Below are 57671 nucleotides of genomic sequence, written 5' to 3' on the forward strand. Positions count from 1 at the left end.
TTGTCATTTATTATCTCCTCAGTGCAAAAAATATTTTAGGATAATATTAAATTTATTGTTTAACTTTATTTTGAGCTTTATAAAAATATTAACTGTAAATAATTTAAACCTCATTGTTACTTATCTGAACAATAAAATAAGAATTATTATTTAATATAAAACCTCTTAATACATTAAGAGAATGACGACATGATAACTAACCCACAAAATATACAAAATAATTCTAATTCATCACTACATCCCATCACTCAAAATACACTTATTGATCGGTTTAGTCCTATCTATTGGAGAATAGACGGTCCACAAACGATGTCTTTTGCTATTACTAATTATGGAAATGGTTTTGAAGCATCTTTTAGAGCGCGGATGGCAAATGATTTGGTAGGAATTACGTGGGATTCTTATGACACTAAAGACCATAAATTTTTAGCTTATCAAACCAAATATAGCTATGCAGGGGTAGTTTGGGACTTCGATATTGAGTTATCTGCCACGATGCCAGTGCTGAACAATCCAAGTTTAACGCCAACTTTAACGGTATACTATAATGAAAATGGTGTAGATAAAATTGCCTATGTTGTCTTATTTAGATACGCAAATAATCCTTCATCTCGTACAGCGCATATTCATATTAACTGGGATACAGTAAAAGCCGGCTTTTCTGCTACAGATAGCTTCCCAGTCACCAATATTCAGCGGATCTCATTTTCCGGTTTCACTAGCCATTATAATAGCCAATCAGCCACACCTTTAAGCCAGCCTGAAGATGGCTACATTCGCCTAACCAACTCGGTTGTTACCGGAACAAATGCAAAGTTAAATCTGAGTCGTGTTGTTGTGCCTCAGCATAGCTATGGCATCTGTACCAGCTATGACGACCATTACGATTTAAACCCGCAGCGCTTAGTCAACAATATGGCTGCTTTGGGATATCAAGGTTTGGTTAACCACTATTGTGGAATGTCGCATTACCCTGAAATGAAATGGAAAAGTGATATTAATAAATGGCAAATACCAGATACATTGGTGACGGGTGAGACAGTTGTTAACTCATGTACACGTAAATGGCATGAGAAATATGCTCAGGCTTTACATAACGCCAGTATGCAACCCATCTTTGGGGTAAGTTTTGAAATGTATTCCTTGGGCGCCAACGAGTTTTGGGCACAGCGTGACTGGAATAGTAATTTAGGTAAAACAGGCTACCAACCACCGAGCTATTTTTTTAGTTTAAGTGACCAAAATGCATTGGCCTACCTACATAAAGTCTTTATTGAGTTTGCAGATGCAATGGTTGTAGGAGGATGTGCTGTAAATATGCAGATTGGTGAGCCGTGGTGGTGGTATAACACTGGCACAAATTTACCTTGTGTGTATGACTATCCAACAAAACTGGCCTTTAATGCAGACACAGGTTTATATGCGCCAGATTTAGGCACAATTTATGAGGCAATGAGTAAAACAGGAACGCCGTATGATGAGTTTAAAACATGGCTTAGAAATAAATTAGGGCAAACCTGTCAAAACATTCGCACCGTTATCAAAGCCAAATACTCCAGTGCAAAAGTTAGCCCACTCATTTTCTTTCCTTCTATTCAATCTCCAATTCAGACACTAGCAACTTATATTAACTATCCAAGCACGCACTATTCATATCCTAATTTTGATTACATGATGACGGAAGCCTATGACTGGCTATTAGAAGCTCGCTTAGACTTAGCACATCAGGCAGTTTCCCAAATACCTATACAAGGTTTGGGCTATCCTGCAAATAAAGTCGTTTATTTATCCGGATTCGTTCCTGATGCATCTATTGCCTATATTTATGGATTTGATAAAACAAAACCTTATCGAACACCCATCTGGCAACGAATTTTTGGTGACATGAAAAATAATGTTTCTTTGGGTTTAATGAAGCAATTTATCTGGGCATACCCTCAAGTCATGTTTGATTCAATTACCATCGATACTACTCAAGCCCCAAATGGCTTTTTTGTAGAAAATACGCTTTATTCTCCAATTAGTGATAACACACCATATCCACCAGATATTTACCTATAAGTAAATATAAGCCGTTTATAAGATAAGTGATTTGATAAGAAACCTCTTCAAGCAAGAGGTTTCCTTCTTTTTGAAACATGGGCTTGCTTAGACGTATCCGACTGGCTATGCTGTGATAGCTTGTCATAAAAGCCAATTTTAATTTAAGCAAATTAAGCTCTTGTATTACTGTTACATAATCTATTTTGCTCGACTATAAATACCGAATGATTTAAAGGAAACCCAAAGATGAAATCTCGTGCAGCTGTCGCCTTTGCCCCAGGAAAACCTTTAGAAATTGTTGAAGTTGATGTTGCGCCACCTCAAGCGGGTGAAGTTTTAATAAAAATTACCCATACAGGGGTATGTCATACCGATGCTTTTACATTATCTGGTGATGATCCAGAAGGTGTTTTCCCGGCAATTTTAGGTCATGAAGGTGCAGGTGTTGTGGTTGAAGTCGGTGAGGGCGTAACAAGCGTTCAACCAGGTGATCACGTTATTCCACTTTATACAGCTGAATGTAAAGAATGCTTATTCTGTAAATCTGGAAAAACTAACTTGTGTGTTGCAGTACGTGCAACTCAAGGTAAAGGTGTAATGCCAGATGGCACCACACGTTTTTCATATAATGGCGAACCGATTTACCACTACATGGGATGTTCAACCTTTAGTGAATATACGGTAGTTGCAGAAGTATCTTTAGCAAAAATCAATCCTGAAGCGAATCACGAGCAAGTTTGCTTACTAGGTTGTGGTGTAACTACAGGTATTGGCGCCGTGCATAATACAGCAAAAGTACAAGAAGGTGACTCTGTTGCAGTATTTGGCCTAGGCGGTATTGGTTTGGCTGTTGTACAAGGTGCACGTCAAGCGAAAGCTGGGCAAATTATTGTGGTCGACACAAACCCAGATAAATTTGAACTTGCCAAGCAGTTTGGTGCTACAGATTCCTTAAACCCTAAAGATTACGATAAACCTATTCAGCAAGTGATTGTAGAAATGACAGGCTGGGGCGTTGATCACTCATTTGAATGTATTGGTAATGTCAATGTTATGCGCTCGGCTCTAGAGTGTGCGCATCGTGGTTGGGGACAATCGGTCATTATTGGTGTTGCTGGTGCCGGTCAAGAAATTTCGACTCGTCCATTCCAGCTAGTTACAGGTCGTAAATGGTTAGGAACTGCTTTTGGTGGGGTAAAAGGCCGTTCACAACTTCCAAAAATGGTTGAAGATGCGATGAAAGGTGAGATTCAACTTGAACCTTTTGTCACTCACACCATGCCTCTACAAGACATTAATACAGCTTTTGATTTAATGCATGAAGGTAAATCAATTCGTACTGTCATTCATTTTTAAAAAAGAAAAAGGGCTGTGATTCAGCCTTTTTTTATTTTATAGCTTTATATCTTAGATGGAATTACCACACATGTCAGTTGTGCCCTGAGGGTAGTTAAACTGTAGTGCATTACGGTCAGTAATGAGTTCATTAGACAACTCTTGTCCAAATAATTGTTCAGCATATATTGATATATCACTTGAAACAAAAAAGCGTATATTCTCAAGTGGAGCAGGCAAAGTAGATTTATATCCTTGATCAACACCATTTATAATAAAGCCAACTTGCTTAGTGTTCTGATTAATATAAATACCTAATCTTTGGTATCCATTTGCATTATTTGTCATGTTTTGACCTTTAGAATATCGACTGTCAGGGCCAGTCTCATCACTAAGTCGGTAAGCTACAGAATAGCTTAATCTAGCAGGATTCTCACCAAAATCTGGATCATAAGTCCCCATATCAAACCCAAAATTGGATCTAACTGTATAGCCATTATTTGTTACACCATTAAATCCAATGCCAGAGGAGTAATAAGCAGAATTTCCAAGTGATGAGTTCCCAAGAGCTGAGTTTGGAATCTTAAGCTCCATTTCAAATGCAATAACACCTGTGTGAGGTATTATTAAATCACCAATGTCATTAGTAGAATTAAGACTAGCTTTACTCCTAGCTATATACTCTACAGTACCATATTCATTTTCTGGCATAGGCTCTACTTTAAGACTAAATTTTTGGCCAATTATCAATGGGAATATTTTAATTGGCCAATAGTCAGTATGTTCGCCATTCCATAGATCATAATCTTCTTGAGTTACATCAAAATTATATTTGCAGACTGGGGCTGAAGAATTAAGGGAGGTAGTTTGAGCCAAAAGCATTTGAGGTGCTACTTTCTGATTCTTTGCAGTTGATGAAATGCTTTTAGATGCGACTTTTTGGCTTGACTCATTATGCGTTACTGTATTGGTATTATCAGTAGATACCTCATACCTTGCCCAACATAATGTAATTGCACTAACAGCAACTATACCTATTTTTTTCATAAAATATTCCTATCGAGTTAAGTATTAAATTTTTAGAAAGTATTGATAAAGTAGAATTTATTATTAATTTTAAATGTTTGAAATTATTAGTTTTATAAACTATTGAATATGATTAATCATATTCAATAGTTACAGTAGCCATTGCACGAACTTTACCAGGCGTAACATTTGCTGCTGTTTGATAATAGCGGGCAGTCATCGGTACGTTATATTGAAGTGTCTGGTTAGAAGACAATGTACCTAAGGCTAATTTGTCACCTTTTTTAATGACCTGATTCTTATTTTGATAATTCCAGAGTAACTGTACACCTACGCCGTTTGCTTTTTCAGATGTCGGAGCAGTATTTGCAAGTACCTGACTGTTAGTACCATCTTGGGTAAAGTCGTAAGTTAAACTAATCAGGTTTTTCTCTTCATAGCCAGTAGGGTTAATACCACCATTACATAAAATGTTCATATCAAAGGTTTGTTCGCCTTGAGTAGAACCAATGCCTTTGAATCCAGCCTTTGTAACTGTAGGAAGCTGTACAACTTTGTTGATGTTACCTTGGATTTCACATGAAGATGATGCAATGGTAATTGCATTAGCATCAACAGTACTTGTTAAGAAAGGTTGATTAGGAAAGCCACGGACATAATAGCTACTATATCTACCTGGTACTAACGTTCCAGAACCTGTTTGTGGAGCAATCTTAATGATTTCCACTACAAAATAACCAGCCCCCAAATAACGGGTACCTGAGATTCCACCACGTTCATACGGGTAATAACCCGAGAAATTGGCATTATTCTCAGCTTCACGGTATAAACGAATACCAATCCCCGGAATATTAGTCGTATAGATGCTATTGCCCAAAGAGCTTAAAGGGTACCCTTGGGTTAATGCAGCAATTACTGTGTCTCTGCTATCACAAGAACGTGCTTCTGTAGAAGTACGATCGATAGGGAAAGTTGCCTTTCTTAAAATTGCACCGACTTGATCACTAGGGCGTACAACAACACGTCCTACGGCCATCCGAACATCATTTGCTACATAGTTATAGATGCGGCATGCAGCATTAGCTTCGCCATACACACCAAGACCAGCAGTAAATAAGAAACCTGTTAATAATATCCTTTTCATTTGCAGACAGCCTCAGTCATTACCATGCTTTGTTGCTTATTTTGCAACTGATTACTGATGTTGTACTCAACCGAACAACGTTCATTACTTTCGTCGCCCCATTTCACATAAAGACGATCTTGAGCAAGAGGAGTACGTAAGTAAATCATACTACCTTGCGCAACAATACCCACAGCTTCATCTTTCTGATTAAAGACTTGAGCTGCAAACGGTAAACTGTTGCCTTCAGCAGTTTTACTATTAATGTAAACTGCATAACCAGTTTTAGTTGCAAAATCAACTTTAGCAATTGCACCAGCAAAAGGTGCAATACGTTGACTCGTTTCTTCAAGTTCTACTTGGCTCGACATCTCTTGTGGATCAAGAGTAATGTCATTAAGACGGTACGGAGTCACATACGGAATAACCGCATAACCTGCCTTATTCACACTTAAACCAACGGTATTATTAACTTTAGCTCCAGCTGCATCAGGTGCATGCACAAGCACCATCGTTTGGCCTTGTTCAGGTCCAAATAAAATGCCTTCTGAATGTGCAACCATACTACCACTTAAGCTAACCATTGCTTGTTGGTAAGAATCAGCAATACTATAAGAGCCGCCAACAGTTGCATAGTTAGTACGATAACGACCATTTGCGTTAAATGATGGATTTGCATAGTCCTGATGCGAGACAGAAGCACCATAACTAAAGCGATCACCCACCATTCCGCTTGCGCCAACAGTACGGCTATCTTCAGAAGCAGTAACGTTGACGTTGACTGAGTTCTTCTTGAAATTAATTGGGAATGAAAGCGTCATTAAATATTCAGTATCATGCGACGTATCATTTGAACCGTACTCAATCTTACGATTAATTGCAGATAAACCATAGGTTAAACCATGGTAGTTATTGCTATAACCAATTTGGTACTGTTTAGTACTTTCGCTACGGTTCCAGTAGTCAACCCATGAGCCAACTACATAGAAATTACCCCAACCTTCAGGTAGCCCTTGGTTTAAAGTAATTTGGAATTCACTGCGCTGATGACCCGCAGCAGCATAGGTATTTACGCCTTTTTCTTCTAAATCACGAATAAGCAAAGCATCACGTAATTTATAGAAGTTTTCTGTTGAGTAACGATATGCAGCAAGGGTTAAGTTTGTATTGGTCGGAGTAATTAATTTACTATAACTTAAACGGAAACTTTGCCCAGATTGTGATGACTGCTTTTTAAAGTCGGCTTCAGAGTGGGTAACATCTAACGCAACAGCACCAATTGGTGTAGCAAAAGCAGCACCTAATAACACAGCGGCATAGTTTTCCGTTGCTTGGATGCCTGTATAACCTGTTAGATAGTTGTTAATCCCTTGCTGATATTTACCCTGAACAACCCAAGGATTAATATCAATGTCTTGATCGCGGAACTGCCCCACAGTTAAAGAGTAACGGTTTACACCCGGACGCAACATTTGTACAACTGAAGCATACGGAACCGAGAATTTTTGTATTTGGCCATTTGCTTCAATAATAGAGACTTCAATCTCGCCACCAAAACCAGTAGGGTAAAGGTCGTTAATTTCAAAGTTACCTGGCGCAACAGTTGTTTGATAGATAAGTTGGCCTTGTTGACGAACTTCAACTTTTGCATTGGTTTTTGCATTACCACGAATACGAGGGGCATAGCCCAACATACTATTTGGTAACATTCGATCATCACTTGAGAAATCAATACCACGATAACCAATAGAGTCAAATACTTCGCCGTTTGTAAAACTATCACCTAGCGTTAAAACACCGCGGTATTTAGGAAAGGTTCTTTGTAAATATGTACTTGTTTCTTGATAATCAGATTTAGATTGATTTTCAGCCGGGGTATCTTGCCATTGCCATTGGCCATTATGACGTAATTGCCAACCTGCTACATTTAGTCCAGCTGTAACGCCCATAAATGCGTTTGTTGTTTCGCTTTGGTCACCAGACTGACTAAATGTTTTATAGGCACTACCACTATAAGATAGAAAACCAGCATTAATGCCTCGATCCCATATACTTGGGTCGACATAGCCTTGCGCATTTTTTTGTAAAGCAACTTGCGGAATCGAAATATCTACACGTAAACGAGATGTGTCAAACTCATAAAATGCATTTTCAACCCACTCTTCAATTTTATAACAACTACTATTTTCTTTTTGAACAGGAGCGTGTTGCGCTAAAATCTCTTGTTTAACACCATATTCAGCAAGAGTATTTCCCGTAAAGCAGGTTACAGCATTTTTATTTGATTCTAATGCTTTAAAAAACATACGACGTTTGCCAAACCATTGGCCATTTACATATAGGTCAACATTATATTCACCTGGTAGAACAGGATTGCCGTATTTAAAACGAGAAATATCGACTTTTTGTGCATCCCCAATTAAAAAAGCAGAATCGAATTCAGCCTCTACGGGAGCACTCGTAGCTGTTTCTTCCGCATGCACGAATACAGGCATTGTCATTGTGACAACACCAGAAGCCAAGTAGTAACAAATATGGCGTTTTAATAATTTATAAGATTCTTGCCTTTTTTTTGGCATAGCTAAGTCCGCCTACACATATAGGTGCTTAAATTTATTAAAAAGATAAATCTGATTACTAAAGTTTTATTGGGTGTTCGACTCGACCACCGTAGTCATTGACATTAATAAAACTCATATCTTGAAGATTGCCATTCTTAAGCTGAACTGACGCTTCAGAAAAAGGCTTAATCATTAGCCCTTGAGGTAATAAATCAACTTTTTTATCACCTGCCTTTTGGTAAACAGAAGTCAACGTGATATGAAAAGGGGTAGGATTTTTTACCGTTAAACTTTGACCAGATTTAATCCATTGAAGCTTATCTGATGCTAAATTCGCATCTTCTTTAATCGATGATGGACGATAGAAGAATTTAATGCGTGAACGAATTGCAAGTTGCAGGAAATTATCAGGTGTCGTATCTTCACTTTTTGAAGTAGGTCTAGGTGGAATATCTAAAATATTCAACCACAAAACCGTTTCTTGCTTCTGATTTAATTGAGAAGCATTTGGCAAAGCAGTAATACGAAGTGTCTGACTTTTTGTAGCTTCAACACGAGAAATTGGAGGTGCAATCATAAAAGGAACTTTTGATTGGTCTGGTGTACTTTTTGGATCACCTTCGTCAATCCAAGCTTGGACAAGTGCTGGCTTTGAACCGTTATTGCTAACTTGTAGCGTAACTTCTCTAGCATCCGACGGATAAATTACACGAGTGCCATGAATTACAATTTCTGCTTGAGTAGCAGGTGCGACAACCGCTGAAGCAAATGCCAAACCTAACAAAAAATTATAACTGTTCAATTTCATTTTTCGAGTTCTCAACCAAGAAAGATTCGGGAAGGTGTTACACAAAACAGGGCTTCCATGCGAACATAGAAACCCCGCTATCAATTAATTATTGATAGATAATTGTGTATTGAACAGAAGTAGTTACTTTACCAGCAGTAGAAGCGCCAGTTGCATAGTATTCAGCATAGTAGTTAAGGTCAGCACTTGCGCCTTCAGCTACGTCAACCCATTGAGAGTTAGCTTGAGCACCATTTGCACCCGCAGCAAGTACTGGGATGAAGTTGTTGTTGTTACCTAAAAGTTGAACGTTAACGTTTTTAGCACCAGTAGCGTCTTGGTTAAGTAAACGACCAGTATTAAAGTCAACAGTTGCACCTGGTTCGAAGTAAGTAGCTACTTTACCTTCAGAACAATTCGCTAAGTTGATTTGGAAAGGAGTACGACCAGCAACATCCCCAGCAACAGCTAAAGTTTGTTTAGAAACAGTTGGAAGAGTAACTGTGAAGTCTTTACCAGCTGGGGTAACGATGTCACAAGTTTTGTCTGTAACTAAACCATTAATTGTAATTGTACCATCAGCAGCTTGAGCATTCGCAATCCCTACAACCGAAAGAGCAGCGATCAAAGCAAGTTTTTTCATAGTGTTTTCTCAAAAGTCTGGATAAAAGTTTATTTCCTTACTTTTCCAGTGTTTGACATCTTGAAAAGTAATGCGGCGATCTTAACACTTCTCAAACAAAATGCAAACCAGATCACATTATTTTTTCATAATTTTAATTGAATCACACTTTGTATTTGGTATATAGAACGAGAAGAAATAGCTTATATAGCTGTTTATAAAAGTTTTTTTATTTTATAAAAAAGAGACATTACGGAAAAAAGCAAGTTACATAAGAACACTATGTAAAGAGAAAAGAATTGAACAATTTATGTGAAAAATAAGCTTAAATTCTTAGAATACAATTATATAGAATAAATTATGAATATGTATACAGAAAAAACATACAAATAGTCACTTTTTATAGAAAAAGAGTGATTTATCTATTTTTCATCAAAATATGCGATGAGTTCGACAAATCACTCTTTAATGAAGCTTATTATAGGAATAGCCTTAAGTGCTATGCCTAATAAGTTAATGATAGTTGATAACCACGACTTTGTGGTTAGAACCTATGCTTTCAATGCTAGTGTCCATTTTCTCAGTATGTTGAGCTAAGTTAGAAAGACTATTTTTGTTTAAATATTCACTATCAAGTTTAATATTTAAATTATTTACCTCAACACATTCTATCTCGCTACGTTCTGTTGAACATGTATCTTCAACAATATTTCCTCTTATCATTATTGTGTTATTTGCATAACAAAATAGTGGGGAAGTAGAAAGCACCATCAGAATAAGAAGTTTAAAAATATTATTTTTCATTTTATATGCCTATTTATAAAATAGTTTATATATATTTGATACAATATTTTTAATTTAAAAACAATCATTAACTTTAAACCAATAAAAATTATTAATTTCCATGTGATATAAATCACATTAACTACCTTAAATAAGGTAATGGTTAAAATTCTTACAATATTATTAATAAATATAATAATTATAATGCTACAAAAACCATCAATATCAAACTAAATGATTGATATTTATATAAATTTAAGAATTTCACTTTTATAAAAGAATAAAATGATATATGGTTAAATATTTAATAAATATGTAATTTATTTTTCATAATTTTAGTATTTGTATTTAAAATAAATTATAGAGAAGTAAGATGCTAATTTTATTTAAAATGTGATTAATTACACCTTTTAATTACAAAGTGGAAATTAAATTATTTTTCAAAAGTGATCACTACATAGACATAATTTAAAAATTATTACACATTTTAAATATATTAAGGTGCAAAAGCTAATTTTAGCTTTCTAAGGCTTCTTAAAATTCTTCTTGGAATATAAATGTGTATATTTTTTTCAAAATAAAACTATATCAGGTAGAAATATGGGCTAGAGAAAAGGACTGATAAGTAGTATTCAAATACAACATCTAAAGGAAAATTACTCAAAGTAGATGCACGTGCTGGAGACAAAAGCACAATGAATATTCGTTTAATTCTAGAGTCACAGAAATTTGATCATGGAGTTGAGCAAATGGTGTCATGTATGCAGATAGTTAAATTTCATGAAGATCATCAACATTTATTTGAGTTTTATAAATATTATCTGAATAAAGAAATCTTTATTCCAGTGACGTTGTCATCAATGGCAGCAATATTTTTTATCGTACAACTGTGATGGTAAGGCAACAGCAAGAAGAAAATGTAGCTAAAGCTTGATAGAACTAAACACATAATAAGGAATTATATAATTGTTCGTATAATGTATATTATGTTAAATAGGATATTTAGAAAGTTACCATATATAAGGCTCTGGCTACTCTGTGTTGTTGCTACGGCACTTAATTCTTTACTACGGTGAATTCTTAGCTTGGTATCTACTTACTAGATGCAAGATAATAAATTTGCATCTCAACAAGCTTATGTGACTCTCTAAGTTTTTTAAATCCACATAACCCTATCGATCTACTCTTATGAAGCGTAATTTAATAAGAACCTTTCTATATCACTTATCATTCTTTCCACGTCTTCTCTAGTAAACTGATCATAATTTCCATGAGCAGCATTATTTCTGATATCAGCTAAAGCTGTAATTTGCTTTTGCTGTAGTTTGTTGTAGACACTGTCCTTTGCCAAATCATCATTTAACTGAGTTAACTTTTTACGTTCTGTATCTATGTTATTGTTTAAGCATAATTCCTTAATTGCCGTTTCTAAAACTACTCCAGCAATTACGGCTGCAGCATTTTTATAGCCGTTCTCTAAAAGTGATTTAGCCTGTTCAAGCTCGCTATCAAAAACTTCAGCTTGTACTATCTGTTTGAATGTTATTAAAAAACCATTATATAAATCGTCATATGTTGCTTTTATTACAGGTAATAATCTGTTTAAAACAAGAGCATTTGTATCATAAAACTGATATTTTTCAGCACTTAAAAAAGCTTCATAATGTATTGAATTAATTCCACAAATTAATTTTAAAAGATGCTTGATTTTGATTTTCCATTCTATATATATCGAGTCTCCTTCTTTTCCTAAACTTTCATATTCTATATTCGTATTACTTGCTGGAACTGTATGCATTAACGAACTTAGTTCAACTCCATCATTTAGAAGTTGTTCAAATCGGTTAAGTATTTTTTGGCTCATAAACACTCCAATATTAACTAATTATTAGAAATTTAATTTTTATGTACAACCAGCTTAACACGGCGCTTAAGCTTTTCAATAACAGTTCAAATACTCACACCAACTGTAATAAAAAATACTCAAGCAACCTCTTCCTTTCATCTGGTTTGTTCGGATCTAAAAGCTGAACCATCGCGCCATCAATCACAAATAAAAACATGTGCGCATCTTGTTTTGAGGCTTCTTCATTGGTTGTTAAAAGCAGTTTATAGATTTCATTAATCAGCCAATTTCGATAATCAATTACGACCTGATAAGCCTTTGGATGGGTTTTCGCAATTTCAAATATAGCTTTAAACGGCAAATGGTAAAGCCCATCTAAATCGGTGTGTAAGTAATAAATTTTGCGGAGTTTTTCAATTAGTGTTAATTCTTTTTGAATCTGGATAATTGAAATGACCTCATGTTTAAGGCCGTCTTTCTGAAAAGTTATGCTCATTTCAATGAGACGTTCTTTTGAGTGAAAATAGTTATAAAAGGTAGCTTTCGGGATTTTTGCAGCCTCAACAATTCGGTCTACGCCGATATTATGAAAGCCGTATTTGTTAAATAAATATCTTGCTGAATGAAGTACGCTTAAAGCACGAAATGGAAGATCTGAATGTGGCATAGTTTTACCGTTCTAAAATAAATTCTTGTTGTATATAAATGAGATATAAAAACTGCTGCCTTTTTTAGAGAGAAAAAAAGGCATAGCAAAGCCATAAGACTGTGCCCAGCACATCTCAAGTTTTATTGTTGATTAAGTTTTTAGTCGAAATGAATGAAAGCCTGAAAAGCCTAACGGCGATCAAACCTTTGTCAAAAGTTTAAGTTGTGTCGTTATAGTGAATTTTGGCAATGTCTGCCAAGAAATGATGAATGCGCAAAGCCAACTCCTTTATATATGGAGTTCTGCCAGACATTTAAAATTATGGTGGCAGAACGAAAGAGGGTTAGCAGACTGGTACGACAACCAGCACACCCGAGGGTGTCCCTCTCCCGTCCTACCGCTACGGGAGGGAACGAGGAGCTTACGCACAAAACTATTCCTCAGAAGAAATAATCCTGATGCGGTCGTATACGGTCTGCTAAAACCGTCTGGCAATGTAGGCCAGCAGGCAAATGGTAATCTCCAATATTTAAGGTGTCAATGTGAAATTGGCTAGAAAATATTTAATTAATTATTGTTTTTCATTTAATTACACAATTAAGGAAAATCTTAAGTAAAGATTAATAGTTAAAGAGCAAAGAAGTTGATTCTCTTCATATATTATTTTGTCTCTACTCTATAGAAAGCTTCAGAAATTAAAATATCTACTTTAGGTTTGGCTATCGATAAAGCTTTTACCGACAGCCCTTTTAAACATTTGGCTTAATCGAACTTAAACAATTCAGGACTAAGACGATACAATGACTCAGAGTTTGCCTGAATCAAAGCTGCATGCATTAAGGTTCTCGGTAAAATACGTTCAAAATAAAATTGTGCCGTAGAAACTTTTGCGAAATAAAATTCATCTTTGGTGCCTTGTTCAATTTTTTCTTGAGCAATTACCGCCATTTTAGCCCACAGATAAGCAAAAACCGCATAACCAGAAAAGTAGAGATAATCAACAGCCGCTGCTCCAACTTCATCCAGATTATTGTTGACTTTGTTTTTTAAATCTTCGGTTAAATCAATCCATTGATTTACGACTTGATCTAACTTTGAAAGCATAGGCTGTGTAACTTCATTTCCTTGATTTATGTTTAAAAAGTTTTTAATTTCGTCTGTTAATAGCAGAAGTAAACTTCCTTTTGAACCTATTATTTTACGAACTAGCAAATCAACTGCTTGAATTTCAGTAGTACCTTCATAGAGTGTAGAAATACGAACATCTCGTGCGATTTGTTCCATTCCGTGTTCAGAAATGTAGCCATGACCACCAAAAACCTGCATACCATGTTTTGCAGATTCGACGCCTAATTCAGTCATAAATGCTTTTGCGATGGGAGTAAGTAACGCTAATTTATCTTCAGCATTTTTTTGTTCTAACTCATCACTAGAAAGATCAGCAATGTCTACATATGTAGATAGATAATATGCTAATGCTCGTGAACCCTCTGCAAATACTTTTTGCGTGAGTAGCATATTCCGCACTGGTGCATGCACAATAATTGGGTCGGCCGGTAAATCTGGATTCTTAATGCCAGAGATAGAGCGCATTGCTAACCGCTCTTTGGCATATGTGAGTGCCCCTTGATAAGCAGTTTCTGAAGCAGCTAAGCCTTGTATAGCGGTACCTATCCGTGCTGCATTCATGAAAGTAAACATACAATTCAGACCACGGTTTTCTGGTCCAATTAAAAACCCTTTGGCATTATCGAAATTTAGTACACATGTCGCATTACCATGGATACCCATTTTATGCTCTAAAGCACTACAAACCACGCCATTTCGTTCAGCAATATTTCCATCTGTATCTAAATTAAATTTAGGCACAATGAATAAGGATATTCCTTTGGTACCTAATGGAGCATCAGGTAAGCGAGCTAAAACAATATGGATAATATTTTCGGATAAGTCATGTTCTCCAGCTGAAATAAAAATTTTCTCTCCAGTAATACTATAGCTACCATCTGAATTAGGAACTGCCTTAGTGCGGATTAAACCTAAATCGGAACCAGCATGTGACTCTGTTAAACACATCGTACCAGTCCAAATGCCAGAGATTAGATTAGGAAGATATTTTTCTTTTTGCTCGTCTGTACCATGGCTTTCAATTGTAGACATCGCACCATGTGATAAGCCGGGATACATTCCCCATGCCCAGTTGGTTGAAGTTAAAATTTCAGAAATAGCGATCCATAATAAAGATGGAACCCCCTGTCCTCCATATTCTTCATTACCTGTTAAGGATGGAAATCCAAGTTCTACATATTTTTGGTAAGCTTCTTTAAAGCCATCTGGTGTAGTGACAACTCCATCTTGAACTTTACAGCCTTGCTGATCACCAATAGCGTTCAAGGGAAGCAATTCATTTTCACAGAAATCTGAGGCAACTTCTAAATATTGCTCTACGATTTCTGAGGTCATTTTATCTTTAGATTCAGGGTATTTTGCATAGAGCTTTTCAAAATCCAATAAATCCTTAAAAACAAAATTGATGTCACGAAGTGGCGATATATAACTTGGCATATTGATTCCCTACCTTTTAAATTCTTGATTCCATTTTCCTATTCGCATCTTCTGAGGAGTGATCATCTCAAAAGTATTTCATGATTTGAAATAGGCGGTTTTGGGTAAAAATATAGGCAAAAAAACAACATTAAAAATAACTTGTGTGCATGTTTAATTATTTATTTAATTCATTTTATTCATTATAAAAAATTAGTTAAGCTCAGAAGAAGCTAAGGATTAAGAGAGTTAGCGTCGCATTGGAAAAAGTAAAATCTTAATTTCCTATAAATGAAAATTTCCAAAGATTTTAATTATTTTTCAATAAGTTAATTCTTTTATAGTTATTAATTACAATCTTTTGTGTGAACATGGATATTAAAGGAAAATTTTATGGAACTTAAGCCAACACCAGAACAAATTGAAGCATTTCGAAATGACGGCGCATTTCTTTTTAAGAACTGTCTTACAAAGGAACAGTTAGAAGCATGTTATGAAGCTTTTAAATGGAATGTAGCAAATCCAGGTCCATTTAATTTTCGTGCTTTAGAAGGAACTAAATTACAAACACATATTGATAATGCAAACCCTATGGCTAAAGAGAAATTAGACGCACTTGTTAAGTCTCTCCCTTTTGGCAAAATCTTTCAGGAATTATGGGGGTCAGAGCATGTATGGTATTACGCAGAAGAAGTATTCGCTAAAGAAGGTGGAAAAAGTGGTCGTGGACCATGGCATCAAGATAGCTCTGTTATGCCATTTACTGGAAAACATTGGGGCAATGCATGGATTTCTTTCCAATCTGTTCCAAAGAAAAACTCTCTAGAAATTATTCGTGGTTCGCGTAATGGTATTCAATACGACGGCGCAAGTTTTAGTAATGCAGATGACCCAACTGATCCGGTTTACGATGATGGAACTTTGCCTCGATTACCCCACATCGATAAAGACCTAGAGCAAGATCCTAACTCATGGGATGTTTTATCTTGGGCAGTTGAGCCGGGTGATGTTCTTTTCCTTCATCCACACTCTCTTCATGGTGGAGCTGGAGTAGATGAAGACTTCCCAACTCGCCATACTTTTGTATTCCGTTTCTTTGGCGATGACGCAAGATTCCGTTGTTTACCTGAAACAAATGAACGTTATGCACGTAATGGCGCACTCTTTAGAGAAGAAATGGCCAAACTCAATGATGGAGATTTATTCCGTTCGCCAATTTTTCAGCAAATTGCATAATTAGAAATAAAGGACGACATTATTATGGAAAAACAACTCATCAATCCGGGTGTTCGTAAACAACGTTACTACGATGAACTGCACTTTTCGTCAGCAACACGTGTTGGGGATATGGTTTGGGTATCTGGCTGTGTGGGAGCAAACGTTGAAACAGGTGTGATTGGCACCACCATGGAAGAACAAGCTCAACAAGCTTTCGAAAATGTTAAAGAAGTACTCGAAGCCGCTGGCGCTACCATGGCAGACATTGTTGAAATTATGACATTCCATACCGACCAACGCGGAGAAATAGCTGAGTTTATCTCTGTAAAAGATAAATATTTACCAGATAACTATCCTGCATGGACAGGTGTAGGCGTTTCTCAGCTAGCCCGCCCTGAGTTTAAAATCGAAATCCGTGTTATTGCCGTTGTAGGATGTGGGGCAAAATAACACTCAACTACAAAGCTAATTTTTTAAGGAAAGACCAAATATTCAAAGCTATCTTTTTGCATATTAATAATATGCAAAAAGGTTTAGCTGTACTCAAATTTTAATTTGGTCTTAAAAAAATAAAAATTTAACAGGAAGTTAAATATATGGGCAATTCTGAACCTTCTATCAATTTAAGCTCATCCGCTGACTTAATCGCGCGTATGGATCGGCTACCAGTAATGAAAGTACATTATTTTTGGGCAGCGTTACTTGCCGTAAATCTAATGTTGGAATACTACGACAACGCAATTTTTGCGTATGCCGCACCGATTATTAAATCGCATACAAATTATAGTACCGAACAAATTGGAACTATTTCCAGCATGTTTTTTGTAGGGATGATTATCGGGGCACTCCTAGGAGGTAGACTCTCAGATAAATTTGGACGTAGATCAGTTATTTTCTGGGCGACTCTCCTTTATTCTGTAGGCTCTCTCTTTACTGCGCTTTCTACAAACTATGAAATGATGTTAGTCTCAAGAGTTATCACAGGAATTGGAGTCCAAGCGGCTACATCTGTACTTTTAGTCTATATCGCAGAAATGTTTCCAAGCCATACACGTGGTCGTTTTTTATCAATAGTTACTTTTGGTTTTGTTATCTCAGGTGTAGCAGCAGCTGCATTGGCACTATTTTATTTACCGAATAGTGGCAAGGATGCTTGGCGTCACCTATTTTATGTAGGTAGCGTGGGTTTATTAATTGCGCCTATCATTCGTTTTGGGTTGCCTGAATCTATTCGATGGTATATTTCTAAAAACAAATATAAACAAGCAGAAGACTTAGTTTTCAAACTTGAGCAAAAAGCTATTTCAAGTAATCAAATATTGAAAACGCCTGAAGTCATTGTTATAGAAAACTCTCAAGAAGCAACATTTTCAGAACTATTAAAAAATAAAGCAGTATTATTCACAATTGCGATTGTTGGCATAGGTTATTTTGGCTCAACTTTAGCATATTACCTATTCGGGAACTGGGGCATTTACTCTTTAGTCTACGGACTGAAATACAGTGAAGATAAAGCCTATTATATTTTCTTTATGTGGAACGTCATTTATTGCGTAACTCCTTTCATTGCTATGATTGTATTAGATCGTTTTGAACGTAAATCAATGATTTTAGCAATGTCTGCATTAGCTGCATTACCTCTTATCGCATTAGGGATCTCTACGACTAGTTGGATATTAATCGCTGCGGGCGGTCTTACTTCAATTCTCACAGGCATGGTGATTAATGGATACTACACTTATATTCCAGAAACCATACCCACTAAGCTACGAGCACTTGGAAGTGGAATCATTATTTCATTAGGTCGCTTTGGCGGTGCTGTCTCTGGTGTGTTAGGCGCATGGCTCTTTACAACGGCTGGAATTCAAGGCGTTATGTTTACAGCCGCAGCGATTTATATTCTATTTGCTCTTCCCGTTATTTTCTTTGGTCCACTCACAACGAACCGCACTCTTGAAACAGTTAGTCGTCAAGGATTAGGCGATAAATAAAACCCACTCGTAATTAAATCAGTTAGAAATCTTGCGATTTTTTCATCGTGAGCTGGATTAACTCAGTCTAATTTCATGATATTTAAGGAAAAAATCATGTCAAAGAAAATTCTACCATTTGTTGTTTTAAGCTGTATTGCAAACTCAACCTTAGTTCAAGCAGTTGAAATTAATAAAGATTTGAATTTAAATTTTACTGCCACAGCAATGTCTGAATATCGTCGCTCAGGTTTTGATTTGAGTGATGGTAAACCAGTCGTGCAAGGTCTTGTATCACTTGCCCACAAATCGGGCTGGGATATTTCTGCACAGGTTTCAAACTATGATGTAACCGTTACACCAGCAAAATATGAAATCGCCTATACCGTTGGTTATTTTCATCCTTTTACTGAAAAAGTTTATGTGTATTCATCTATCGGCCAGACAGTCTTACCAAATTGGGCTGATGGTAATGTCACAGAATGGTTTATTAGCGCGAATGCATATGGAGCTTTCTTTAATTATTACTATGATTGGGGGAAATATTCAGATGCTCAATACCGTTATATTGGCTATAAATATAATTTCCCAAAAAATGTATGGCTCGATATGCGTTATGGTTATAACGATTTAGGCATGCAATTGATCAATGAAGATGGGGATATCCGACATAATTACAGTACGCGTAAAGTTGAATTAGGGAAAAAATATAACGGAATTGACTATACCTTAACTTACGTCGATACAGACTTAACGAACTCTGAATGTACACAAATCATGGCTTTCGGAGACAAATGCTCAGCCACTGTAGTATTTGGTATTAAAAAGACTTTTTAACTCAAGAAATGGCAAGTTTTCTATTCATAAGAAAGCTTCCCATTTTTTATATTCAGAATTTAATTTTACTGTTTAAACACTGAAATTAAGAGGATTTCTTATGATACAAGCAAAACGGATAGGTATTTATGGCACAGGTAAAGCAGCCTCTCAAATTATCAAAGCCTTAGAAAATAGCCCGCATAGTCTTACGGCTGCAATTGCTTTTTTAAAAGAACAAGATGGTGAAGATATAGGCACATTAACTGGCGGTAAGCCATTAGGTATTAAAGCAACGCTTGATCTTGAAAGTTCAATTAATTCTAAAGAATTTAATGTTTTGCTTTATGCAGGCTTAGGTGGCGAGACATTATATAAAACTATGATTTTATGTGCGAATGCTGGAGTTGATTTAATCCACGCATGCTTTGCTCATCCTAAACTCAGACTCTCTCCAGAGTTATATAGACAAATACAAGATAAAGCTTTAGTGACCGGATCTCGTATTGTTGGAACAGGTATGTTACCGGGATTCTGGTTAGATGTTGTTCCTGCTCTATTTACGAGTGCCTTACCCGCTCCTGTTTCTGTAATTGGAGAATCATGCGCAGATATAACCACGTGGGGGTATGGTGTATTAGCAAATGAGATCGGTGTAGGTCATCCACCTGAACCAGATTCGGTTGGACCTATTGGGGGCATACTGCAAGAATCTGCGTTAATGATTGCTGAAGTATTAGGGTTAGATGTTATGCCTGAACGTAGTGGAGGTTTTGTAATATCGGACATCGCAACAGAAGTAATTGGTATTCCGGTTAATGTAGGTGATCGTATTGGTTTTGATGAAACTGCCAGTGTTGTTTCTGAGGGTAAAGAGCGAATAAAGTTAGGATGGAAAGGTCTTCCAGCAAATTACCATGGTTTCAAATCCTCTTTAACCATTACTGTTATCGGTGGAGATGGTTCTCAAATTAAAATTGATACTACCCGTCCTGTTGATCCTTACCCGGGAACAGCAGCCCGTTTTATCCATGCGATCCATGGCATTCAAGCACTAGCTGGTGGGCTACATACTCCTGTAGAAATGACTATTTAATAAAATTGTTTTATAAAAAAGCAGTCAAAATAGACTGCTTTTTTATTCTTTGGACATCAGGCGATTTCAAATAATCCCGCAGCGCCCATACCACCACCAATACACATTGAAACTACGACATATTTCACACCACGTCGTTTACCTTCAAGCAATGCGTGTCCAACCAGTCGAGATCCTGTCATCCCATATGGATGGCCTATTGAAATACTTCCACCATTCACATTGTATTTGTTTGGATCAATTCCTAAATGATCACGACAATATAAAACTTGGCACGCAAATGCCTCATTGAGTTCCCATAATCCAATATCATCTACTGAAAGACTATGTTGTTTAAGCAATTTTGGAATCGCATAGACTGGTCCAATACCCATTTCTTCAGGTGCATTTCCAACGACCGTCATCCCACGATAAATACCTAAAGGTTCAATACCCAATTGTTCTACTAGTTTTCCGTTCATGACGACACATGCACTTGCACCATCCGATAATTGACTCGCATTGCCGGCAGTGATTACACCACCTTCAATCACAGGAGCCAAACTACTTAATGATTCCAATGTTGTGCTCGGACGATTTCCTTCATCTTGACTCAAAGTTATCTCTTTAAGTGAGGCTACTCCTGTAGCTTTATCAGTCACCACCATCTGAGTGGTAATGGGTACAATTTCATTATTAAAAATTCCAGCGGCTTGTGCTCGTGCTGTTCTCAGTTGAGACTCTAATGAATATTGATCTTGAAGTTCTCTGGAAATTCCATATTTTCGTGATACAAATTCTGCTGTTTCTAGCATTGGCATATACGCTGTTGGATGGGCAGCTAAAACATTAGGATCCATTTCTGCTTTAACCCACTCCATGTATCGATTTTGCACAGCAGAAATGTTTTCTTGACCACCCGCAATTACAGTTTGCATGCCATCATACATAATCTGTTTTGCCGCCGTAGCGATCGCCATTAAACCAGATGCGCATTGACGATCGATGGTCTGAGCACCAATTACTGCTGGCAATCCAGCCGCGAACAAACCATGTCTTGCGACGTTATTCCCAGCAGTGCCAGCATTTAAAACAGAACCAATAACAGCATCTTCAATACGATCTGGTTCAATACCTGCTCGTTCCACCGCATGTTTAATGGCATGTCCTAACATTGTAGGCGAATGAGTCGCATTAAAAGCGCCTCGATATGCTTTACCAATCGGTGTACGAGCTGTTGAAACAATTACTGCATCAATCATGGGTCTTCCTTGTACTTGTAAAAATGAAATAAATAAAAATATTGCAATGGAATTAGGGAGTGATGATATTTAGCCGCACATCAGTAGTTCTAAACATATAGGTCTTTTATAAACTTTAGGCAAAGCAAATCCATTGCCTCGTTTTATGACGAAACTTATAGGTTTACGAACTCCAAGATTAATTAGAAATAGGAAGATTTATGGGATCAATTATGACTTCATTATCTAGAATGGGCTTCGATTAGAAGTCATATTGTATTCTCAAAAAACACATCACTTATATATAGCTAAAAGGTCAATGCATCCCTAAAACCATTGCTCAGGCATATTCAGAGGAGTTGTTTCCACTGGATCCAGCACTGCCAACCAACTGGATATTTTTGGCATTTCCCAGCCAAAAAAGTAATCACAAGCTGCGAGTTTTCCATTTAAGAAATCGCTGTTTGATGATGTCTCGATAGTTTTATGAATTGTTATGGCTTGATCTAACCATAACCAACCTACAACTAAATGACCAAATGCCTCTAAGTAGTTTGCGGCATTGGCTAATTGCACTTCTAAATCTTCTAGACTGTGCAAACTTTTAGTCACTCGAAGAATTTCTTTCCATGCCTGATCCAATTTATTCGCATGGCTCTGTAATTTATCTATTAGTAGAGCTTGCTTAATTGTTTCAGAAATCTTCTCATCCAACAGCTTTACAGATAGCCCATCATTTATTCGAGTTTTTCGACCCAATAAATCTAGAGCCTGAATCCCAAAGGTTCCTTCATGAATTGGGTTAAGTCGATTATCTCTATAGAACTGTTCTACATTATATTCACGGGTATAACCGTATCCGCCATGAACCTGAATGGCTAAATCGTTTGCTACAAGCCCCCACTGAGAAGACCAACTTTTTACCACAGGCGTTAATAAGTCTAGTAATGCATTAATATTCTGGCGTTCTCTCTCGTCTTCAACAGAATGGATATCATCTACAAGACGTGCTGCATATAAACATAAAGCTAAAGCGCCTGAAGCATATGATTTTTGCGCTAATAACATTCGACGAACATCGGCATGCTGAATAATTGGAACTTGAGGTGAGTTTACATTACGGTCAGCTCGTGGACGACTCTGCAATCGGGTTTTAGCGTAATCAAGAGCATGTAAATACCCTGTATACCCTAACGCAGCTGCCGTCAAACCCACCGAGATGCGTGCTTCATTCATCATATGAAACATGTAGGCTAAGCCCTTCCCAGGTTCACCAATTATCTCGCCTAATGCTCCCGCTTCGCCCTCAGGTTTAAAACGGCCTTCTCCAAAGTTTAATACACAATTTACTGTGCCCCGATTACCCATCTTATGGTTGATACCAGCGAGCACAACATCATTACGTTCACTCGGTTTGCCATTTTCATCCAGTACTTTACGTGGAACTGCAAATAATGAAATTCCTTGTACTCCTGATGGTATTTGACCGTTTTCATTTGGTATTTTAGCTAAAACCAAATGTAATATATTTTCGGATATATCGTGATCCCCGCCAGAGATCCACATTTTATTACCGAATAAGCGATATCTACCATCACCCGTCGGGACTGCACGTGTACGGATATCAGCTAGACTAGAACCTGCTTGAGGTTCAGATAAACACATTGTTCCAAAACAATTTCCTTCAGCCATTGCATTTACATAAGGAGAAACTTTGTCCTGTTCCCCATGAGCGATCAAAAGGTTCGCATTTGCAATTGTTAAAAATGCATAACCCGCCGTGCCCGTATTTGCAGCTAAAAGATATGCCATCCCTGCTCGCTCAACCGTACTAGGCAGGCTCATTCCGTTCCATTCAGGAGGAAATGCAGCACTCATTAACCCAGCATCAGAAAAAGCACGCAAAGCAACTCCCACTTCAGGATTTACTGTGACTTTCTCACCATCAAAAGAAGGCTCATTACTATCATTCTTCTTATTATGAGGAGCAAATAGATCTTTAGCTAAACTTTCATAAACATTTAAAACTGACGTATAGTCAAAACGATCCTGACCAGAAAAATGTGGGCGCTGATTTAGCGATTCAATATTCAACCAATCAAATAACAAAAAATCTAGATCATTACGAGAGAGAATAAGTTCATCTGTCATGATATATACCTACTATAAATTTAGAAGTGAGAGCCATTCAGCAACAAGGGCTGGTTTCGTTTCATCTTCGATTTCAATAGTCACTTCAAGCGTCATTTGATAACGTCCGACAGCTTTTTCTGTAAGCGCTTTTAATAAAAAATGCCCTCGTACTCGTTTTCCACTATGTACAGGATTAAGAAAGCGTACGCTATTCATGCCATAGTTTATGGAACTCGTTAATTCTTTAATGGGAGGCATCGCATCTGCCGCCATAGCAGATAACAAAGATAATGTCAGAAATCCATGGGCAATCGTGCCGCCAAATGGACTTTGACTTGCAGCTTGCTCATCTACATGAATGTATTGCCAATCTCGAGTCACATCGGCAAAGGCATTAATAGAAGCCTGATCAATCGTAATCCAATCAGAAACACCAATCATTTGACCTTGTAAATCAAAAAGCTGTGCAATTGAAAGTGGAGTTTTATGTGTTAGGACATCAACCATTTTATTCTCCCACTTGTAAGCCAGCTTTGTTCAATTCGAGGTTCCCTTGAGCAAAACCCGTTGCAGGAATAAATTCACCGTTACGATCAGAAACTTCTGATAGTTTTGTGGCCAATGTATGGCATGTGTCGTCACCAGTTCCGATATGAATGCCTTGTGTCATCGTGATATGCGCTGCTTCAAAGCTTCCTGCACCTGCACATAAAATCATTCGAGTTGGCGCATCTTCACTAGCAAGTACTGCAACCGCAGGACTTACCGCACTCGGAGCAAGCGCTTTTAGAGATGCTTCAGGTAATAAACCCTCTAACATACGTGTTGCAGCGGTTGGGGCAAGACAATTGACCCGTACATTGTGTTTCTCACCTTCAAGTGACAAAGTTTGCATTAAACCCACTAATGCCATTTTTGCAGCACTATAATTAGACTGACCAAAATTTCCATATAAGCCTGATGAAGAAGTTGTCATTACAATACGGCCATACTTTTGCTCACGCATAATGTCCCATACCGCTTTAGTACAATTCACGGCGCCCATTAAATGCACTTCTACCACCGTACGGAAATCATCTAAAGACATTTTGGTAAAGGTTTTATCACGTAGAATTCCGGCATTATTAATTAAAATATCTACTCGTCCCCAGCGCTCAATCGTTTCTTTTACCATTGCGTCTACTTGAGCAGCGTCAGTAACTGATGCGCCGTTTGCAAATGCTTCTCCACCGGCACTTACAATTTCATCAACAACTGACTGAGCCGCATTTGTTGATCCGCCATTTCCATTGACATCACTTCCTAAATCGTTCACTACTACTTTTGCACCGAGACGAGCTAATAACAAAGCATGTTCTCTTCCTAAACCTGCACCAGCACCCGTCACAATTGCCACTCGATTTTTTAAATCAATCATTTTTTAATCCATTAATATAATTATCAGGAATATCAAGACACTTTAGCCTTGCTACCTAAGCTATGAGTAGTAACTATATGTATTAAAAATATAGTTACTCGTCGTTTTAAATCGTTAATCCACCATCAACGACAATACATTCGCCATTGGTATAGCTAGAGGCATCTGAAACGAGATATAAAACTGTTCCCGCCATTTCACGTGGTTCAGCATGACGGCGTAACGGAATTTCAGCCATTAATTTCTCATATAATTCAGGGTCACTGAACAATGCACTTGCAAATTTGGTCTTAGTAAAACCAGGAACCAAAGCATTCACTCTGATACCAAACGGGCCACATTCTTTTGCAAAAGTTTTGGTCATATTGATGACAGCAGCTTTCGTAATTGAATAGATGCCTTGCTTATCGCCGGGCTGTAAACCATTTACTGATGCAGTATTTACAATTGCACCGCCACCTTGTGACTTCATCAATTTCCCTGCCTCAATAGACATGAAGAAATAACCACGAATATTCACTTCTACCGTTTTGTTGTAGGCTGCTAAATCTGTGTCTAAAACATGACCAAAATATGGATTTGCTGCTGCATTATTTACAAGAATATCTAAGCGGCCATGTTTATTACGAATATGTTCAAAAATAGAAGTTATGTCTTCCATTTTTCCAACATGACATGCAAAGGCTTCAGCCTTTCCACCCAAGGCAATAATTTCTTCTGCAACAGTTTTACAGTCTTCAATTTTTCGGCTTGAAACGATGACATAAGCACCTTGTTCTGCTAATAACTTAGCAATTTCTTCACCAATGCCTCGACTAGCTCCAGTCACCAGCGCTATTTTTCCTGTTAAATCAAAAAGATTCGTAGCCATGCTTTTATACTCCTATTTCCCTTTTCTTTTATGTGTCCTAATAAAATTTTCTATTCTTAGAAAACATAAACCTTTATATTTCAGTTAAGTAAATTAATGCCAAGTTAATAAATTTACACCATATTCACGGAAATGCTGGTGCTCGTTTAGACTTAAAATACTATGGCGTTTACTGTCACTTAGAATTTGTGTGATACCGCAATTCACCATTGACCAATTCATTTCAAAAGTAGCTTTATCAGTTAATCCCAACAGAGATTGTATAATTACGGAAATCACGCCACCTGAACTGAAAACAACAACATTTTTTCCTTTTGAACTATTCACAATATCTGTAAAGGCATTGACACATCTATTCTGAAACTCTTTCCATGTTTCACTATAGTCAGCATCATATTCGCCACTTTGCCAGCGGCTTACAGCCTCACCAAACATGACTCCCATGGTTTTTGTAGGATGAGATGAGCTTTTAATTACTTCTAGAATTTCAGCTTTAGTTGGATATTTTTTCTTATCCAAATTTAATAAAACTTGTTCATGATCAAACTCATTTAATCCTTCATGCGGTATAGCAATGAGAGATGAATGCATTTCTGCCAAACAATGTTGGGCTGTTTCTTGATGCCTCACCATTTCTCCTCTCCACGCACTGTCGAAAGATTTAGCCTGATCATCAAAAACTTTACCTAAAACTCTAGCTTGTTCGGCACCTTTTACAGAGAGTTGGTCATAATTAGCAGTTCCCCACGACGCCTGTCCATGCCTTACGAAAGTAATCAAAGCCATTTTATCTCCTTATTTTCACTTAGCCTGCCAAGTCAGTTGTAAACAACGCGCAAACATAGCTTCCACAAAAACTCCAAAATCTTTAAAAGCCGGGTTCTGTGTTTCCTTGTGGTAATAGCGATAATAAATTTGCTGAACAATCGCTGCTAAACGGAATAATCCAAAAACCTCATAAAAGTTCCAGTTATCTGTCTGTAGACCTGTTTTCTGCAAATAATATTTAACGACTTCCTTGCGACTAAACATTCCTTTTAAATGTGTTGGTTGGCGTCTTGTCGATTTCAACAAAACGCTATCATCTTCTTGTATCCAATATGCGAGTGCACACCCTAAATCCATTAATGGATCTCCTAAGGTTGCCATTTCCCAATCCAATACGCCAATGAGACGAGTCGGATCTTCAGGATCTAAAATGACGTTATCAAACCGCCAGTCATTATGAATCACACATGTTTTAACATCTTGAGGTATATGGTTTAGTAGCCACGTTCGTATAGCTTCAAAACTCGGTACATCTGGTGTTTTCGCTTTTTCATAACGCTTAATCCAGCCTTCGACCTGTCTACGACAATAGCCATCACCTTTACCTAAATCTTCTAAATCTGTGCCTTGATAAGGCACCTTATGAAGTGCGATTAAGGCATCAATCGTGTTCATGCACAACTGATTAACTTTTTTAGGTGTGAAATTTAAATCTTCTGGCAAGTCAGCTCGAGGAATCACACCTTCAATCCGATCCATGACATAAAAATCACAACCAATAACACTCTCATCAGTACATAACGCAACCATATCTGGAACTAACGGGTATAAAGGCTTAAGCGCTTTCTGAACTTTATATTCACGATTCATATCATGTGCAGATTTTGCCTTCGTTCCAGCTGGAGGGCGCCGTAAAATTAAATCTCGATTATCGTAACGAATACGATATGTCCAATTTGAAGCCCCACCTGAGTACTGGGTAACTTGCGGCGTACCATTTAGAACAATTCCCTGTTCCTTCAACCACTGGTCAACCGCTTTAATATCCAGTTCCTCACCTCGGCGGACAGCTCCTCCCACATCAATGATACTCATTACGCGATTTTTCCTTTTAATGGCTGAGTCGTGCGGCCATAACCACGTTTTTTAAGCTCGATTTTTGTAATTACTCGCTTGTGTACTTCATCAGGACCATCAGCCAATCGTAAAGTACGGGCAGCACCAAAGAAGCGTGCTAAAGGTGTATCGTTGGCTACGCCCATTCCACCATACATCTGAATTGCCATATCCATGACTTGCTGCATGACATTTGGTGCAATGACTTTAATGGCAGAGATTTCTGTCATGGCTGCTGTATTCCCAACAGTATCCATTTTCCATGCAGCATAAAGAGTCATTAAGCGTGCTTGAGCAATAGCAATTCGTGCATCCGCTACTTTCTCTTTATTTCCACCTAACTCTAAGATGGGTTGACCAAATGCAATTCGACTCATGCCTCGATCAATCATTAACTCTAGAGCGCGTTCTGCCGCGCCTACACATCGCATGCAATGATGAATTCGTCCTGGCCCTAAACGTCCTTGAGCAATTGCAAATCCTTCACCCGGACCACCAATAAAATTCTCAATGGGCACACGAACATTTGTGAAACTTACTTCTCCATGACCATGGGGCGCATCGATATCACCAAAAATCGGTAACATTCTTTCAATTTTTACCCCTGGTGTATTGATAGGTACAAGAACCATAGAGTGCTGTTCATGTCTTCCTTTTTGTGAATCAGGAGTGTGAGCCATGAAAATTAAAAGTTTCGCATTTGGATCACCTAAACCTGATGACCACCATTTACGACCGTTTAAAACAATTTCATTGCCATCCACAATAGCTGTAGCTTGCATATTGGTTGCATCACTTGAAGCAACCTCTGGCTCAGTCATACAAAATACAGAGCGGATATCACCATTTAATAAAGGTTCTAACCATTGCTTTTTTTGTGCCTCACTACCGTAACGCCACAGAACTTCCATATTTCCTGTATCTGGCGCGCTACAATTGAAAACCATTGGTGCTAAAAAGCTACGTCCAGTTTGTTCTGCAATATGTGCATATTCTTGAATACTCAATCCAGCCCCAAGCTTTTCATCTGGTAAAAACATATTCCATAAACCAACTGCTTTTGCTTTTGCTTTTAAAGTTTGTAAAGCTTTAGGCCATTTCCACGTTGTCCAATCTTCCGGATCACAAGTCCGATGTACCTCTTTCCAGAAGTCATCTTCAATTGGAACAATTTCATTTTCCATAAATTGTTTAGTTTTTTCTAAGTACGCCTTACCTTTTGCGCTAAGTTCAAAATCCATTATCTTTAACTCTGTTTCTTGGTATTTGCCAAGCGTACATAAGTTTGTATAATGAATAAAATGAATTAATTTTATAGTAAATCATGCACAAAGATAATGAAAAAGTAGCATCGCTAGCTCGAATTGATCTAAATTTATTTCGAGTCTTCGCAACAATTTATAAAGAGAAAAACTTAACACGTGCTAGCGAACAGCTATTTCTTAGCCAACCTGCTGTAAGTCATGCGCTTGCTAGATTACGTGATCACTTCAATGATCCTTTGTTTATTAGAGATGGACATGGGGTAATGCCTTCTCAAGTTGCAAAACGTATTTGGCCAAACATTGAACAATCCCTTGCTTTACTAAATGAGGCTATTCAAAGTACATTAGATTTTCAACCAGAAAGGGACTTAACGAAAATCACGATTGCAATGAATGATGAGTTTGAACCCATCTTACTTCCTCTAATCATTCAACATTTTTCAAACTTTAATGATGAATTAAAAATAAATAGTGTACGTATTGATCGTAAAAATTTACGTCAAGAACTTGCATCCGGAAGAATTGATTTTGCAATCGATGTTACTCATTCAATTGAAGAAGGCATTGCTCAACAAACTTGTATGAAAGATAAATTTGTTATTATGTGCCATGAAAAACATCCCATCCTAAAATTAGGCTTAAATATAGAAAATTATTTAAAAACGGAACATATTACAGTTTCAGCTCGACCTACAGGAAGGGTCTTTGAAGACTTTATATTGTCAAAGCAAGGATTAAAAAGATCAATTAAACTCAGATGCCAACAGTACCAAACAGCGATAAGTATGCTTACGCAATCAAACTATTTGCTTACCATTTCCTATTGCCAAGCACTGTATCTTAAAAAAAATCATCCTGAGATTAAAATCCATCCTCTTCCTGTGAACATTGAAGGATATGAAATGAATTTATATTGGGATGAAGAAAAAACAAACGAGCAAGAAACTTCATGGTGTAAGACTCAATTACTTGAAGTGATGAATAACTTACAAGCAAGTTTGAGTGAGAAGAAGTAATTATTGCACCCTAAAACGATTCGTTTGATGCATAATTTAATATCTATCTTATTCATTTTATTCATTCTATAAAAAGCATTAAGCTCATTTAATTTCATGGAAGACGGAAATTAAAAATGAGTAAAGTTTGGCAAAAAACATATATTGAAGCTGGTATCCCTGATGAGATCAGCTTGCCTCCAATTAGTAGCTCAATGATTGATATTTTTGAACGAAACAGCAAAGCATTTACGGATAAAACTGCCTACATTTTTAGAGATGAAAAATTAAGCTATAAACAAGTTGATCACTTATCTTTGAAGTTTGCTGGTTTTTTACAATCACTTGGACTAAAAAAAGGTTCTCGTGTTGCTGTAATGCTACCAAACATTTTGCAGTACCCTATTTCAGTGATGGGTATTCTTCGAGCAGGATTAATTTTAGTAAATGTAAACCCTTTATATACGCCAAGAGAGCTCGAGCATCAATTAAAAGACTCAGGTGCTGAAGCTATTATTGTTCTTGATAGTTTGAAAAATGTTTTTCAGCAAATTGCTTCTAACACTGCGGTTAAACATTTAATCGTAACAAGTATAAATGAATCTTTAGTTGAACCATTTGCACAAACGAACAATGATGAGTTCATCTTATTTAGTTCGGCTTTAGCATCTCCTTTATCAGCGTACACTAAACCTGAACTCACTTTAAATGACACAGCTGTTTTACAGTACACAGGTGGTACAACGGGGGTTTCCAAAGGCGCTGAATTGACTCATCTCAATCTGGTGGCAAATCTATTACAGAATAACGCTATTTTTGGGCCTATCTTGTTAGGTGGAAAACAAGAACAGCAAAATATGATTTGTGCTTTACCCCTTTACCATATTTTTGCATTTCAGCTTTCCATGGTGTCTCAATATGTTGGATTTGCGTGTGTCTTAATTTTAAACCCAAGAGATACCCCAAGCCTAATAAATGAAATGGTTAAGCACCCTCCTGTGCTATTCCCTTCAGTCAATACGCTTACAAATGCATTAGTGAATCATGAAGATATTCATAAAGTTGATTTTAGTCATATAAAATTAGCAACGAGTGGTGGAATGGCAACATTACCTACAACAGCGGAAGCTTGGTATGAGTTAACCAAGAAACCGTTACTTGAAGGTTATGGCTTATCTGAAACTTCTCCTGTAGTTTCTGTTAATCCTCCAAATATTAAGGTTTTTACTGGAAAAATTGGTATTCCACTGCCTTCCACCGAAATTGCGATTATTGATGATAATGGACAGGAAGTTCCATTAAACCAAGAAGGTGAAATTGCAGTTAGAGGCCCTCAAGTCATGAAAGGCTATTGGAATCGTCCTGAAGAAACAGCCCAAGTGATGACACACGATGGATACTTCCGTACCGGTGATATTGGGGTAATGGATTCAGCTGGTTTCGTTAAAATCGTCGATCGTAAAAAAGATATGATTCTGGTATCAGGTTTTAATGTTTATCCAAATGAAATTGAAGAAGTCGTTAGTAGACATCCAAAAGTTCTAGAAGCAGCTGCCATAGGAGTTATAGATGAAAAAAGCGGTGAAGTACCAAAATTATTCATTGTAAAAAAAGATATTAACTTAACCGAAAATGAAATTTTTGAATTTATCTCAGATAAACTAACAGGTTATAAGCAACCAAAATATATAGAGTTTTTAGGTGAATTACCCAAATCTAATGTTGGCAAAATTTTACGTAAAGAACTGAGATAATAAGTTAATAGGTATATGGAGAGGCATATATTTCATAAATATGCCTCTTTATCTGTAAAATAATAGAGCAAAAATAATGGATAATCTTACTCAGGAATTAATTACTCTATTAGATGTGAAACAAATTGATAGTTTGCTCTTTCAGGCAAATTGTACGCAGATATTTGGTTCTCACTTATTTGGTGGCCAACTTTTAGGTCAATCTTTAGTTGCAGCAGCAAAAACAACTAATCGTCCAGCGCATTCACTTCATGCCTACTTTCTTAAAGCTGGGGTAACTGATGCACCGATTTTATATCAAGTCATAAAGTTACAAGATGGCTCTACATTTAGCCGAAGAGAAGTAAAAGCTCTACAAAATGGACAATTAATTTTTACAGCTTTGATTTCTTTTGCACATCCTGAGCAAGGACCAGAGTTTCAAACTTCACCTCCAAACTATCAATCTCCTGAACTACTACAATCAGAGATCGATCATAAACATGCAATTGTAGAAAAAATCCCTGAGCACTTTAGATCTGAATTTTTAAATCCTTTTCAAATTGAAATTAAGCCGGTTAAATTCTTTAATCCTCTTAATTCAACAAAGTCTTCTTCCTATGCGGAATATTTCAAAACATATAGTAAATTACCAACTAAAAAAGACTCAATTATTTTATCTCAAGCCATTACTGCCTATTACTCAGATTATAACTTGCTATCCGTTTCATTACTAAAAAATGGCTTTAGCTATTTAACAAAAGGTATTAAGGCTACAAGCCTAGACCATGCCATTTATTTTCATCATCATTTTGAAATTGATGAATGGTCTCTTTATGACTTAAATACGACTGTCAGCTCTGAAGCAAGAAGTCTAAACTATGGAAAAATCTGGCAAAATGAAAAATTAGTATGCAGTACAGTACAAGAATGTTTAATAAGAAAAATTTAAATTAGTTATAAACTTATCCTGAATAAATAAGCAGATTTGATTTAAAAAGTAAGGTTAAAAACCATGTTTTAAACCTTACTAAAATATAATTCTATTTATAGACCTTTGACTTTTTGATTAACTTTTTCATCAAGTCTACTTGCTGCATACAATGCGCTGTTTAATACACACCAACGAAATGGTTCTGGTAGTGTTGATGGACTTTTATGAGATATCAAAAAAGAAAGTAGCGGATTTTCGTCTTTCTTTTGGATCTTTTGAGCAATCATATGCCCAACCATTCCTTGCGTACCTAACCCATGTCCAGAACAGCCTGTCGCATAATAAATATTACTGCTAGAACCCAAAGTTCCTACGACTGGAATCGAATCATTCGCATAGCTAATATAACCGCTCCAACAACTTTTAATGGAAATATCTTTTAAGAATGGAAAACGTTCATTTAAAGCATTTTTTAAAGCTCTATAGTGAACATAATCCGGCTTATTGGGTGTATTTGATCCATAGATATAACGTAATTGCTTAGTTGTACAGACCAACGTATTTCTTGCAGTCAAACGATGACTTTCCATAATATGGTGAGATGTAGTTATGCCTTCACGGCCTTGCCATCCGAGTGCATCTAATTGTGCTTGAGAAAGAGGTCCTGTTTCTATCGCTGATACGCGCAAAGGCACTATTGTGCTAGCGAGCACACCCATTTTAGGGGTAAACGCATTACTCGCAAATATTAAATTTGGAGCATTTACGCTTCCATTAGGAGTCTTAACATTAATAACGGCCCCCTCTGTAAAAGAAATTAGAGGTGTATTTTCATATAGCTTTACACCAGCTTGTATGGCTGCTTCCCTCAACCCTAAAATATATTTACCGGGGTTAAGCGTTCCTCCTCTAGGAATATAGCTACCAAATAAAAAGGCTGAAGGAATACCTTTAGCGCGCATTTTAGAATTGTTCCAAAACTCAAGTGAACACCCTAATTCTGCGGCAATTCTAATTTCTTCATGGATTTGCTTTTCTTGAGATGGGTGTATCCCTGCTCTAATTAGGCCAGACTGGTTATAGTCACATTGAATATTATATTCTTGAAACATTTTTTCGGCGAAGTTAACACCTTCTTCATAAAAATTAACAACATTCTTTGCCGATTTATTTCCTAACTTCTTTAAAAAAAGTTCATATTTTAAGCCTAAGGCTCCTCCTAAATACCCTGCGTTACGTCCACTTGCTCCAAAACCTGCAAATTCTTTTTCCAGTACAACAACCTTGGAACCATCTTTAACAAGTTCTAAAGCAGCACATAATCCTGCTAAGCCAGCCCCAATAATTACGACATCGGCAGAAATATCACCTCTAAGCTCTGCTTGAATGTTCTTCGGCTTTTCTTCCCACCCACCAATTTCTCGAAATTTGTCTTCCAGACCCATAGCCTAATATTCCTTTATAAACACATAAGGTTTAAAACCAAAACTTAAAATCTATGTAAGAAATTAAAAAATAGTTCACACCTGTTCTATAATTTAAAACTATAGTCCATCTCGGCACTTAATTTAAATGAATTTAACTAATGTTTTGATATAAATGTAATTTATAGTAGAAATATTCAATATAGAATGACTTCTTAAAATGAATTTAGATAATAAGATAGAGATACTAAAAATAATAATCTGAAATATTTTATAAATACACTTTAATATTATTAATTTTAATATTAAAACTAATAAATGGAGTAGTTAAAATCAACTACCCCATTTAAATTTAAAACCGATATCCAAATTTCAAACCATACGCGATTGCATGATTATCTTTAAAATCTGCCTGTTCCGCGAAGGACTTGATTCCTTCTATTGGCAAGTAATAAGTTCCATCTTCAGTTTTAGTATCTCCTAACCAATAGTATTTCACACCACCCGCTATAAAATAGTTCTTAGCTGGATTAAATTGAATACCTAAACCAAGCGACCATGAGCCTTTTATTGGTCCCATAGTTGATGCAGGATCTCCTGTGCCTGAATCCCAACTTACATCTGTTGAAGCAGCCCATTTTTCTGTAAATTGCCGCGCAATTCCCAATGTTGCACTATATTGATCTTTTTGATAAGAATCGAGCTTAAAACCTTGGGTATATTCACCCCCAGTAGCTTCTTTCATTATAATTTCAGATAGAGCTCCATATTGTGGAGGACGAGTTTCAAACTCCTTCCAATTAACCCATCTTAAATTCATATAAACAAGAGATTGTTCAGAAATACCTGTTTGAAAATCAATATTTAATGATGCAGGAGTCTCTAATTTGGTTTTCTCATTTTCAACAAGGTGTAATGGTTGACCATAAATATCTTCATCTACTTGAAATTTATATTTGATTTTGGACCGATAGGTTACCGCTGCTTTTAATGCAAGATCGGGTAATTGATAACTCCCTCCTAGCAACCAACCTACTTCACCTTCTTCCTTAAACTTAGCATTATAGCCATTAAAAGCCTGAGTATAGGCATTGCCTCTAAGACCTAGGTTAGCCTTTACTGTTTGATAAACTGGTCCACCATAAATCTGAAAATGCTCAACGGGCGAGTAACCAAGGATCATACTTAAATTTTGAGTATCAGCTTTTACGAATGTACCTTCATGACTAACATCATTATCAAAGTAACTGTTATTAGAACGTGCTGGATATTTGATATCAGCACTAAAAGGCTGATCGTATAGCACACCAAATCTTAAACGATCTGTGAGTTGTAACTTTAGAGCGGCTGTATAAAATTGCGTACTTTCTGCAATATCGCCGGTATCACGACTTTGATTATCTCGTACAAGATCGGCTCTATCGTTGACTATGCCAGAAACAGATGAATCAACTGCAAAAAAATTTGCTTCTGCATAATTCCCATTTTCAAGAAATGGCAAGATAGATTGGCCCGATTGTTCAAGTGCCGAAGCATGACTGATATTGCTAACAAATACACCAAGCATGCTTAATACAATCGGATTTGTCTTTTTAGTTAGTATCTCATTCATATCTATATCCTTTTTCGTTATTATTCCCAAAATCCTTAGAATATTTTTTTATTTTTAGAGCCATATTTCACAATATGGCTCTAAAACTTTTTACATCTATTTTCGTAGTAAACTCATCCCAAAAAGCCCTAACCAAAGCACTTGTACTGGCAATAAGAACAGCTCAAGGAGTAAGGCCGCTTTAGGAAAGCCTGAGAAAAGAAGCGCAGCAAATCCCAAATATCCCAACCCAACCAAAACTAATGGGAAACCTAATGCGGATTTGTTTTTTCTCAGAAGTAGTCCATTGACTATTGCCCAAAAACCTATTGTTGGCCCTTCCATTGGCCATAAACCATTTTGAGAGCCTTGCGAAATGGTGGCCCATACAGTGCCCGCTGCCTGTTTAGCCATTTCATTTCCCGACATATATGTTTCAGCAAGTGGTCCTAACACAGAGGCCTGTAAAACAGCCCCAGCTATGCCTAACATGGTTGAAATGACAAGGAATAAAATAGCGATATCGGACAACAACCCTCCTGAAGAGCGCAACTTTCGCCACAGATATACGCCCACAGCTAGAAAAGGAAGATAAAATCCAAAACAATCAGAAATCATTGAAGTTCTGAAAAGTGCTTGATCCGTTGCTGACAGCGTTAATGCAAATTCAGGTTTAAATATTTGGTGCAAATCAAAACCTGTGACTGCAAGGAAACAAAGTAAACAGGTGGCTGCCATTACTGTACCAATTAATGCAACCCACGCTGTAAATACGTGTCCATCATCATATTGTTTAATCGAGTCCAAGACGTCTTCTCCTAGAAAGTGCTGATACTCTTTCATATTCAAAATAAGTACGTAGAGCAGCAATGAGACCTGGAATTAATGGGAAACGTTTAAATTTGGCATGTCCTTTTTCTCCATTAGCAACAAACCAATGCTCGGTAAGCTCTGTTTTACGCTGCAATGCAAGATCAGCTAAAATTCGGCCATAATTTTGCGACATCATGACACCCGCACCACTGTACCCATAGGCATAAGAAATACGACCATTATGGAGTGTGCCCACTTGGGACCTTACGTTAAAAGGAATAGAACAAGCTCCACTCCAACGTTGAGCAATTTTTAATTTCTGAAATGCAGGAAATATCTTTTTATACATTCGCTCAGCTGCATCATAAAATTGCATTTTCTGAGCTTCATCCATTGAGCGACCTTCACCCACATAGATATCACATAAGTTAAATTGCAATCTTCCATCTACAGTCGTTCTACAGGTTGGAGGACAATAGGTTGTTTTGTCATAAAACTGCCCCTGTTTCCATCCAAGCGCTTTCCAATCTTCATCAGTTAAGGGTTCAGTAATTAACTGATATACAAACATTGGAAGTTGTGCGCGTTTAAGACCCAATTCTGGTTGCAATAAATGGGTAAAACCATTTGTTCCCAATACAATATGTTTAGCTCTAACCTCACCCTCTGGGGTTTTGAGAATAAAGAACTTTTCCTTATCTTCTATATCCAGCACTGGCGTTTGCTCAAAAATTTGTGCGCCCGCAGCTTCAGCTATTCGTTTGAGTTCTCGAGAATGCTTTACAGGATTGACTTGCCCAGAGTGTGGCATTCGGCATCCACCAGAAAATGCATCGCTATTGAGGGCTTGGCTTACTGTAGCTCGATCCATATAGACACTGTCTTTTGAGCGAGGTTGATCGTGCCAATATTGAGTAAATTGCTCTAATCTTTTTTCATGGCCGCGAAGTGTCGTAAATGTCACACCGGGTAATTCAAAATCGCTATCCATATTTTCGCGTTTGATGAGGTCCTGTACATAGTCCAGACCATTCCATGCGAAATTTTGAAGCTCTGTTAATCTTTCTTTGCCATAAAGTACTTTTGCAGTAGTGGGATCAAGTACTGGAACTGGCACAACCCAACCAGAAGTACGGCCTGAGGCACCAAATGCCACACATTCGCCTTCAAGAACAGCCACTGATGCAGCAGAATCGGCTTTTTTTATATGATAGGCGGTAGATAATCCAGTAAACCCTCCTCCAATAATCACCACATCTACATCAATGCTACCTTTAAGAGGTAGTGATGGAATGTATTCGCCTGAGTGGGCTAACCAGAATGACTTATTTGCATGTGGAATATTATTCATCTAATGCTCCTTCCTTTGATATTCGATTTTGCTTAGCTCACATACGCAACACTTCAATTTTCCATCTTTCGAAAAGATAGAGATTCATTGCAAACCCCTCACATAATCTCTTCCCTGAGAAAATGTAATTTGTTCTTTAGCATTACGTAAAAACACTAGAGCTGGATATATATTGTTCTATTAATTACATAGTGTCAATGACATGGTGTAATTAATAGAACAAATTATGCTTAGCTTTGATTATTTTCAAAAAAAAGAGATTAGAAAAATTGATAGTGAAAAAATATTATATTTTTAATATCAAGTATATAAGTCTTTACATGAATTAAATAATGAATGAAAAATCCCTTTAAACATTCAAAATTTATCGTATATTTAAATTTTAATAAGTTCCATAAAGTGTAGAAAGCCAAATGTTATGCAACACCTGAACAACAACTTTTGGATCTGATTGGGTTGAGCGACCGAATGCTTCGGATAAATACCGTTCTTCTAACCATACAAGTGCCCGTGCGGTTTCTTCAACATTCATATCTCTAGTGATACGGCCAACCTCCTGTTCTTCATATATGTGTCGAGCTGTGGCAGTTATAAAATCCTGTATCAAAGTTCGATAAATTTGCTCAACTCTCGCATCCGCTACCGCAGCATCTGATAAAGCTCTTAAAACAGCACCATGTTTCTGATAAACATTGACGATTCCTTCTAATGCTTGAAGAGAATCTTCAGGAAAATTATTTCCCTTTAACCAATGATTGGCTAATGTAAATAACTCCTGACTAATGTCCTCTACAACGCGTAATGCTAAATCGTATTTATCACGAAAATGAACATAAAAGGCTGGACGCTTAAGCCCAGTAAGTTTCATAACCTCATCAACATTCAGTTCACGAAAAGGATGTTCACTTAAAAATTTTTCAGCAGCATTTAAAATTTCTCGCTCCGACTCTTTCGGATCGTGTTTGGGTCGTCTTCTTTGTGTAGTCATAAATATCGTTATCTTCGTTGACACAACGTAAGTGTAGAACAATCAATCTTGAGCAAACAAGTTAATTCATTGAAATCATCATATTTATTGAATTTCGCCCTTAGTAAATATTTATATTTAGTGCTTAAAAACAATTTCAAAAATAAATCATAACCATCTGATTTATCTAAATTATTAACATAAAAATTATTCTTAATTTAATTGCACTCGTTAAGCAAAGAAGTACTAACAATATTTTTTTCTTTAAAACAATAATTACACAACGTCATTGACAGAGTGTAATTATTGTTTTAAAAATAATTCACAGCGTCTCTCTTCGATCTAATTTTGATCTAAGTGAAACGTCATGAACGATCGTTCCAGGGAATTTTGGAACTATGGAAATAAATAAAGTTGTAATCGGCATGGGTTGCCGATTCTAAGGAGAATTCAAATGAGTCGTCGTATTGTATTTATTGGTGCAGCGGGTGAAATGTGTCGATTAGCGATCGAACGTTTTGCTAAGGCAGAAGGTGATTGGGAACTTGTACTATGTGACATTCGTCCTGAATTGCTTTCAAATCTTATTGAAAAACTTCCTAAAGGTCTGGCAACTACACAACATTTAGATTTGTATGACAAGGAAAAGCTACAAGCTGTCGTTAATGGTGCGGCTTTAGTCGTACTCGGAGCTGGTCCATATATTCGAACCTCAGCGCCTGTTATTGAAGCATGTCTAGAAGCAAAAGTTCCCTATTTAGATTTTGATGATGACGTTGAAAGTACTGAACATGCACTTACTCTTCATGAAAAAGCGAAAGCAGCTGGTATTCCAATCTATGTAGGTTGTGGTGCTTCACCAGGCATGGCAAATGTATTAGTTGTTGATGCAGCAAATCAGTTAGATACCGTTGAAAATATTGATTGTTGCTGGCTTGTAGGTGATGAACGTCCTGGGATTGGTCGTGCCGTACTTGAACATTTTCTTCATATTACTGCAGGAGATTGTTTGACTTGGGAAGGTGGAAAACGTGTAAATCATGAAACCTTCGTCGAAGTTGGATACGCACCACTTGGCGGTAATAGTGATACCCTTTTATATGAAACTGCTCATCCAGAGCCAGTCACTTTACCGCGTAAATATCCAAATGCTCAACGTATCCGCTGTTTGGGCGGTCTTGATCCGGCACCATTTAATGGATTAGGTCGAGGTGTTGGCTTAGCTGTTCACAGTGGTGAAATGACCGTTAAAGAAGGCGTCGACTTTCTAGAAGATTTACTTAACAACAGACTTGGATCGGTTAAAGGATGGAAAGCTGCTATCAGTGGCATGATGGGCCAAGTTAAACGTAAAGAATCTACATTCGCTGCAATGGTTGAGTTTCTTACAAAATCTGCTGTTGGGCAAACTTATCAATATAAAGGCGGGTTATTAGCAAGAGTATCTGGAACAAAAAATGGTAGACCTGCTGTCGCAATTCGACGTACGGGTACAGCAAAACAAGATCCATATTTATTTAAAGATATGGCATCGATTACAGGTACAGCTTGTGCTGCATTTATGGTGTTAGCTCTTGATGAAACTGGTAAGCGTAGCGGGACTTTTGCCCCAGAAGATTGGGCTGAACCAGAAGCTTTCTATACCGCACTTGAACGTGTAGGTACTCCGCGTGCTGAAATCGTGGAGAGTTTACTATGAACAAATATGATTACGATATAGCCGTGATTGGGGCTGGGTGTGCAGGTGTCGTTGCAGCGCGTGATTTAAGTAATGCCGGTCATACGGTTGTATTATTAGAAGCACGTGACCGTATTGGTGGGCGAACTTTTACGGGTGAAGCATTTGGCCGACAAGTTGAATTTGGTGGTGGTTACGCACACTGGACTCAACCTTATATTTGGAGAGAACTACAACGCTACGGCATTGGTTTAAATCCTCCTACAGAAGTTGATAAAACGGTTTGGTTTGCTGACGGTAAATTACACACAGGTACTCAAGCTGAATATGCAGCTGTTGCTGAACCATTACTGACACTTTTCTTTAATGATGCTCGTCAATGGTTCCCTCTTCCATATGATGTAAATGCTATCGATACCAGTGAGCTTGAAAAACAAACATTAAGAGATCGTCTTGATGCCTTAAATTTATCAACTTATGAACGTGACGTTTTAGATGGATTGTTATCGACTCTCGTTTATTCTTGGGATGAACAAGGTGTCGCTCAAATCTTATTCTGGGCAGCTACATATTTTGGAAATTGGGGAGCCTTCTTTGAAGTTGCAGGTTCTTGGCCAATTGCAGGCGGCACACAAAAACTGGTAAGAGCGATTTACAATGATTCAGGTGCTGAATTACGACTTGCTACGCCAGTTGCAGCGATTGAGGATCAAGGTAATCAAGTTGTAATTACTACGCAATCGGGTGAAAAGATTGTGACAAAAAAAGCTCTGGTTGCTGTTCCCTTAAATGTTTTATCTGACATCAAAATTACACCTGAGGTTAATAAACCTGTTCAGGACATGATTGATGCAAAACATCCAATGCGTACCGCTAAATTATGGGCACGTGTACGTGGAAAAATCGAACCTTTTGTTGCATTCGCACCTGTTGGGCAAAACCCAATTAATACCGTTCGTGTTGAATATGAATATGGAGATGATTCACTTTTAGTATGTTTCATTTCTGATGAATCAACTATTGATGTGAATGATATTGAAGCTGTTCAAAAAGCTTTACAGATGTTTAGTCTAGACATTGAAGTACTTGAAGTCGCATCACATAACTGGGCCACCGATCCTTTCGCGCAAGGAACTTGGGTACATCATCGCCCAGGTAATTTAACAGGTGCTGCTCCTCTCATACGCAAACCTCATGGAAATATTCATTTTGCTGGTGGTGATATTGCAACTATGACCATGGGTGGGATTGAGGGTGCTTTAGAGTCAGGTATTGAAGCTGCTGCGAACATAACACACGCAATGGCTCAAAAATTAGCAGGGTGAATATTATGAACAAGAACACTGGTTTTACTCAGCCTTTAGATGCAGAAGTTCTCATTATTGGTGCAGGGATTGCTGGCATTAGCGCAGCATATCATTTAAAGAAATATCGTCCTAATTCGACCTTCTTAATTCTTGAAGGTCGAGAAAAAATCGGTGGTACTTGGAGCCTATTTCGCTATCCAGGGATCCGCTCTGATTCAGATATGCAGTCTTTTGCATTTGGTTTTAAGCCTTGGACCGAAAAAAGGACTTTTGGTAGCGCGCAAATGATTTGTGATTATTTGCAAGAAACCCTTACTGAAAATGGTATTGACCAACATATTCAATTTAATAGCTATGTAACGAGTGCAGAATTCTCATCAAGTGAAGGCATTTGGACTGTTACAGTCAAACAAAAAGATCAAAAAGATTTGGTAACCTTACGTTCGCGCTTCCTACTTATGGGCACAGGTTACTATGATTATAATAATGGCTATTCGCCCGAGTTTCAGGGAAGTGAGGATTTCAAAGGTCAAATCGTTCATCCTCAACACTGGCCAGAAAATCTAGACTATTCAGGTAAAAAAGTTGTCGTAATCGGTAGTGGCGCTACAGCGGTAACCTTAATCCCAGCTATGGCTAAAGAAGTCGGACATATCACCATGCTTCAGAGATCACCTAGCTACGTGATCGCTATGCCAAGTGTCGACCCTATTGCACTCGCTTTAAATAAAGTTCTCTCGCCTCAACGCGCCTACGAAATTATTCGAAAGAAAAATATTGCGCTCAGTCGAGGAATGTATAAATTAAGTCGCCGTTTTCCAGATGTGATGCGTCGCCTACTCATGGCAGATGTAAAACGCAGATTGCCTAAAGATTTTGATGTCTCAACTCATTTCTCTCCAAAATACAATCCATGGGATGAGCGTTTATGTGTTGTGCCAGATGGAGATATGTTTAAAGCAATTTCTTCTGGCAAAGCATCCGTTGTGACAGATCATATTGATCGTTTTACTAAAGATGGAATATTACTGAAGTCAGGAAAAATACTTGAAGCAGATATTATTATTACTGCAACTGGTTTGAATATGCTGGCATTTAGCAAGATTCAACTCACTGTTGATGGTAAAAAAATTAATTATCCAGATACCACCATTTATAAGTCCATGATGCTGTCGGATATACCTAATTTCGCCTTTGCATTTGGTTATACCAACATCGCATGGACATTAAAAGTTGATATGGTCTGGCAGCATTTCTGTCGTCTACTTGACTATATGGATGAGAATAAGTACGGAACATTCACTCCAGTTATTATTAATAAAGATATGAAACGTGTTCCTTTTGTTGATTTGAGTCCAGGATATGTTCAACGTGGTTTAGCACAGTTCCCAATGGCTGGAACTGAAGGATCATGGCAATTTCAACATGATTATGAGTTTGATTTAGAGAGACTTCTTAAAGGCCCAGTGTTCGATAAATCATTACAATTCACTGCTATGTTACCTAAGAAAAAATTAGCAGTTGTTCCGAAATCAAATTCGGATGAATTGAAAATCAAAGCTTAATACTACAAACAGAATTAAAGTCTCTTATTTAAGTGTAAAAGCTCAATAAGAGGCTTTCATATATTAGGTAAACATTATGGAAAATATTAAATTTACCAGTAAAGGAATTACATGTTCGGCATGGTACATCCCTGCTACATCCGATAAATATATGAGCTCCCGAGGCCGACCCTGCATTATCATGGCAAATGGGTTTGGTGGTACAAAAGATACGGGGTTAATACATTTTGCAGAGCCCTTTAGCAAAGCAGGTTTTGATACATTTATATTTGATTATCGTAGTTTTGGAGAATCTGGTGGTTTTCCAAGACAGAATGTTTCCTATAAAAATCAACGTGAAGACTATCATGCAGCAATCGCAGCTGTACGAGGCCTACCAAATATAGATCGAAACCGTATCGTACTTTGGGGAACATCTTATTCGGGCGGACATGTGATGGTCGTGGCAGCTCAAGATTCCAAAATATCTGCTGTAATATCTATGAATCCAGCTACAGATGGCTTAGCCGCACTTACACAAATCTTACGTTATGGCGGACTTAAACAGTTAACCGTTGCTGTGGCTCACGGTTTAAAAGACTTAGCCCGCTCACTGTTAGGTCAAGAAGCGCATCTTATTCCGATCGTTGGGAAACCTGGTACGGCTGCAATGATTAGCACACCTGGAGCAGAAACCTCATATACATCAATGGCAGGCCCAACATGGCGTAACGAAGTATGTGCTCGTACAGCTTTAGAGGTAGCAAGAAATCGACCAATTAATTTCGCCCATCAAATAAATTGCCCTTTACTGGTACAAGTTGGTACGAATGATCAAGTTGCCCCACCTGAGGCTGCTCGCAAATCGGCTAATTTAGCAAAAGGTAAAGTTGAATTATTAGAATATCCAATTGATCATTTTGATTTTTACAGCGGCTCATGGCAAGCAAAATTGTTAGATGAGCAAATCAATTTTTTAACAAAAGTTTTGAGCCATCCTAAGGCGAGATAATATTATTTTATAGTAATAAATAAGTATAGAAAAAATGAGCTGATTAGGAATATGTATCTCATCAGCTCATTTTTTTTGGTTTTCTAGTTGAAGACACTCTTTTTTCATTTTGTGCTGATTTAAGAGCTTGGAACAAGCTTCAACTAGAAATATCAATTACAAATATTATGAGTCTTTAGATAGCCCTCCTCCTAAAACTTTATAAATTTCAATTTGGTTATTTAATTTTATTTGTTCAAGCGCAAGTAAGCCTTGTTGTGCAGCATAAGCGGAACGCTGAGCATCTAAAACCGTAAAATAACTATCAACCCCAGCTTTATAGCGTGCTACTGAGAGTTTATATGTTGCAGATGTGGCAGAGACTAAACGGTGCTGAGCATCTAAGCGCTCTTCAATATGTGCATGTGTAGCAAGAGCATCATTAACTTCTTTAAAGGCTGTTTGAATAGACTTTTCATATTCTGATAAAGCAACTTTTTGGTCTATTTCAGCAATTTTGATACCCGCCTTTCTTGTTCCCCAATCAAAAATGGGTAAATCAACGCTTGGACCAATTGACCATGCAAAATTACCCGACTTAAATAAATCCTTAAGTTCAGTTGATGCATAACCCGTAGAACCAGTAAGGCTTATGGTTGGGAACATTCGCGCTTTAGCAGCACCAATATTTGCCCCTGCCGCTCGTAAGCTATATTCCGCAGCTTTAAGATCAGGACGATGATTTAGCAAATCACTTGGTAAACCCGCTGCAAAATTTTTCTCAAGAGTAATGTTTTTAATTGAATCACTTGGAAGTAAGTTTTGAGGAATAGGAGAACCTGCTAATAAATCTAGTAGATTTTTTGCCTGTAAAATTTGGGTCTTATAAGTTGCGACATCGTTTCTAGCAGTCTCTACCGAAATTTGAGCTTGTTTTAATGGCACTTCACTATCAATTCCGACATCGAAGCGCTTCTTGTTTAAATTATAAGCATCGACTTGTGCTTTTAAGGTCTGCTCAGCAAGATTTAAATTGGCTTGTGCAAAAGCATAATTTAGCCAGACCTGCGTGATGTTACTGATTAAACCAATTTGTACAGCTTCTTTCGCACTTTGAGTTGCAAGATAGTTATTTAATGCAGCATCTTTTAAATTTTGAATATGGCCCCAAAAGTCTAGCTCATAGGCAGTCATTCCTAAACCAACTTGAAATGTAGAAATAGGGTTATTGGGGTTAATAGATGGGCTAACCTGCCGTACTGCATTTCCCGTTACGCCAATGGTCGGGAGCTGACTATTTTTTGTGATTTGATATTGTTGCTGTACGCGCTCAATATTAAGCGTAGCAGTTCGTAAATCCCGATTATTATTTAGCCCTATTTCAATGACCTGTAATAATTTAGGATCAGAAATAAACTCTTTATAACTTTTCTCCGCAATGGTAGTTCCTGAAGAATTCTGAGCAAAATTTTGAGGAATATGAGAAGTCACTGTCGGCTGTGGTGCTTGCATATTTACACATGCGACGAGTGCAACAGAAAGTGCAGAAACAACGAGTCCACGAGATACGATTGCCGCTTTCGACATAGTATTCTCCAAATAATAAAATGAGTTGAGCATAGGATGCATCAGAGGAAATTGAGTATTTCCCCTGATGCATTTAACTTAAGATGAGATTTTTTTCTTAGAAGTTAGCTTTTCCACGGCGCCCAAAATGAAGATAAAGAACACGGGAACAAAGAAAATAGCCAGAATAGTTGCTGAAATCATGCCACCAAATACCCCGGTACCTAATGCATGTTGAGTCTCAGAACTCGCACCTGTTGCAATCACAAGAGGAATTACACCACAGGTAAAAGCAAGAGAAGTCATCAAGATTGGTCGTAAACGAAGTTTGGCTGCCGCAACTGTGGCTTCAATCAAACTCATTCCTTCCTCTTTCAGCATCTTTGCAAACTCAACAATCAAGATGGCGTTCTTTGCGGATAGGCCAATAATCGTAATGAGCCCAATTTTGAAGAAGACGTCATTCATTAGACCTCTCGACATAATGGCAATGATTGCCCCGAAAATACCAAGTGGTACAACCAACATCACAGAAAGTGGAATCGCCCAGCTTTCATAGAGTGCAGCCAATACAAGAAAGACTACTAACATTGATAAACCAAGTAAAAAGGTCATTTGAGATTCAGACTGCTTTTCTTGTAGGGAAATGCCTGTCCATTCATAGCCAATGCCTTTAGGCAACTTAGCAATCAACTGTTCCATTTCACGCATTGCCACACCCGAAGATGTATCGAAGCTAGGAATGCCGGCAATACTTAAAGATGGTCGTCCGTTGTAACGATTATATTGTTGCGGTGCTTTATTCCATTGAGGCGTTACCACTTCAGACAAAGAAACCAATTGACCACTCGAACCCATCACTTTCAAGTTCAAGATATCTTTGAGTTGCATACGTGATTTAGCTTCAACTTGTACAATCACTTGTTGCATACGGCCCTGATTAGGGAAGTCATTGATATACATTGAACCCATTGAGGTTGAAATGATGTCTGAAACGTCTGAGAATTTAACACCAAGGGTATTAAGCTTTTCACGGTCAATTTTTAAAGAAATATTGTCACCTTGTGGTAAACCTTCATTCCACACCATATAGAACTTTTTGTTCTTGGCAGCCATCTGCATAAGTTGGTCTTGGGCAGCCAATAGTGCAGGCATACCTAAGTTCGCACGATCTTGTAAACGTAAACTAAAGCCTGAGAATGTACCCAGTTCATCAATAGCAGGTGGAAGTACCGCCATTGTTTCACCTTCCGAACTGTTCGCCATTGATGCATTGACTGCATTTGTCATTTCAGTTGCCGAAGAAGTTCGCTCGTTGAAATCTTTTAAAGTCGTGAAAGCAACACCTACGTTTTGTCCTGCACCGCTAAAGCCCCATCCCATAATCGTCGTATTACTTTTGACATCGGGTTTGTCTTTAAGCGAATTTTCAAATTCATTCACTACATTTCGAGTACGTTCTGCCGTTGCATCCGATGGTAATTGGAAAGAGGTCATAAACCAGCCTTGATCCTCCTCTGGCATAAATGCTGTTGGCCAATATTTCATTCCAGCAAAAGTAACACCTGTGATCACCACAAAAATCATCATCATTGGCACAGTATGTTTAATGACCTTAAGTAGCATCAATTCATACTTTTTCGTGACTTTATCAAAGCTACGGTCAAACCATGCAAAGAAGCCCTTCTTCTGATGATGACCATCAATTGGTTTTAAAATCGTTGCACAAAGTGCAGGTGTTAAAATGAGCGCCAATAAAGCCGAGAATAAAATAGACACGGACATGGTCAGCGTAAATTGTTTATAAATGATCCCGACCGAACCACTCGCAAAAGCCATTGGTAAAAATACAGCGGACAATACCAGTGTAATACCAATAATCGGGCTGGTAATCTCTTTCATTGCCTTAGATGTCGCTTCTTTCGGATTTAATCCTTCAGTCGCCATAATCCTTTCGACGTTTTCAACGACGACAATCGCATCGTCGACAATAATCCCGATGGCGAGCACCATACCGAACATGGTGAGTACGTTAATCGAAAAGCCAGCAAGCAGCATCACGGTAAAAGTACCGAGCAAAGCAATCGGTGCAACAATCGCTGGAATAAGCGTATAGCGTACATTGTGCAAAAATAAATACATCACAATGAAAACCAAAACCATCGCTTCAAGTAATGTATGAATTACTTTTTCAATTGAAATTTTGACAAACGGCGCGGTGTCGTAAGGAATACTAAACTCCATGCCTTCTGGTAAATTCAACTTTAATTCTTCAATTTTTGCTCTAACACCTTCTGCGGTTTTTACGGCATTCGCACCAGGGCTTAACTGGATTGCGGCAGCAGTAGCCGGTTTACCATTTTCTAAAATAGCAAAGTTGTAGGCTTGTGATCCAATTTCAACATTTGCGACATCGGACAGACGAATTACACTTCCGTTCGTTTTGCTTTTTAAGCTGATATTCCTAAATTGCTCAACACTTGATAGCTGACCTTGCGCTGACAATGGAACCGTAATCAATTGACCTTTATTTGCAGGTAAATCGCCTAGGCGCCCCGGTGCAATTTCAATATTATTTTCACGAATTGCATTGTTTACATCACTAATTGATAAACCATAGGAAACCAATTTATTTGGATCGACCCAAATGCGTAGGGCTTTCTCTGCACCAAAAGATTGGACTTTACCAACGCCTTCTACACGCTTTAGCTCTTCTACTACATTTCGAACCAGATAATCACTTAAGTCGACTTCTGAATATTGGCCATTAGGAGAGTTAATGCCCACCAGCATCAAGAAGCCTGAAGATGATGCCTCAACCTGTAAACCTTGCTGCCGCACAATCTGTGGTAAACGTGCTTCAACAGCCTTGATTTTATTCTGAACATCGACTTGAGCCATTTCGACATCTGTGCCCGGTTTAAAGGTTGCAGAAATTTCTGCTGTGCCCGACGTATCGGTTGTCGCACTATAGTAAAGTAGATTTTTTACACCCGATAACTCTCGCTCAATCAAGGTGACAACACTATCGTTAATGGTCTTTGCCGTTGCTCCCGGATAAGTCGCAGCAATGTTCACTTGAGGAGGCGCTACGCTAGGGAAACGAGCAATCGGCAATTTTGGAATACTAAGTAACCCAAACAATATGATAAAAATTGCGATGACCCATGCAAAAACAGGACGTCGAATAAAAAATTGAGACATCATGGCTGAGCTCCTTGATTTGTAGACGGTTTTGTTTCTACATTTGAAGCACTATTTTCTGATGCAGGCTTTTTCCACGTCGTCATTGCGAGTTTTTGATTTGGCTGGATACGCTCCATACCTTCAACAACGACTTTGTCACCGACTTTTAAGCCTTTGTTGGCGATATAGTACTGTTCATATTGCTGTCCAATTTCAATAGGACGAATTTCAGCCGAGCCTTTTGCATTGATCACATAGACCTGAGGCTCACCATTGATATTGCGCTGAATCGCTTGAGCTGGAACTAATAAGGCTTGTGGAATAGAAGCTCGGTCAATATTGACTCGAACATACATACCCGGAAGTAATTTTCTCTCGGTATTATTTACTTCAATACGGAAAGTCACATCGCCTGTTTCAGGGTCAACGTTAATATCTTCAAACAACATTTTTGCTGTGACGTTATATTGCTGTCCATGGCTATTAGAAATACGCACAGTTTTTTCACTGTTTGCAGATAACTCTCCAGTTTTTAAAGCCGCTTGTAGACGCTCATATTCACTAATTGATTGCTTTACATCGACGTAAACTTTATCAATCTGTTGAATTGTGGCCATGGTATTAGCATCACCTTGACCAACTAATGCCCCTTCAGTGACAAAAGATTGCCCAATACGACCTGAGATAGGCGCTCGAACAGTTGCATATTGGAGATTCAAATTTTGTCTAGTCAGCAAAGCTTTCATTTGCGCGACATCAGCGAGTGCCTGACGATATTGAGCTTGAGCATTACTCACTTCTTGCTTACTAATTGCATTACTTGGTAAGAGCTGCTCATAGCGGTCTAACTGAACTTTGAGTCTCGCAACTTCTGCTTCAGCTTTATTTAGTGAAGCTCTATTGCTATTTACGTCTGCTTCAAAAGTTTCTGAATTAATTTTATATAAAGCTTGCCCTGCCCGAACTTCACTACCTTGTTTAAATAAAACTTTTTCAATAATTCCGCCAACTTGTGGGCGTATTTCAGCAGTACGGAATGCATGCACACGTGCAGGGAGATTTTCACTAAAATTAACTGATTGCGATTGAATGCTTAATACACTTACTTTCGCTGGTGCTGGCTCAGCTTGAGCTGTTTCTTGTGAACCACACCCCTGTAATATCAGCCCAATAGATAAAAATAAAGGAAGTAAAAGATGCTTTTGCATACTGTCCAAACCAAGTGAGTTTTCGATGCTGACATTATTTTTGATGAGTGTGTAGCGATCGTCACTAAAGTGTGGAGTAACTGTGGAGAAATACAGATAATTTAGCGTATGATGAGTTGAAGCACTTTATATAGTCCATTTTCTATGTTTGATCGTTCTTTTTCTTTTGATTGTCACGACAAAGTTATCCTTGTTGTAGAGGATGATTATGATATTGGTGACATTATTGAAAATTATTTGAAACGTGAAGGAATGGTTGTTATTCGTGCTATGAATGGAAAGCAAGCCATTGAATTGCACTCTAGCCAACCCATTGATTTGATTTTACTTGATATTAAATTACCCGAGCTCAATGGCTGGGAAGTGTTAAATAAAATACGTCAAAAAGCTCAAACGCCCGTGATTATGCTAACGGCGCTAGATCAAGATATTGATAAGGTCATGGCATTAAGAGTTGGTGCAGATGACTTTGTTGTAAAACCATTTAACCCAAATGAAGTCATCGCTAGAGTTCAGGCGGTCTTAAGAAGGACTCAGTTAACAAATAAGCCATTTAATAAAAATAAGGTCTACAAAGATATTGAAATTGATACAGATACGCATAGTGTTTATCTGCATGCTCAAAACAAGAAAATATTGCTTAATCTCACCCTGACTGAATATAAAATTATTTCCTTCATGATTGATCAGCCTCACAAAGTTTTTACCCGTGGTGAACTTATGAATCATTGCATGAATGATAGCGACGCTCTAGAACGAACTGTAGATAGCCATGTGAGCAAGCTTAGAAAAAAACTAGAAGAACAAGGAATACTCCACATGTTAGTTAATGTGCGTGGCGTAGGATATCGACTGGATAATCCACTAGCTGTAAAAGATGATGTCTAAATAATATTAAAAATATGGCTAGGAAATATTTTATGAAAAGTAAGTTAGGTATCAGTAAGCAGCTTTTTATTGCTTTCAGTATTGTTAATTTAAGCGTTACCCTGTTTTCTATGTTGCTGGGGTACCTAATTTATAACTATGCCATTGAAAAAGGTTGGCTGACTCTAGATTCCATACAAGAGGATTGGACAAATTTTCATTTTGTAGATTGGCTTTGGTTATCTACTGTCATCTTGTGTGGCTGTCTTATTTCACTCGTGATCGGCATGCACCTTGCAAAACGTTTTATTCTACCCATTAATTTTTTAGCCGAAGCAGCCAAAAAAATTAGTCAGGGCGATCTCTCTGCTAGAGCTTATGACAACAGAATTCACTCGGCTGAAATGTCCGAGCTTTTACATAATTTTAATGACATGGCTCAAAAATTAGAAGTTTCTGTGGAAAATGCACAGGTTTGGAATGCTGCCATAGCGCATGAATTAAGAACTCCAATCACAATTTTACAAGGCCGCCTGCAAGGCATAATTGACGGCGTTTTTAAGCCTGATGAAATTCTATTTAAAAGTCTCTTAAATCAAGTTGAAGGTTTATCTCACTTAGTAGAAGACTTACGAACGATAAGTTTAGTTGAGAATCAACAATTAAGATTAAATTATGAGTTATTAGACTTTAAGTCTGTGATTGAAAAAGTGCTCAAGGCCTTTGAAGACCGCTTAGAGCAAGCAAACTTAAAGCCAGAACTTAATTTAACCACAACTCCTGTATTTTGTGACCGCCGCCGTATTGAGCAAGTTTTAATTGCGTTAATTGATAACTCAATTCGTTATTCAAATGCAGGAAAACTTAAAATCTCTTCAGAAGTGGTTGCAGACAACTGGATATTAAAAATTGAAGATGAAGGCCCCGGCATTGCAACTGAGTTCCAAGATGATTTGTTTAAACCCTTTTTTAGACTAGAAGAATCAAGAAATAAAGAGTTTGGTGGTACTGGCTTAGGCCTAGCTGTTGTACATGCGATTGTGGTTGCGCTTAAAGGTTCTATTCACTATAGCAATCATGGCTCAAAAAGCACTTTCACCATAAAAATTTTAATGGATAAGTAAAACGCTGAGTTATAAAGTTATTCTTCACTCTCTTTTACTCTTCTACGAATTTCTTCACGCCATTTTGTGGCATTTTCTTGTTGCTTATTCAATAAGACACCCAGCATAAAGGCTGTAGCGGCGGCTCCAATTAAGGCAATGCCCGTTTCATAAATAATATCTATAACAAACTCCAGCATGCCCTCAGACAAAAAATCTAAAGTACCGGAAAATTTAAGAAATTTAGCTATGGCCACCACGATAACGCCCAATAAAGCACCAGCCCACAAGAATATTTTATGAATGTTTAGGGGTGCTGTGACTTGATCGATCTGATCAGGGTACTTACGATAGTACTCAATCTCATCTTCAGTCACTTCAGAGGTAGACTTAAATAACAATTTAATAAAGAGCTTATCTTGATCAAGTTTTGAGTTCTTCTTCATAGCCGCTATACACGATAAATACCCTAAGTCTTAATATTACTCATTTTTTATTTAATGAATAACAATTTTTCAATTTCAAACTGTTCAAGTTTGATTACTTAAAATTAATCCCCCAATAGTGGTCTATAAAATTCAATTAATTTTTAAATTATTAGTTCATAAAAAATATTTCCTTAGATATCAATTTCTAAGAAATTTACTAACTATAGAAAAAATGATGCTATTCCATTAGTTCATGAATTCAATTTTTTATATTTAAAAAAAACCTGACCTTAATTATTGAATTAATTATAACTATTTAATTAATACTTTATGAACTCGATTTTAGGTGAACATAAGTTAAATAGAAGATTTGAAAAACTACCATATATAAGGCTCTGGCTACTCTGCATTGTTACTACGGCCGTTTATGCTTCACTACACTGAATTATTAAAAGCTTATTCAACTGCATCTATTGCTTGAGCAACTGACTAAGCCGCGGCAAACTTAAAGACTTAAATTGGCTTAACCCTATTTCTAATTTTAGCCAGAGTAATTCTTTAGACAACTTCCTGCAAGTTGTAATTACACTTTTATATTTACCCTAGTGAATTGCACATCATCTTTACGAGCTTTATTTTGCGACTACTACTGGCTGCTATATAGATTTCTTATTATAGATAGCCTTTTAAACATTAAAACTAAAAACATGCGTGCATCTTATTTTGAGGCATTTTCGTTAGTCGTTAAAAGCAAATTATAGATTTCATTAATCAGCCAATTTCTACTCTGCATTGTTACTACGGCCGTAATCAATTACAAGTTGATAAGCCTTCGGATGTGTTTTAGCAATCTCAAAAATGGCGCTTTAAATGGCAAATGGTAAAGTCCATCTAAGTCGGCATGTAAAAAGTAAATCTTACGAAGCTTTTCAACCAGCGTTAAGTCTTTTTGAACATAGATAAGCGAAATGACCTCATATTCTCTCCTTTTGTCTCTACTCCATATAATCAATAAGCATGATAAATCTTCTAAGGTTTCATGTTACTCATTTTTTCTTTACTGAGTAAGGATTTTTATAGGAGCTATTAAACTCAAGAATATTCATATTGTTGACATATCAACAATGTTGGTATTTAATGGGTTATCGGATGAATTTTAAACGCATAGGAGATGCTCATGATCGGTAAACATTTAGAAAAATAAAACTTAAGTTGTTAAATTAATTAATTTTTATTTTCATCTTCCTAAAAGATGGATAAGGAACTTTATTGCTCTAAAAAAGCTAGATGACAGGATTATCTCCAAACATCGGACTGTTTGGATTGAACAAGGAATAAACAATGTATATTCATTTTAAATACCCTCAATTACTTGCGATAGCTAGCCTTTCATTGCTTATAGCATCAGGAAAAACTTTAGCAGCGCCAAATGGTAACCCTACTCTGCCTGGCGGCACCACCCAATTTTTTATTGCTGAATTTCCTCCAATTACTGGAAATTATCTTCAAATTATTTCTAGTTATTCTACGGCGGATCAATTTAATGATCAGAATGGTAATAAAAAATATGATCAAGACCTTAAAGTGGCTGCACAAACTTTAAGACTTACAACCACATGGGATAAGAAGATTTTAGGATCAGATATTACGATATCTGAGATTATCGGAACTTATGTTGATTTAAATAATCAAATACACACGCCATATGGAAATGTCAAACTTAATGATGATGGGCTCTCTGATGTTTTATTTGAGCCATTAATTCTTCAATGGAATAAAGGACAACAGAAACAATGGCAAATGGTTGCTGGTTTAGGTTTTGTTTTACCCATCGGTACTTATAGTAAAAGTCATGATGTGAATGTTGCAGGCAACTATTTTTCGATCGCACCACGCGTAGCTCTTAAATATAAGTTTGAAAATGGACTTGAAGCAGCCATAAGTCCGATGGTTAATTTCAACTGGAAAAATTCAGATTCTAATTACAAGACGGGTAATGAACTGACCATTGATTACTTACTTGCTTACCACAGCAATAACTGGCGCTTCGGGGCGACTGGATATTATTACACTCAACTTGAAAATGACGAGTTAGAGGGGCAAGAAATTAAAGATTCAAAAACGAAATCATTTTCTATTGGTCCCGCTATCCAATATCAATTTATGAATGGAAAAGGTCCACTAGTCAGCGCGAGCTGGATTAAAGATGTGGATTCTGAAAATAAAGCTGAAGGTCAAACTTTCTGGCTAAGTGCAGCAATCAAATTTTAAAAGAATTAATATTTTTTCAAAGGTACAAAATTATGGAAAATTTTCTTAAAGATCGAAAATATATTGATCTCTCCGTTACTTTAGAGAATAACCCATATACGGACCCTCCTCCTTTGCTCCCGAAAATTGAATATATGGATCATCAAGAAGGTTGGCCTGAAATGGAGGCTATGTTTCCAGGTTTAGAGTTAAAGGATTTACCCGGAGAAGAAGCGTGGGCTGCAGAGCGTTTAATTATTACCACGCATAGTGGAACACACATGGATGCACCTTGGCATTACAGCTCTACAACTGATGGCGGAAAACCTGCTTATGGAATAGATGAGCTACCTTTAGATTGGTGTTTTCGACCAGGTGTAAAACTTGATTTTCGTAATAAACCAGATGGGCATGTAGTATCAGCATCTGAAGTGCAAGAAGAATTAAGCAGAATTGGATATACACTTAGTCCTTTAGATATTGTACTTATTAATACCTCAGCTGGGGCTTATTTTGGACAACCTGAATATTTAGGTAAAGGCTGCGGTATTGGTCGTGAAGCGACCTTATGGATGTTAGAGCAAGGCATTCGAGTAGTAGGTACAGATGCTTGGAGTTGGGATGCTCCCTTTAAATATACAAAAGAGAGATTTGCCGAAACAAAAGATGCTTCTATTATTTGGGAAGGACATAAAGCTGGTCGAGATATTGGTTACGGGCAAATGGAGAAATTGGCAAATCTAGAAAGCTTGCCTGACTATGGATTTTTAGTATCGTGTTTTCCTTATAAAATTAAACATGCTTCCGCAGGTTTTGTGCGTGCTGTTGCTATCTTATAAAGATTAAAAACAAGATAAATATTAAGGATATATTTTTCTACAAAGTTAAATATATCCTTAATTTATTGATTCTGTATAATTTCATTCTCTCCTCTAATTACTACGATCATCGAATGCAAAAAATTAAGATTGACCGTCATGCAACAGCACAAATCAACATGTTGGCAAACAAGCTTATGTTGAAATCAAGTACCGCGTACACACAAAAATTTGGTATCGGGATGACAGAATGGCGGATCATTTCAGTTTTATCTGGTACTTCCGATTGTTCTGTACAAAAAATTAGTGATATTTTGGGCCTAGACAAGGCAGCCGTTAGTCGCACAATTAAAAAGCTTGAGGAAAAAAAGTATATTGAAGTTAATGGACATGCTGAAGATAAACGAATATATGTCATTAATTTAACCCAAGCTGGTCAAGAGCTTTATGAAGTCGCATCAGATTTTGCAATTGAAAGAGAAAAGCAACTTCTTGAAGAACTGGAAGAGTCTGAGAAAGACCAGTTATTCAATTTATTAAAAAAACTGCGTAACAAAGTTGATCAAATGTAAAATATAAAAAAGCTTTGTAGGTAGTTATTCTATAAAGCTTTTTTATTAACTAAGCAACCATTGTTTTTGATGGATACTCTTTAAAATTTAAGCTAGTCATCATTAACAAGGAATAAACTTTGTTTTAATAGGTCCAAATATTGATTTCTTACTTTTATCAAAGACATTAATTTCGACGGTTTCACCATATTGAATGAATTCACTTTTGGCTGCACCATGTTCAATCATTTCCAAAGCAATTTTTTCGGCAAGACAAGCAGAACCAGTATGTTTTGCATCTTTATTTGATACAGTGCCTGACCCAATAATGGTGCCGGCCTTAATGTTACGGTTATAAATTAGGTGAGAAATAAGATCGCTAAAGGAATAATTCATCTCCTTTCCATTTGGTGCCCCAAACCACTGATCATTGCGTTTGACTTCAATATTTAAGGCAATTTTCTCATTTTCCCAAGCTTTTCCAAGCTCATCAGGTGTAACGGCGACTGGGGCAAAAATCGTGGCGGTTTTTGCCTGAATAAAACCAAACCCCATTTTTATTTCACGATTTAAAATACCTCGCATGCTAACGTCATTTAAAATCATGACTAACTTGATGCTAGATTTAATTGTATCTTTTGAGCTTCCCATTGGAATATCTGAAACAGCAACAGCGAATTCTGCTTCAAAATCGCACAGATCTCTTGTCGAGGGAAAAGCATAATCATCTACGCCTGAGCGGAAGTCATCACTTTGGCGTTGTATTAAAATCGGAATTCCTTCTGGTTCTTCATTTTTAATTTTGTAGGCTTCTTTCATAATTCGGCCATGATTTAAAAAAGCAGAGCCATCGACAAACTGAAAACAGCGCGGTAACGGCGCTAAAGTTTTTTGTGTATCAAATACAAATCCATTTTTATCAGGATTATCATTAAATAATTCATAAGCTTCATATAACTTACTTTCTAACTCATCCCATTGCTCCAATAGTTGCAACATGGTTGGTGCAAATTCTGGAATAGGTCGAGCGAATCTTAAATCACGACTTACAAAGACCAATTGACCGTCACGAGTTCCATTTTTTAATGTGGCAAACTTCATGTTTAACCTCTATTCTTTCAAAAAGTAAGCCCAAAGATCTTGCACTGCTTCGGGCC

General features: G+C 37.3%; 47 protein-coding genes and 1 pseudogene (1 of these 48 only partly in view). 19 read left to right on the top strand and 29 right to left on the bottom strand.

What is annotated here, in order from left to right:
- On the bottom strand, nt 1–7 hold the 5' end (the start) of the coding sequence (locus MSG66_RS03035) for a catalase family protein (protein WP_324652141.1). Its footprint begins 1151 nt before the window's first position; 7 of the gene's 1158 nt are visible here — the first part of the coding sequence; it begins with the start codon at nt 5–7; its stop codon lies beyond the left edge, outside the window.
- Between the two features lie 182 nt (nt 8–189).
- Here MSG66_RS03035 and MSG66_RS03040 point away from each other — a divergent pair, with 182 nt between their 5' ends.
- On the top strand, nt 190–2061 hold the full coding sequence (locus tag MSG66_RS03040) for a phage capsid protein (protein WP_324652143.1): 1872 nt from the start codon (nt 190–192) through the stop codon (nt 2059–2061).
- A gap of 228 nt (nt 2062–2289) precedes the next feature.
- On the top strand, nt 2290–3399 hold the full coding sequence (locus MSG66_RS03045; protein WP_324652145.1) for an S-(hydroxymethyl)glutathione dehydrogenase/class III alcohol dehydrogenase: 1110 nt from the start codon (nt 2290–2292) through the stop codon (nt 3397–3399).
- 51 nt (nt 3400–3450) lie between these two features.
- Here MSG66_RS03045 and MSG66_RS03050 read toward each other — a convergent pair whose 3' ends face one another.
- From MSG66_RS03050 to MSG66_RS03090, 9 genes are all read right to left on the bottom strand, one after another.
- A complete protein-coding gene (locus MSG66_RS03050; protein ID WP_324652147.1) occupies nt 3451–4425 on the bottom strand; it encodes a DUF4882 family protein in 975 nt (324 codons plus the stop codon).
- 112 nt (nt 4426–4537) lie between these two features.
- A complete protein-coding gene (locus MSG66_RS03055) occupies nt 4538–5548 on the bottom strand; it encodes a fimbrial protein (protein ID WP_324652149.1) in 1011 nt (336 codons plus the stop codon).
- Nucleotides 5545–8106, bottom strand: coding sequence for a fimbria/pilus outer membrane usher protein (locus tag MSG66_RS03060; RefSeq protein ID WP_324652151.1), 2562 nt, complete (start codon nt 8104–8106; stop codon nt 5545–5547). The genes MSG66_RS03055 and MSG66_RS03060 overlap by 4 nt, the downstream gene beginning before the upstream one ends.
- A gap of 58 nt (nt 8107–8164) precedes the next feature.
- Nucleotides 8165–8896, bottom strand: a complete 732-nt coding sequence (locus tag MSG66_RS03065; RefSeq protein ID WP_145988275.1) for a molecular chaperone — start codon at nt 8894–8896, stop codon at nt 8165–8167.
- Between the two features lie 88 nt (nt 8897–8984).
- Complete coding sequence (locus MSG66_RS03070) at nt 8985–9518, bottom strand: fimbrial protein (protein WP_324652154.1); 534 nt, start codon at nt 9516–9518, stop codon at nt 8985–8987.
- Between the two features lie 492 nt (nt 9519–10010).
- On the bottom strand, nt 10011–10301 hold the full coding sequence (locus MSG66_RS03075) for a hypothetical protein (RefSeq protein ID WP_202742056.1): 291 nt from the start codon (nt 10299–10301) through the stop codon (nt 10011–10013).
- A gap of 1165 nt (nt 10302–11466) precedes the next feature.
- Nucleotides 11467–12144, bottom strand: coding sequence for a HEPN domain-containing protein (locus tag MSG66_RS03080; RefSeq protein ID WP_324652157.1), 678 nt, complete (start codon nt 12142–12144; stop codon nt 11467–11469).
- Between the two features lie 94 nt (nt 12145–12238).
- Nucleotides 12239–12793 carry a TetR/AcrR family transcriptional regulator gene (locus MSG66_RS03085; protein ID WP_324652159.1) on the bottom strand — a complete coding sequence of 185 codons (555 nt, stop codon included), beginning with the start codon at nt 12791–12793 and terminating at the stop codon, nt 12239–12241.
- A gap of 744 nt (nt 12794–13537) precedes the next feature.
- Entirely contained in the window at nt 13538–15340 is a 1803-nt protein-coding gene (locus MSG66_RS03090; protein ID WP_324652161.1) for an acyl-CoA dehydrogenase C-terminal domain-containing protein, read from the bottom strand.
- A 372-nt stretch (nt 15341–15712) separates the two neighbouring features.
- Between MSG66_RS03090 and MSG66_RS03095 the strand changes: the two genes are divergently transcribed.
- The 5 genes from MSG66_RS03095 (at nt 15713) to MSG66_RS03115 (ending at nt 20419) form a co-directional block, all read left to right on the top strand.
- Nucleotides 15713–16555, top strand: a complete 843-nt coding sequence (locus MSG66_RS03095; RefSeq protein WP_324652163.1) for a phytanoyl-CoA dioxygenase family protein — start codon at nt 15713–15715, stop codon at nt 16553–16555.
- 24 nt (nt 16556–16579) lie between these two features.
- Nucleotides 16580–16987 carry a RidA family protein gene (locus tag MSG66_RS03100; protein ID WP_324652166.1) on the top strand — a complete coding sequence of 136 codons (408 nt, stop codon included), beginning with the start codon at nt 16580–16582 and terminating at the stop codon, nt 16985–16987.
- 146 nt (nt 16988–17133) lie between these two features.
- A complete protein-coding gene (locus tag MSG66_RS03105) occupies nt 17134–18528 on the top strand; it encodes an MFS transporter (protein ID WP_324652168.1) in 1395 nt (464 codons plus the stop codon).
- Nucleotides 18529–18624: 96 nt separating this feature from the next.
- Nucleotides 18625–19344: a TorF family putative porin gene (locus MSG66_RS03110; RefSeq protein ID WP_324652170.1), complete on the top strand. Its 720-nt coding sequence runs from the start codon at nt 18625–18627 to the stop codon at nt 19342–19344.
- 100 nt (nt 19345–19444) lie between these two features.
- A complete protein-coding gene (locus MSG66_RS03115; RefSeq protein WP_324652172.1) occupies nt 19445–20419 on the top strand; it encodes a hypothetical protein in 975 nt (324 codons plus the stop codon).
- Nucleotides 20420–20475: 56 nt separating this feature from the next.
- Here the strand turns inward: MSG66_RS03115 and MSG66_RS03120 are convergent, their stop codons facing one another.
- The 8 genes from MSG66_RS03120 to MSG66_RS03155 all read right to left on the bottom strand — a co-directional run bounded on the left by MSG66_RS03120 (nt 20476) and on the right by MSG66_RS03155 (nt 29185).
- Entirely contained in the window at nt 20476–21660 is a 1185-nt protein-coding gene (locus tag MSG66_RS03120; protein WP_324652174.1) for an acetyl-CoA C-acyltransferase, read from the bottom strand.
- A gap of 306 nt (nt 21661–21966) precedes the next feature.
- Nucleotides 21967–23790, bottom strand: a complete 1824-nt coding sequence (locus MSG66_RS03125) for an acyl-CoA dehydrogenase (protein ID WP_324652176.1) — start codon at nt 23788–23790, stop codon at nt 21967–21969.
- A 12-nt stretch (nt 23791–23802) separates the two neighbouring features.
- A complete protein-coding gene (locus tag MSG66_RS03130) occupies nt 23803–24279 on the bottom strand; it encodes a MaoC family dehydratase (RefSeq protein ID WP_324652178.1) in 477 nt (158 codons plus the stop codon).
- A gap of 1 nt (nt 24280) precedes the next feature.
- Nucleotides 24281–25189: an SDR family NAD(P)-dependent oxidoreductase gene (locus tag MSG66_RS03135; RefSeq protein ID WP_324652180.1), complete on the bottom strand. Its 909-nt coding sequence runs from the start codon at nt 25187–25189 to the stop codon at nt 24281–24283.
- 106 nt (nt 25190–25295) lie between these two features.
- Nucleotides 25296–26060, bottom strand: coding sequence for an SDR family oxidoreductase (locus MSG66_RS03140; RefSeq protein WP_324652182.1), 765 nt, complete (start codon nt 26058–26060; stop codon nt 25296–25298).
- Between the two features lie 93 nt (nt 26061–26153).
- Nucleotides 26154–26846 (bottom strand): histidine phosphatase family protein, encoded by a 693-nt coding sequence (locus MSG66_RS03145; protein WP_324652184.1) that lies wholly within the window; start codon nt 26844–26846, stop codon nt 26154–26156.
- A gap of 15 nt (nt 26847–26861) precedes the next feature.
- Complete coding sequence (locus MSG66_RS03150) at nt 26862–27923, bottom strand: phosphotransferase family protein (protein WP_324652186.1); 1062 nt, start codon at nt 27921–27923, stop codon at nt 26862–26864.
- Nucleotides 27923–29185, bottom strand: a complete 1263-nt coding sequence (locus tag MSG66_RS03155) for an acyl-CoA dehydrogenase family protein (RefSeq protein ID WP_324652187.1) — start codon at nt 29183–29185, stop codon at nt 27923–27925. The genes MSG66_RS03150 and MSG66_RS03155 overlap by 1 nt, the downstream gene beginning before the upstream one ends.
- A gap of 83 nt (nt 29186–29268) precedes the next feature.
- Here MSG66_RS03155 and MSG66_RS03160 point away from each other — a divergent pair, with 83 nt between their 5' ends.
- The 3 genes from MSG66_RS03160 (at nt 29269) to MSG66_RS03170 (ending at nt 32889) form a co-directional block, all read left to right on the top strand.
- Entirely contained in the window at nt 29269–30225 is a 957-nt protein-coding gene (locus MSG66_RS03160; RefSeq protein WP_324652189.1) for a LysR family transcriptional regulator, read from the top strand.
- 116 nt (nt 30226–30341) lie between these two features.
- Nucleotides 30342–31958, top strand: coding sequence for an AMP-binding protein (locus tag MSG66_RS03165; RefSeq protein WP_324652191.1), 1617 nt, complete (start codon nt 30342–30344; stop codon nt 31956–31958).
- A 76-nt stretch (nt 31959–32034) separates the two neighbouring features.
- Nucleotides 32035–32889 carry an acyl-CoA thioesterase gene (locus MSG66_RS03170; protein WP_324652193.1) on the top strand — a complete coding sequence of 285 codons (855 nt, stop codon included), beginning with the start codon at nt 32035–32037 and terminating at the stop codon, nt 32887–32889.
- A gap of 95 nt (nt 32890–32984) precedes the next feature.
- Here MSG66_RS03170 and MSG66_RS03175 read toward each other — a convergent pair whose 3' ends face one another.
- From MSG66_RS03175 to MSG66_RS03195, 5 genes are all read right to left on the bottom strand, one after another.
- Nucleotides 32985–34316, bottom strand: a complete 1332-nt coding sequence (locus tag MSG66_RS03175) for an FAD-binding oxidoreductase (RefSeq protein ID WP_324652195.1) — start codon at nt 34314–34316, stop codon at nt 32985–32987.
- A 331-nt stretch (nt 34317–34647) separates the two neighbouring features.
- Nucleotides 34648–35907 (bottom strand): OmpP1/FadL family transporter, encoded by a 1260-nt coding sequence (locus tag MSG66_RS03180; RefSeq protein WP_324652197.1) that lies wholly within the window; start codon nt 35905–35907, stop codon nt 34648–34650.
- 96 nt (nt 35908–36003) lie between these two features.
- A complete protein-coding gene (locus MSG66_RS03185) occupies nt 36004–36693 on the bottom strand; it encodes a DUF4386 domain-containing protein (protein WP_324652199.1) in 690 nt (229 codons plus the stop codon).
- The gene (locus MSG66_RS03190) at nt 36680–38050 is read right to left on the bottom strand and encodes an FAD-binding oxidoreductase (protein WP_324652201.1); all 1371 of its coding nucleotides are present in this window, start codon (nt 38048–38050) and stop codon (nt 36680–36682) included. The genes MSG66_RS03185 and MSG66_RS03190 overlap by 14 nt, the downstream gene beginning before the upstream one ends.
- Nucleotides 38051–38432: 382 nt before the next feature.
- The gene (locus MSG66_RS03195) at nt 38433–39038 is read right to left on the bottom strand and encodes a TetR/AcrR family transcriptional regulator (protein WP_263031796.1); all 606 of its coding nucleotides are present in this window, start codon (nt 39036–39038) and stop codon (nt 38433–38435) included.
- 433 nt (nt 39039–39471) lie between these two features.
- On the opposite strand from MSG66_RS03195, the gene MSG66_RS03200 reads away from it, so the two are divergent.
- The 4 genes from MSG66_RS03200 (at nt 39472) to MSG66_RS03215 (ending at nt 44558) form a co-directional block, all read left to right on the top strand.
- Complete coding sequence (locus MSG66_RS03200) at nt 39472–40716, top strand: saccharopine dehydrogenase family protein (RefSeq protein ID WP_324652205.1); 1245 nt, start codon at nt 39472–39474, stop codon at nt 40714–40716.
- The gene (locus MSG66_RS03205) at nt 40713–42020 is read left to right on the top strand and encodes an NAD(P)/FAD-dependent oxidoreductase (RefSeq protein ID WP_324652207.1); all 1308 of its coding nucleotides are present in this window, start codon (nt 40713–40715) and stop codon (nt 42018–42020) included. Before MSG66_RS03200 ends, MSG66_RS03205 begins: the two co-directional genes overlap by 4 nt.
- A 5-nt stretch (nt 42021–42025) precedes the next feature.
- Nucleotides 42026–43567, top strand: a complete 1542-nt coding sequence (locus MSG66_RS03210; protein ID WP_324652209.1) for an NAD(P)/FAD-dependent oxidoreductase — start codon at nt 42026–42028, stop codon at nt 43565–43567.
- 76 nt (nt 43568–43643) lie between these two features.
- On the top strand, nt 43644–44558 hold the full coding sequence (locus MSG66_RS03215) for an alpha/beta hydrolase (protein ID WP_324652211.1): 915 nt from the start codon (nt 43644–43646) through the stop codon (nt 44556–44558).
- 165 nt (nt 44559–44723) lie between these two features.
- Here the strand turns inward: MSG66_RS03215 and adeC are convergent, their stop codons facing one another.
- The 3 genes from adeC to MSG66_RS03230 all read right to left on the bottom strand — a co-directional run bounded on the left by adeC (nt 44724) and on the right by MSG66_RS03230 (nt 50497).
- Complete coding sequence (adeC, locus tag MSG66_RS03220) at nt 44724–46124, bottom strand: multidrug efflux RND transporter AdeABC outer membrane channel subunit AdeC (RefSeq protein ID WP_324652213.1); 1401 nt, start codon at nt 46122–46124, stop codon at nt 44724–44726.
- Between the two features lie 78 nt (nt 46125–46202).
- Nucleotides 46203–49310 carry a multidrug efflux RND transporter permease subunit AdeB gene (gene adeB, locus MSG66_RS03225; RefSeq protein WP_324652215.1) on the bottom strand — a complete coding sequence of 1036 codons (3108 nt, stop codon included), beginning with the start codon at nt 49308–49310 and terminating at the stop codon, nt 46203–46205.
- Nucleotides 49307–50497: an AdeA/AdeI family multidrug efflux RND transporter periplasmic adaptor subunit gene (locus MSG66_RS03230; RefSeq protein ID WP_324652217.1), complete on the bottom strand. Its 1191-nt coding sequence runs from the start codon at nt 50495–50497 to the stop codon at nt 49307–49309. The genes adeB and MSG66_RS03230 overlap by 4 nt, the downstream gene beginning before the upstream one ends.
- A 144-nt stretch (nt 50498–50641) precedes the next feature.
- Here MSG66_RS03230 and adeR point away from each other — a divergent pair, with 144 nt between their 5' ends.
- Nucleotides 50642–51385: an efflux system response regulator transcription factor AdeR gene (adeR, locus tag MSG66_RS03235; protein WP_111853942.1), complete on the top strand. Its 744-nt coding sequence runs from the start codon at nt 50642–50644 to the stop codon at nt 51383–51385.
- Between the two features lie 32 nt (nt 51386–51417).
- Entirely contained in the window at nt 51418–52488 is a 1071-nt protein-coding gene (adeS, locus tag MSG66_RS03240) for a two-component sensor histidine kinase AdeS (protein ID WP_324652220.1), read from the top strand.
- 17 nt (nt 52489–52505) lie between these two features.
- Here the strand turns inward: adeS and MSG66_RS03245 are convergent, their stop codons facing one another.
- Nucleotides 52506–52913: a hypothetical protein gene (locus tag MSG66_RS03245; RefSeq protein WP_324652222.1), complete on the bottom strand. Its 408-nt coding sequence runs from the start codon at nt 52911–52913 to the stop codon at nt 52506–52508.
- 703 nt (nt 52914–53616) lie between these two features.
- Nucleotides 53617–53871, bottom strand: a pseudogene (locus tag MSG66_RS03250) (TetR family transcriptional regulator); the annotation flags it as partial.
- Between the two features lie 365 nt (nt 53872–54236).
- On the opposite strand from MSG66_RS03250, the gene MSG66_RS03255 reads away from it, so the two are divergent.
- The 3 genes from MSG66_RS03255 (at nt 54237) to MSG66_RS03265 (ending at nt 56535) form a co-directional block, all read left to right on the top strand.
- Nucleotides 54237–55166 carry a SphA family protein gene (locus MSG66_RS03255; RefSeq protein WP_324652224.1) on the top strand — a complete coding sequence of 310 codons (930 nt, stop codon included), beginning with the start codon at nt 54237–54239 and terminating at the stop codon, nt 55164–55166.
- 32 nt (nt 55167–55198) lie between these two features.
- Complete coding sequence (locus MSG66_RS03260) at nt 55199–55984, top strand: cyclase family protein (protein ID WP_324652226.1); 786 nt, start codon at nt 55199–55201, stop codon at nt 55982–55984.
- 113 nt (nt 55985–56097) lie between these two features.
- The gene (locus MSG66_RS03265; protein WP_202742045.1) at nt 56098–56535 is read left to right on the top strand and encodes a MarR family winged helix-turn-helix transcriptional regulator; all 438 of its coding nucleotides are present in this window, start codon (nt 56098–56100) and stop codon (nt 56533–56535) included.
- A gap of 102 nt (nt 56536–56637) precedes the next feature.
- On the opposite strand, the gene MSG66_RS03270 is transcribed toward MSG66_RS03265, so the two are convergent.
- On the bottom strand, nt 56638–57615 hold the full coding sequence (locus tag MSG66_RS03270; RefSeq protein ID WP_324652229.1) for a fumarylacetoacetate hydrolase family protein: 978 nt from the start codon (nt 57613–57615) through the stop codon (nt 56638–56640).
- Nucleotides 57616–57671 lie beyond the last annotated feature (56 nt).

Origin of the sequence: Acinetobacter sp. IK31 (genome assembly GCF_035615195.1) — a bacterium.
Taxonomy (GTDB): domain Bacteria; phylum Pseudomonadota; class Gammaproteobacteria; order Pseudomonadales; family Moraxellaceae; genus Acinetobacter; species Acinetobacter calcoaceticus_C.

What these genes read in the sequence shown, in the direction of transcription:
- MSG66_RS03040 (WP_324652143.1), top strand. Translation starts at nt 190, where the DNA reads ATGATAACTAACCCACAAAATATACAAAATAATTCTAATTCATCACTA.
- MSG66_RS03045 (WP_324652145.1), top strand. Translation starts at nt 2,290, where the DNA reads ATGAAATCTCGTGCAGCTGTCGCCTTTGCCCCAGGAAAACCTTTAGAA.
- MSG66_RS03050 (WP_324652147.1), bottom strand. Translation starts at nt 4,425, where the DNA reads ATGAAAAAAATAGGTATAGTTGCTGTTAGTGCAATTACATTATGTTGG.
- MSG66_RS03055 (WP_324652149.1), bottom strand. Translation starts at nt 5,548, where the DNA reads ATGAAAAGGATATTATTAACAGGTTTCTTATTTACTGCTGGTCTTGGT.
- MSG66_RS03060 (WP_324652151.1), bottom strand. Translation starts at nt 8,106, where the DNA reads ATGCCAAAAAAAAGGCAAGAATCTTATAAATTATTAAAACGCCATATT.
- MSG66_RS03065 (WP_145988275.1), bottom strand. Translation starts at nt 8,896, where the DNA reads ATGAAATTGAACAGTTATAATTTTTTGTTAGGTTTGGCATTTGCTTCA.
- MSG66_RS03070 (WP_324652154.1), bottom strand. Translation starts at nt 9,518, where the DNA reads ATGAAAAAACTTGCTTTGATCGCTGCTCTTTCGGTTGTAGGGATTGCG.
- MSG66_RS03075 (WP_202742056.1), bottom strand. Translation starts at nt 10,301, where the DNA reads ATGAAAAATAATATTTTTAAACTTCTTATTCTGATGGTGCTTTCTACT.
- MSG66_RS03080 (WP_324652157.1), bottom strand. Translation starts at nt 12,144, where the DNA reads ATGAGCCAAAAAATACTTAACCGATTTGAACAACTTCTAAATGATGGA.
- MSG66_RS03085 (WP_324652159.1), bottom strand. Translation starts at nt 12,793, where the DNA reads ATGCCACATTCAGATCTTCCATTTCGTGCTTTAAGCGTACTTCATTCA.
- MSG66_RS03090 (WP_324652161.1), bottom strand. Translation starts at nt 15,340, where the DNA reads ATGCCAAGTTATATATCGCCACTTCGTGACATCAATTTTGTTTTTAAG.
- MSG66_RS03095 (WP_324652163.1), top strand. Translation starts at nt 15,713, where the DNA reads ATGGAACTTAAGCCAACACCAGAACAAATTGAAGCATTTCGAAATGAC.
- MSG66_RS03100 (WP_324652166.1), top strand. Translation starts at nt 16,580, where the DNA reads ATGGAAAAACAACTCATCAATCCGGGTGTTCGTAAACAACGTTACTAC.
- MSG66_RS03105 (WP_324652168.1), top strand. Translation starts at nt 17,134, where the DNA reads ATGGGCAATTCTGAACCTTCTATCAATTTAAGCTCATCCGCTGACTTA.
- MSG66_RS03110 (WP_324652170.1), top strand. Translation starts at nt 18,625, where the DNA reads ATGTCAAAGAAAATTCTACCATTTGTTGTTTTAAGCTGTATTGCAAAC.
- MSG66_RS03115 (WP_324652172.1), top strand. Translation starts at nt 19,445, where the DNA reads ATGATACAAGCAAAACGGATAGGTATTTATGGCACAGGTAAAGCAGCC.
- MSG66_RS03120 (WP_324652174.1), bottom strand. Translation starts at nt 21,660, where the DNA reads ATGATTGATGCAGTAATTGTTTCAACAGCTCGTACACCGATTGGTAAA.
- MSG66_RS03125 (WP_324652176.1), bottom strand. Translation starts at nt 23,790, where the DNA reads ATGACAGATGAACTTATTCTCTCTCGTAATGATCTAGATTTTTTGTTA.
- MSG66_RS03130 (WP_324652178.1), bottom strand. Translation starts at nt 24,279, where the DNA reads ATGGTTGATGTCCTAACACATAAAACTCCACTTTCAATTGCACAGCTT.
- MSG66_RS03135 (WP_324652180.1), bottom strand. Translation starts at nt 25,189, where the DNA reads ATGATTGATTTAAAAAATCGAGTGGCAATTGTGACGGGTGCTGGTGCA.
- MSG66_RS03140 (WP_324652182.1), bottom strand. Translation starts at nt 26,060, where the DNA reads ATGGCTACGAATCTTTTTGATTTAACAGGAAAAATAGCGCTGGTGACT.
- MSG66_RS03145 (WP_324652184.1), bottom strand. Translation starts at nt 26,846, where the DNA reads ATGGCTTTGATTACTTTCGTAAGGCATGGACAGGCGTCGTGGGGAACT.
- MSG66_RS03150 (WP_324652186.1), bottom strand. Translation starts at nt 27,923, where the DNA reads ATGAGTATCATTGATGTGGGAGGAGCTGTCCGCCGAGGTGAGGAACTG.
- MSG66_RS03155 (WP_324652187.1), bottom strand. Translation starts at nt 29,185, where the DNA reads ATGGATTTTGAACTTAGCGCAAAAGGTAAGGCGTACTTAGAAAAAACT.
- MSG66_RS03160 (WP_324652189.1), top strand. Translation starts at nt 29,269, where the DNA reads ATGCACAAAGATAATGAAAAAGTAGCATCGCTAGCTCGAATTGATCTA.
- MSG66_RS03165 (WP_324652191.1), top strand. Translation starts at nt 30,342, where the DNA reads ATGAGTAAAGTTTGGCAAAAAACATATATTGAAGCTGGTATCCCTGAT.
- MSG66_RS03170 (WP_324652193.1), top strand. Translation starts at nt 32,035, where the DNA reads ATGGATAATCTTACTCAGGAATTAATTACTCTATTAGATGTGAAACAA.
- MSG66_RS03175 (WP_324652195.1), bottom strand. Translation starts at nt 34,316, where the DNA reads ATGGGTCTGGAAGACAAATTTCGAGAAATTGGTGGGTGGGAAGAAAAG.
- MSG66_RS03180 (WP_324652197.1), bottom strand. Translation starts at nt 35,907, where the DNA reads ATGAATGAGATACTAACTAAAAAGACAAATCCGATTGTATTAAGCATG.
- MSG66_RS03190 (WP_324652201.1), bottom strand. Translation starts at nt 38,050, where the DNA reads ATGAATAATATTCCACATGCAAATAAGTCATTCTGGTTAGCCCACTCA.
- MSG66_RS03195 (WP_263031796.1), bottom strand. Translation starts at nt 39,038, where the DNA reads ATGACTACACAAAGAAGACGACCCAAACACGATCCGAAAGAGTCGGAG.
- MSG66_RS03200 (WP_324652205.1), top strand. Translation starts at nt 39,472, where the DNA reads ATGAGTCGTCGTATTGTATTTATTGGTGCAGCGGGTGAAATGTGTCGA.
- MSG66_RS03205 (WP_324652207.1), top strand. Translation starts at nt 40,713, where the DNA reads ATGAACAAATATGATTACGATATAGCCGTGATTGGGGCTGGGTGTGCA.
- MSG66_RS03210 (WP_324652209.1), top strand. Translation starts at nt 42,026, where the DNA reads ATGAACAAGAACACTGGTTTTACTCAGCCTTTAGATGCAGAAGTTCTC.
- MSG66_RS03215 (WP_324652211.1), top strand. Translation starts at nt 43,644, where the DNA reads ATGGAAAATATTAAATTTACCAGTAAAGGAATTACATGTTCGGCATGG.
- adeC (WP_324652213.1), bottom strand. Translation starts at nt 46,124, where the DNA reads ATGTCGAAAGCGGCAATCGTATCTCGTGGACTCGTTGTTTCTGCACTT.
- adeB (WP_324652215.1), bottom strand. Translation starts at nt 49,310, where the DNA reads ATGATGTCTCAATTTTTTATTCGACGTCCTGTTTTTGCATGGGTCATC.
- MSG66_RS03230 (WP_324652217.1), bottom strand. Translation starts at nt 50,497, where the DNA reads ATGCAAAAGCATCTTTTACTTCCTTTATTTTTATCTATTGGGCTGATA.
- adeR (WP_111853942.1), top strand. Translation starts at nt 50,642, where the DNA reads ATGTTTGATCGTTCTTTTTCTTTTGATTGTCACGACAAAGTTATCCTT.
- adeS (WP_324652220.1), top strand. Translation starts at nt 51,418, where the DNA reads ATGAAAAGTAAGTTAGGTATCAGTAAGCAGCTTTTTATTGCTTTCAGT.
- MSG66_RS03245 (WP_324652222.1), bottom strand. Translation starts at nt 52,913, where the DNA reads ATGAAGAAGAACTCAAAACTTGATCAAGATAAGCTCTTTATTAAATTG.
- MSG66_RS03255 (WP_324652224.1), top strand. Translation starts at nt 54,237, where the DNA reads ATGTATATTCATTTTAAATACCCTCAATTACTTGCGATAGCTAGCCTT.
- MSG66_RS03260 (WP_324652226.1), top strand. Translation starts at nt 55,199, where the DNA reads ATGGAAAATTTTCTTAAAGATCGAAAATATATTGATCTCTCCGTTACT.
- MSG66_RS03265 (WP_202742045.1), top strand. Translation starts at nt 56,098, where the DNA reads ATGCAAAAAATTAAGATTGACCGTCATGCAACAGCACAAATCAACATG.
- MSG66_RS03270 (WP_324652229.1), bottom strand. Translation starts at nt 57,615, where the DNA reads ATGAAGTTTGCCACATTAAAAAATGGAACTCGTGACGGTCAATTGGTC.